General features: G+C 47.2%; 59 protein-coding genes and 1 other annotated feature (1 of these 60 running past the window's edge). Of the genes, 51 read left to right on the top strand and 8 right to left on the bottom strand.

Annotation, left to right across the window (positions count from 1 at the left end; genetic code table 11):
• The first annotated feature begins 48 nt into the window (after positions 1-48).
• From FC96_RS00915 to recN, 15 genes are all read left to right on the top strand, one after another.
• Entirely contained in the window at positions 49-693 is a 645-nt protein-coding gene (locus tag FC96_RS00915) for a TetR/AcrR family transcriptional regulator (protein ID WP_056941663.1), read from the top strand.
• A 53-nt stretch (positions 694-746) separates the two neighbouring features.
• Positions 747-827 (top strand) — a sequence feature (ribosomal protein L21 leader region).
• Between the two features lie 18 nt (positions 828-845).
• On the top strand, positions 846-1,154 hold the full coding sequence (gene rplU, locus FC96_RS00920; RefSeq protein ID WP_054660486.1) for a 50S ribosomal protein L21: 309 nt from the start codon (positions 846-848) through the stop codon (positions 1,152-1,154).
• A 13-nt stretch (positions 1,155-1,167) separates the two neighbouring features.
• On the top strand, positions 1,168-1,497 hold the full coding sequence (locus FC96_RS00925) for a ribosomal-processing cysteine protease Prp (RefSeq protein WP_054660535.1): 330 nt from the start codon (positions 1,168-1,170) through the stop codon (positions 1,495-1,497).
• 25 nt (positions 1,498-1,522) lie between these two features.
• The gene (rpmA, locus tag FC96_RS00930) at positions 1,523-1,819 is read left to right on the top strand and encodes a 50S ribosomal protein L27 (RefSeq protein WP_054660488.1); all 297 of its coding nucleotides are present in this window, start codon (positions 1,523-1,525) and stop codon (positions 1,817-1,819) included.
• 55 nt (positions 1,820-1,874) lie between these two features.
• Positions 1,875-2,942, top strand: a complete 1,068-nt coding sequence (locus FC96_RS00935) for a M24 family metallopeptidase (protein WP_054660490.1) — start codon at positions 1,875-1,877, stop codon at positions 2,940-2,942.
• A gap of 83 nt (positions 2,943-3,025) precedes the next feature.
• Positions 3,026-3,586 carry an elongation factor P gene (gene efp, locus FC96_RS00940; protein ID WP_054660492.1) on the top strand — a complete coding sequence of 187 codons (561 nt, stop codon included), beginning with the start codon at positions 3,026-3,028 and terminating at the stop codon, positions 3,584-3,586.
• A 37-nt stretch (positions 3,587-3,623) separates the two neighbouring features.
• Positions 3,624-4,064, top strand: a complete 441-nt coding sequence (locus tag FC96_RS00945) for an Asp23/Gls24 family envelope stress response protein (RefSeq protein WP_056941664.1) — start codon at positions 3,624-3,626, stop codon at positions 4,062-4,064.
• Positions 4,061-4,483 (top strand): transcription antitermination factor NusB, encoded by a 423-nt coding sequence (gene nusB, locus FC96_RS00950; RefSeq protein ID WP_082593129.1) that lies wholly within the window; start codon positions 4,061-4,063, stop codon positions 4,481-4,483. Before FC96_RS00945 ends, nusB begins: the two co-directional genes overlap by 4 nt.
• Positions 4,484-4,607: 124 nt before the next feature.
• Complete coding sequence (locus FC96_RS00955) at positions 4,608-5,471, top strand: bifunctional 5,10-methylenetetrahydrofolate dehydrogenase/5,10-methenyltetrahydrofolate cyclohydrolase (protein WP_156403124.1); 864 nt, start codon at positions 4,608-4,610, stop codon at positions 5,469-5,471.
• On the top strand, positions 5,461-6,819 hold the full coding sequence (xseA, locus tag FC96_RS00960; RefSeq protein WP_082593130.1) for an exodeoxyribonuclease VII large subunit: 1,359 nt from the start codon (positions 5,461-5,463) through the stop codon (positions 6,817-6,819). The genes FC96_RS00955 and xseA overlap by 11 nt, the downstream gene beginning before the upstream one ends.
• Positions 6,812-7,066 (top strand): exodeoxyribonuclease VII small subunit, encoded by a 255-nt coding sequence (locus FC96_RS00965; protein WP_056941667.1) that lies wholly within the window; start codon positions 6,812-6,814, stop codon positions 7,064-7,066. The genes xseA and FC96_RS00965 overlap by 8 nt, the downstream gene beginning before the upstream one ends.
• Positions 7,041-7,949, top strand: coding sequence for a polyprenyl synthetase family protein (locus tag FC96_RS00970; RefSeq protein WP_056941668.1), 909 nt, complete (start codon positions 7,041-7,043; stop codon positions 7,947-7,949). Before FC96_RS00965 ends, FC96_RS00970 begins: the two co-directional genes overlap by 26 nt.
• Positions 7,950-7,956: 7 nt before the next feature.
• Complete coding sequence (locus tag FC96_RS00975; protein WP_056941669.1) at positions 7,957-8,772, top strand: TlyA family RNA methyltransferase; 816 nt, start codon at positions 7,957-7,959, stop codon at positions 8,770-8,772.
• Positions 8,773-8,852: 80 nt separating this feature from the next.
• Positions 8,853-9,305, top strand: a complete 453-nt coding sequence (locus FC96_RS00980; protein ID WP_056941670.1) for an arginine repressor — start codon at positions 8,853-8,855, stop codon at positions 9,303-9,305.
• A 79-nt stretch (positions 9,306-9,384) separates the two neighbouring features.
• A complete protein-coding gene (gene recN, locus FC96_RS00985) occupies positions 9,385-11,085 on the top strand; it encodes a DNA repair protein RecN (RefSeq protein WP_056941671.1) in 1,701 nt (566 codons plus the stop codon).
• 62 nt (positions 11,086-11,147) lie between these two features.
• On the opposite strand, the gene FC96_RS00990 is transcribed toward recN, so the two are convergent.
• Positions 11,148-11,441: a hypothetical protein gene (locus FC96_RS00990; protein WP_056941672.1), complete on the bottom strand. Its 294-nt coding sequence runs from the start codon at positions 11,439-11,441 to the stop codon at positions 11,148-11,150.
• A gap of 177 nt (positions 11,442-11,618) precedes the next feature.
• Here FC96_RS00990 and gmk point away from each other — a divergent pair, with 177 nt between their 5' ends.
• The 11 genes from gmk (at position 11,619) to FC96_RS01045 (ending at position 23,533) form a co-directional block, all read left to right on the top strand.
• Positions 11,619-12,236, top strand: a complete 618-nt coding sequence (gmk, locus tag FC96_RS00995; RefSeq protein ID WP_056941673.1) for a guanylate kinase — start codon at positions 11,619-11,621, stop codon at positions 12,234-12,236.
• A gap of 1 nt (position 12,237) precedes the next feature.
• Positions 12,238-12,450 carry a DNA-directed RNA polymerase subunit omega gene (gene rpoZ, locus FC96_RS01000; protein WP_056941674.1) on the top strand — a complete coding sequence of 71 codons (213 nt, stop codon included), beginning with the start codon at positions 12,238-12,240 and terminating at the stop codon, positions 12,448-12,450.
• Between the two features lie 136 nt (positions 12,451-12,586).
• Entirely contained in the window at positions 12,587-13,804 is a 1,218-nt protein-coding gene (coaBC, locus tag FC96_RS01005) for a bifunctional phosphopantothenoylcysteine decarboxylase/phosphopantothenate--cysteine ligase CoaBC (protein WP_056941675.1), read from the top strand.
• 1 nt (position 13,805) lies between these two features.
• A complete protein-coding gene (gene priA, locus FC96_RS01010; protein ID WP_056941676.1) occupies positions 13,806-16,217 on the top strand; it encodes a primosomal protein N' in 2,412 nt (803 codons plus the stop codon).
• 25 nt (positions 16,218-16,242) lie between these two features.
• Positions 16,243-17,190: a methionyl-tRNA formyltransferase gene (gene fmt, locus FC96_RS01015; protein WP_056941677.1), complete on the top strand. Its 948-nt coding sequence runs from the start codon at positions 16,243-16,245 to the stop codon at positions 17,188-17,190.
• Positions 17,187-18,533 (top strand): 16S rRNA (cytosine(967)-C(5))-methyltransferase RsmB, encoded by a 1,347-nt coding sequence (rsmB, locus tag FC96_RS01020; RefSeq protein ID WP_056941678.1) that lies wholly within the window; start codon positions 17,187-17,189, stop codon positions 18,531-18,533. The genes fmt and rsmB overlap by 4 nt, the downstream gene beginning before the upstream one ends.
• A 15-nt stretch (positions 18,534-18,548) precedes the next feature.
• Positions 18,549-19,295: a Stp1/IreP family PP2C-type Ser/Thr phosphatase gene (locus FC96_RS01025; RefSeq protein ID WP_056941679.1), complete on the top strand. Its 747-nt coding sequence runs from the start codon at positions 18,549-18,551 to the stop codon at positions 19,293-19,295.
• Positions 19,292-21,271, top strand: coding sequence for a Stk1 family PASTA domain-containing Ser/Thr kinase (gene pknB / locus FC96_RS01030; RefSeq protein WP_056941680.1), 1,980 nt, complete (start codon positions 19,292-19,294; stop codon positions 21,269-21,271). The genes FC96_RS01025 and pknB overlap by 4 nt, the downstream gene beginning before the upstream one ends.
• A gap of 74 nt (positions 21,272-21,345) precedes the next feature.
• Complete coding sequence (gene rsgA, locus FC96_RS01035; RefSeq protein WP_056941882.1) at positions 21,346-22,224, top strand: ribosome small subunit-dependent GTPase A; 879 nt, start codon at positions 21,346-21,348, stop codon at positions 22,222-22,224.
• A 10-nt stretch (positions 22,225-22,234) separates the two neighbouring features.
• Entirely contained in the window at positions 22,235-22,885 is a 651-nt protein-coding gene (gene rpe / locus FC96_RS01040; protein ID WP_054660498.1) for a ribulose-phosphate 3-epimerase, read from the top strand.
• Positions 22,886-23,533 carry a thiamine diphosphokinase gene (locus FC96_RS01045; RefSeq protein WP_054660500.1) on the top strand — a complete coding sequence of 216 codons (648 nt, stop codon included), beginning with the start codon at positions 22,886-22,888 and terminating at the stop codon, positions 23,531-23,533.
• Between the two features lie 121 nt (positions 23,534-23,654).
• Here FC96_RS01045 and rpmB read toward each other — a convergent pair whose 3' ends face one another.
• Positions 23,655-23,840 (bottom strand): 50S ribosomal protein L28, encoded by a 186-nt coding sequence (rpmB, locus tag FC96_RS01050; RefSeq protein WP_054660502.1) that lies wholly within the window; start codon positions 23,838-23,840, stop codon positions 23,655-23,657.
• Positions 23,841-24,050: 210 nt separating this feature from the next.
• On the opposite strand from rpmB, the gene FC96_RS01055 reads away from it, so the two are divergent.
• The 18 genes from FC96_RS01055 (at position 24,051) to rplS (ending at position 42,573) form a co-directional block, all read left to right on the top strand.
• Positions 24,051-24,413, top strand: a complete 363-nt coding sequence (locus FC96_RS01055; RefSeq protein WP_054660504.1) for an Asp23/Gls24 family envelope stress response protein — start codon at positions 24,051-24,053, stop codon at positions 24,411-24,413.
• Positions 24,414-24,438: 25 nt separating this feature from the next.
• A complete protein-coding gene (locus FC96_RS01060) occupies positions 24,439-26,136 on the top strand; it encodes a DAK2 domain-containing protein (protein WP_056941883.1) in 1,698 nt (565 codons plus the stop codon).
• 81 nt (positions 26,137-26,217) lie between these two features.
• Positions 26,218-28,248: an ATP-dependent DNA helicase RecG gene (gene recG / locus FC96_RS01065; protein WP_056941681.1), complete on the top strand. Its 2,031-nt coding sequence runs from the start codon at positions 26,218-26,220 to the stop codon at positions 28,246-28,248.
• Between the two features lie 17 nt (positions 28,249-28,265).
• Positions 28,266-29,306: a phosphate acyltransferase PlsX gene (gene plsX, locus FC96_RS01070; RefSeq protein ID WP_054660506.1), complete on the top strand. Its 1,041-nt coding sequence runs from the start codon at positions 28,266-28,268 to the stop codon at positions 29,304-29,306.
• A 75-nt stretch (positions 29,307-29,381) separates the two neighbouring features.
• Positions 29,382-29,627: an acyl carrier protein gene (acpP, locus tag FC96_RS01075; protein WP_054660508.1), complete on the top strand. Its 246-nt coding sequence runs from the start codon at positions 29,382-29,384 to the stop codon at positions 29,625-29,627.
• A gap of 60 nt (positions 29,628-29,687) precedes the next feature.
• Positions 29,688-30,386 carry a ribonuclease III gene (gene rnc, locus FC96_RS01080; protein ID WP_056941682.1) on the top strand — a complete coding sequence of 233 codons (699 nt, stop codon included), beginning with the start codon at positions 29,688-29,690 and terminating at the stop codon, positions 30,384-30,386.
• Between the two features lie 19 nt (positions 30,387-30,405).
• Positions 30,406-33,960 carry a chromosome segregation protein SMC gene (gene smc, locus FC96_RS01085; RefSeq protein WP_056941683.1) on the top strand — a complete coding sequence of 1,185 codons (3,555 nt, stop codon included), beginning with the start codon at positions 30,406-30,408 and terminating at the stop codon, positions 33,958-33,960.
• Between the two features lie 16 nt (positions 33,961-33,976).
• Positions 33,977-35,434 carry a signal recognition particle-docking protein FtsY gene (gene ftsY / locus FC96_RS01090; protein WP_056941684.1) on the top strand — a complete coding sequence of 486 codons (1,458 nt, stop codon included), beginning with the start codon at positions 33,977-33,979 and terminating at the stop codon, positions 35,432-35,434.
• Between the two features lie 89 nt (positions 35,435-35,523).
• Positions 35,524-35,865 carry a putative DNA-binding protein gene (locus FC96_RS01095; RefSeq protein ID WP_056941685.1) on the top strand — a complete coding sequence of 114 codons (342 nt, stop codon included), beginning with the start codon at positions 35,524-35,526 and terminating at the stop codon, positions 35,863-35,865.
• A gap of 13 nt (positions 35,866-35,878) precedes the next feature.
• Entirely contained in the window at positions 35,879-37,327 is a 1,449-nt protein-coding gene (ffh, locus tag FC96_RS01100; protein ID WP_056941686.1) for a signal recognition particle protein, read from the top strand.
• Between the two features lie 76 nt (positions 37,328-37,403).
• Positions 37,404-38,564, top strand: coding sequence for an ATP-binding protein (locus tag FC96_RS01105; protein WP_056941687.1), 1,161 nt, complete (start codon positions 37,404-37,406; stop codon positions 38,562-38,564).
• Between the two features lie 16 nt (positions 38,565-38,580).
• Positions 38,581-39,861, top strand: coding sequence for a vWA domain-containing protein (locus tag FC96_RS01110; RefSeq protein ID WP_056941688.1), 1,281 nt, complete (start codon positions 38,581-38,583; stop codon positions 39,859-39,861).
• Between the two features lie 91 nt (positions 39,862-39,952).
• On the top strand, positions 39,953-40,150 hold the full coding sequence (locus FC96_RS01115; RefSeq protein WP_056941689.1) for a hypothetical protein: 198 nt from the start codon (positions 39,953-39,955) through the stop codon (positions 40,148-40,150).
• 88 nt (positions 40,151-40,238) lie between these two features.
• Positions 40,239-40,514 (top strand): 30S ribosomal protein S16, encoded by a 276-nt coding sequence (gene rpsP / locus FC96_RS01120; protein WP_054660519.1) that lies wholly within the window; start codon positions 40,239-40,241, stop codon positions 40,512-40,514.
• Positions 40,515-40,524: 10 nt separating this feature from the next.
• Positions 40,525-40,782: a KH domain-containing protein gene (locus FC96_RS01125; protein ID WP_054660521.1), complete on the top strand. Its 258-nt coding sequence runs from the start codon at positions 40,525-40,527 to the stop codon at positions 40,780-40,782.
• Positions 40,783-40,811: 29 nt separating this feature from the next.
• Positions 40,812-41,339, top strand: coding sequence for a ribosome maturation factor RimM (gene rimM, locus FC96_RS01130; protein ID WP_156403125.1), 528 nt, complete (start codon positions 40,812-40,814; stop codon positions 41,337-41,339).
• The gene (trmD, locus tag FC96_RS01135) at positions 41,339-42,103 is read left to right on the top strand and encodes a tRNA (guanosine(37)-N1)-methyltransferase TrmD (protein ID WP_056941691.1); all 765 of its coding nucleotides are present in this window, start codon (positions 41,339-41,341) and stop codon (positions 42,101-42,103) included. The genes rimM and trmD overlap by 1 nt, the downstream gene beginning before the upstream one ends.
• Before the next feature lie 107 nt (positions 42,104-42,210).
• Positions 42,211-42,573, top strand: coding sequence for a 50S ribosomal protein L19 (gene rplS, locus FC96_RS01140; RefSeq protein ID WP_054660523.1), 363 nt, complete (start codon positions 42,211-42,213; stop codon positions 42,571-42,573).
• A 53-nt stretch (positions 42,574-42,626) separates the two neighbouring features.
• On the opposite strand, the gene FC96_RS01145 is transcribed toward rplS, so the two are convergent.
• A complete protein-coding gene (locus FC96_RS01145; RefSeq protein WP_056941692.1) occupies positions 42,627-44,054 on the bottom strand; it encodes a C69 family dipeptidase in 1,428 nt (475 codons plus the stop codon).
• A gap of 173 nt (positions 44,055-44,227) precedes the next feature.
• Between FC96_RS01145 and FC96_RS01150 the strand changes: the two genes are divergently transcribed.
• The 4 genes from FC96_RS01150 (at position 44,228) to rfbB (ending at position 48,084) form a co-directional block, all read left to right on the top strand.
• Positions 44,228-45,073, top strand: coding sequence for a YitT family protein (locus FC96_RS01150; protein ID WP_056941884.1), 846 nt, complete (start codon positions 44,228-44,230; stop codon positions 45,071-45,073).
• A gap of 70 nt (positions 45,074-45,143) precedes the next feature.
• The gene (locus tag FC96_RS01155; protein ID WP_054660525.1) at positions 45,144-45,332 is read left to right on the top strand and encodes a 2-hydroxymuconate tautomerase; all 189 of its coding nucleotides are present in this window, start codon (positions 45,144-45,146) and stop codon (positions 45,330-45,332) included.
• A 184-nt stretch (positions 45,333-45,516) separates the two neighbouring features.
• On the top strand, positions 45,517-47,025 hold the full coding sequence (gene glpK, locus FC96_RS01160) for a glycerol kinase GlpK (protein ID WP_056941693.1): 1,509 nt from the start codon (positions 45,517-45,519) through the stop codon (positions 47,023-47,025).
• A gap of 81 nt (positions 47,026-47,106) precedes the next feature.
• Entirely contained in the window at positions 47,107-48,084 is a 978-nt protein-coding gene (rfbB, locus tag FC96_RS01165) for a dTDP-glucose 4,6-dehydratase (protein WP_235804694.1), read from the top strand.
• A gap of 42 nt (positions 48,085-48,126) precedes the next feature.
• Here the strand turns inward: rfbB and FC96_RS01170 are convergent, their stop codons facing one another.
• Positions 48,127-48,939, bottom strand: a complete 813-nt coding sequence (locus FC96_RS01170; RefSeq protein WP_056941694.1) for a Cof-type HAD-IIB family hydrolase — start codon at positions 48,937-48,939, stop codon at positions 48,127-48,129.
• A 131-nt stretch (positions 48,940-49,070) separates the two neighbouring features.
• Between FC96_RS01170 and FC96_RS01175 the strand changes: the two genes are divergently transcribed.
• The gene (locus tag FC96_RS01175; RefSeq protein ID WP_056941695.1) at positions 49,071-50,435 is read left to right on the top strand and encodes an RsmB/NOP family class I SAM-dependent RNA methyltransferase; all 1,365 of its coding nucleotides are present in this window, start codon (positions 49,071-49,073) and stop codon (positions 50,433-50,435) included.
• 62 nt (positions 50,436-50,497) lie between these two features.
• Here FC96_RS01175 and fni read toward each other — a convergent pair whose 3' ends face one another.
• From fni to mvk, 4 genes are read right to left on the bottom strand one after another with little or no spacing between them, the layout of a single operon-like run.
• Positions 50,498-51,523, bottom strand: a complete 1,026-nt coding sequence (gene fni / locus FC96_RS01180; protein WP_056941696.1) for a type 2 isopentenyl-diphosphate Delta-isomerase — start codon at positions 51,521-51,523, stop codon at positions 50,498-50,500.
• Positions 51,520-52,602, bottom strand: a complete 1,083-nt coding sequence (locus FC96_RS01185; RefSeq protein WP_056941697.1) for a phosphomevalonate kinase — start codon at positions 52,600-52,602, stop codon at positions 51,520-51,522. The genes fni and FC96_RS01185 overlap by 4 nt, the downstream gene beginning before the upstream one ends.
• Complete coding sequence (mvaD, locus tag FC96_RS01190; RefSeq protein WP_056941698.1) at positions 52,599-53,624, bottom strand: diphosphomevalonate decarboxylase; 1,026 nt, start codon at positions 53,622-53,624, stop codon at positions 52,599-52,601. The genes FC96_RS01185 and mvaD overlap by 4 nt, the downstream gene beginning before the upstream one ends.
• A complete protein-coding gene (gene mvk / locus FC96_RS01195; protein WP_235804695.1) occupies positions 53,608-54,570 on the bottom strand; it encodes a mevalonate kinase in 963 nt (320 codons plus the stop codon). Before mvk ends, mvaD begins: the two co-directional genes overlap by 17 nt.
• A 213-nt stretch (positions 54,571-54,783) precedes the next feature.
• On the opposite strand from mvk, the gene FC96_RS01200 reads away from it, so the two are divergent.
• Complete coding sequence (locus FC96_RS01200; protein ID WP_056941699.1) at positions 54,784-57,594, top strand: helicase C-terminal domain-containing protein; 2,811 nt, start codon at positions 54,784-54,786, stop codon at positions 57,592-57,594.
• 44 nt (positions 57,595-57,638) lie between these two features.
• On the top strand, positions 57,639-57,671 hold the 5' portion of the coding sequence (locus tag FC96_RS01205; RefSeq protein ID WP_054659503.1) for a cell wall elongation regulator TseB-like domain-containing protein. It continues 474 nt past the right edge of the window; only the first 33 of its 507 coding nucleotides appear in the window; its start codon is at positions 57,639-57,641; its stop codon lies beyond the right edge, outside the window.

Below are 57,671 nucleotides of genomic sequence, written 5' to 3' on the forward strand. Positions count from 1 at the left end.
GCCCGTATACTGTAAGCTGTTAAGACTTTTGAAAGGAGGTCGCAACTTATGAAACAAGAAGCCGATCCCCGGGTTATTAAAACGAAGCAAAACTTGCGAGCCGCTTTAATCGCACTGATGGCTGATCATCGTTTGGATGATATTAGTGTTCAACAGTTGACCCAGCAAGCACACGTAACTCGAGGTGCTTTCTACCTGCACTACAAGAACAAGTCAGACTTCATTGACCGCACCTTTGTTGAGATCGAACATGAATTTTTCAGTTGGGTCGTTGTTTCTGCAAACGACAATAACGGAGAATGGGAGTTTGAAGAAGATGGGAATTTTGACCTCTTTTCTTTAAACCGCGCGTTTGATTACTTTGCTGAACACCAACAGCTTTTTATGGTGTTATTCCAAGGTGAAGCCAGAAACGCATTTATGGCCGTTGTCTTTAATCGGATGACAGAATTGCTGACTCACTTTCAGGATACCAGCCGTCAATTTAACCGTGAAACGTACGTTGACGAAGTGAATGTGCCGGTTGAAATTGCCCAGTCTTACATTATTTACGCACTTTTAGGCGTGATTCAACAATGGCTCCAAGATGGGGTTAAATACACCCCCCATTACATGACACAGTGCTGTGACACCCTCAATGGGATGTTCAGTAAAAAATTCACTTACGTGGACTTTTTTGTTGTCACTGAATAGTTGACTTATTAAACAGACTTGTGTATTATATTACCTGTTGTATTTGTGGACTTCCACAGCTACAACCGCGCGAGCCAAGTTCCCAAAGTGTAATTTTTAATTACCGCTTGTTCTCGGCGAGTCTGAGTGAATAAAAAAGGAGGTGCACATACATGTACGCAATTATTGTAACTGGTGGTAAGCAATACAAGGTTCAACAAGGCGAAGCAGTCTACGTTGAAAAATTAAACGCCGAAGCCGGTGAAAAGGTTACTTTTGACCAAGTTGTCTTCGTTGGTGGCGATGCTACCAAGGTCGGCGCACCATTCGTTTCTGGTGCAACGGTCACTGGAACTGTTGAAAAGCAAGGCCGTGAAAAGAAGGTTGTAACCTTCAAGTACAAGCCTAAGAAGGGTCAACACACTAAGGTTGGTCATCGTCAACCATATACCAAGGTTGTTATCGACGCTATCAACGCTTAATGGTGGTGACATTTTGATCCAAGCGGGTTTTGACTATGATAACGCAGATCGGATTATTGGGTTTAAACTGACGGGTCATGCGGATCATTCGCCATACGGTAGTGATATTGTGTGTGCGGCCGTTTCAGCACTGTCAATCAGTACGGTGAATGGCTTAGATTCGGTGGCGTCAGTGCAACCAATCATTGCAGCAGATCAAGAAGACGGCGGCTACCTGAGTGTTAGGATGCCACCGGTAGATGACTACATGCAAGATCGGATTAGCCAAGCGTTACTTCGTAGTTTTCAAAATGGACTTTTAGATGTTGAAAAACAATATTCGGACTATATCCGAGTGCAATAATCATGCTTAATGGAGGTGACATTCAATGTTAGAAATGAATTTACAATTCTTCTCCCATCATAAAGGGGGCGGTTCTACTGCCAACGGTCGTGATTCAGCTGGACGTCGTCTAGGGACTAAGGCCGCTGATGGTTCAACTGTTACAAGCGGTTCAATTCTTTATCGTCAACGTGGGACGCACATCTACCCAGGTGTTAACGTTATGCGTGGCAACGACGATACGTTGTTTGCTAAGACTGACGGTGTTGTTCGCTTCGAACGCAAGGGTCGCGACAAGCGTCAAGTATCCGTTTATCCTGAATCAGAAGCAGCAGCTAGATAATAAAAAAGACCCGGAAACGGGTCTTTTTTATTATCTAAAAGGGGAGGGACGTTGGATGAATCAAAGACTTGAACACTTAGTCAGTGAGTTTGATAATTATCGAATTGACGGGTTTCTTGTGACAGACGGGCTCAATATGAAGTACCTTACCGGATTTGATGGTGGTACCGGTGACGGTGTTGTTTTAGTGACGCCTGGGACCGCCACTATTATCACAGATTCGCGATACGAAGCCGCTCTGATGCACCCAAATGCCGGGATTGACGTTTCGATTACCCGGAATTATTTACCGCGAGCGACTCAACTGGCAAAGCAACTTGGTGTCACGGTCCTGGGGTTTGAATCGAGCTTGAGCTATCACGGGTATGATCAATTGGACGATCTGTCAGAAGCTGATATCGTTGGCTTAGACAGCGTTGTGGAAACTCTGAGACAGCAAAAGGATCCGGCTGAAATTGACCAACTTAAGTTGGCGGGTGAGCGGACAGTTGTTGGGCTGGAAAGTGTTTTGGGTAAAATTCATGCGGGCGTTTCTGAACGTCAAGTCGCTGCCTGGCTTGATGCCACCATGCGTGATTTGGGAGCTTCTGGACCAAGTTTTGAAACAATTGTCACGAGCGGCGATCGTTCGGCGCTTCCTCATGGCGCTGCTACCGACAAGCCCCTTGCTACCGGCGATCTGGTAACAATTGATTGTGGCTATTACTTTAATGGTTATACATCTGACATGACTCGAACATACAGCATCGGGCAACCCGATCCGGATCTTCTGCGGGTCGCGACGGTGGTCAAAAGCGCTCATGAAGCGATTCAACAAGTGATTCGAGTTGGCGTTTCCGGTGCTGAGCTCGACCGAGTGGGTCGCAGAATAATTGAGGATGCTGGGTACGGCCAAGCATTTAACCACGGGACAGGACATGGAATTGGGTTGGCTGTTCATGAGGGCCCAGCACTGTCTGCCGGTTCGACGGACAAGCTACCGTTGAATGCTGTGGTAACAGTCGAACCTGGAATTTATCTGTTAAACCGTGGCGGCGTTCGATTGGAAAATGATTATTTAGTGACTGAATCGGGGAGCGAAAACTTAACCGACTCGCCACTGGACGTTATCCGTTTAGATTAAGTGAATAAATTGGATTGCAACTTGCTTTTACGCGGTTGGGATTGGTATTATAGACTAGAACAATTTTAGGAGGATTTGACGTTATGGCTATTTCAACAGCAGATTTTAAAAATGGGTTAACAATTGAAGTTGATGGTGCGATCTGGCGTATTATTGAATTTCAACATGTTAAACCTGGTAAGGGTGGCGCGTTTGTTCGTTCAAAATTAAAGAACTTACGGACTGGGGCCGTTCAAGAAAAGACGTTCCGAGCAGGTGCTAAGATGGAGCAGGCCGCAATTAACACGCGGAAAATGCAATACCTTTATGCCGACGGTGATGACCGTGTCTTTATGGACACCGAAAACTATGAACAATTGTCCGTGCCGTCAGAACAAATTCGTGAGCAATTAAACTATCTACAAGAAAACATGGAAGTTAGCTTGGTTCAATACGGTAATGAAGTATTAGGCGTTGAAGTCCCTAACACGGTGACACTAACGGTTACTGCTACGGAACCTGGCATCAAGGGTAACACGGCCTCTGGTGGCTCAAAGCCAGCTACGATGGACACTGGTCTCGTGGTTCAAGTGCCATTCTTCGTTAACGAAGGCGACAAACTTCAAATTAACACTCAGGACGGCTCATACATTTCTCGGGCCTAATTGAAATTGACCACCAGGTGAAACGGAGGTTATGATATTGGCTGAAGATACAAATATTGTTTTAGATGCGGACGAGCCCGCTTTAGGAGAAATCGAAGTGGCTCCGCAAGTGCTCGAAATTATTGCTGGTATCGCTGCTAGTTCAGTAGATGGTGTCGCTCGTATGCGCGGCTCATTTGCGAACAGTGTTAACGAGCTTTTTGGTCGCAAGGAACGGGGTAAGGGCGTTAAGTTAACGTTTGATGCAAACACTTTGAAAGCTGATGTTTACGTTTACTTGAACTACGGGGTTGCCGTCCCACAAGTGGCCCTTGCTATTCAAGAAGAGGTTAAACAGCAATTATTGGTCATGACCGACCTCGAAACGGCCGAAGTGAACGTTCATATTGAAGGCGTTATTCCTGAAAAAACGACTTCAGCCATTGATCCCAACAACCTGTTTGGTGATCAGGAAGACGACGCGGGTGACGCCAAGTGACAGAGAGCCTGACTAGACATCAGATTCGGATTAAGGCGTTTCAGATGCTTTTTGCGCTAAATGCCAATCCAGATGCTGATCAAGAACAGTTATACCAGCAACTTTTATCATCAAACGACATTGACGTGGTTGCGGTTCCAGACTATCTCCGCGAATTAGTTGAAGGTGTTTTGGCCGACCAAACTGCTTTGGATGCTAAGATTTCTCAATATTTAATGAGCGGTTGGACGTTGGGCCGAATTGCTAAAACCGATTTAATTATCCTCCAAATCGCGTTTTTTGAATTAGATCACGAACATGATATTCCAAGGCGTGCTGTTGTTAACGAAGCCTTAGAACTAGCAAAACAATTCAGTGACGATCGTTCGAGACGATTTGTTAACGGTGTTTTGTCACACGAGTTAGATAAGAATAACTAAAAACCGGTCTTGGGGTTTGCCCAATTTGACCGGTTTTTTGGTTGGATTTGGCTGAAGCGGCGTAGTTGATATGATAGAATAGCAGGGTAGTTTGTTTTCGAATAAGAGAGACGAGGTGAGCCGTTTGGCGACATTGATCGACGGAAAAAAGTTAGCAAATGAACTCAATGAACAAACCAAACAAGCGGTTGAGGCGTTAAGTGCAAAGGGCGTTCAGCCTGGATTGGCCGTGATTATTGTTGGGGAGGACCCCGCAAGTCAATTGTACGTTCGAAATAAGCACCGAAAGGCGGCACAATTAGGGATTCACTCCGTGGTGAAGCAGTTGCCGGCAGACATCACTCAGGCGGAGTTGTTGGCTGTTGTTCGCCAGCTCAATTCGGATAGTAGCATTCACGGTATTTTGGTTCAATCCCCACTTCCTGAGCCCCTAGATGAACACGAGGTCACTCGAACCATTTCGCCGGAAAAAGACGTGGATGGCTTTCATCCCCTCAACGTGGGATTATTATATACAAACATGAAGTTACAGTATCCAGTCGCGTGCACCCCTAAGGGGATTATGACAATGTTGGCGGCTTATGATGTCCCATTAAGTGGGAAACACGCCGTTGTGGTCGGTCGCTCTAACATTGTGGGGCGTCCAATGACAGCCTTGTTAATGCAAGCTGATGCAACGGTCACGATTGCTAACCGCCACACCGAAAATCTGAAATCACTGACTCGCCAGGCTGATATTTTAGTTGTGGCTACCGGGGTTGCTCACCTGATTAAGGCAGCGGACGTTAAGCCCGGCGCAACGGTGATTGACGTGGGCATGGACCGGGATGAAAATGGCAAATTAACTGGTGATGTTGATTTTGAAGCTGTTTCTCAAGTGGCTGGTAAAATCACGCCGGTTCCTGGCGGTGTTGGCCCAATGACGATTGCGACATTAATGCAACAAACGGTAGAATTGGCAAAATGGAGTGAGACTAGTGGATCATGAAGATTATTTAACAGTTAGTGCCTTAACTAGTTATATTAAACGTAAATTTGATTATGATCCGTACTTAGGCAAAGTTTACTTAACCGGTGAAATTTCTAATTTTCGATTACGCCCAAACGCACACCAATATTTTAGTATAAAAGATGACCACGCTAAAATTAGCGCAATCATGTTTAAGTCGGCCTTCAATAAGATTAAATTCACCCCAGAGGAAGGGATGAAGGTGCTGGTTTCGGGTCGGATTTCGTTGTATGAACCCAGTGGCAGTTACCAAATCTATGTGGACCGAATGGAACCAGACGGGGTTGGTCAATTCTACTTAGCCTACGAACAGTTGAAGAAAAAATTGGCTCAAGAAGGGCTATTTGCCGCTCAAAAAAAGCCGCTTCCAAGGTTTCCGAAAACAATTGCAGTCGTGACAAGTCCAAGCGGTTCTGTCATTCGAGATATCATTACCACCACTCGTCGTCGCTACCCAATTGCTCAAATTATCCTTTTTCCCGCCCTTGTTCAGGGGACGGAAGCAGCGGCTGACATTACTCGCCAAATTAAACGCATCAACCAAATAGGTGGGTTTGACACCATGATTATTGGGCGTGGTGGGGGTTCGATTGAGGATCTTTGGCCGTTTAACGAAGAAACGGTTGCCAGAGCAATTTTCGAAAGTAAGATTCCTGTCATTTCTTCAGTGGGTCACGAAACGGATACGACGATTGCTGATCTAGTGGCTGATGTCCGTGCAGCAACGCCGACGGCCGCCGCCGAACTAGCGGTCCCGGTCCTCAGTGATGTAATGTTGGCTTTAAAGCAGGATCGACTTCGTTTACTGAACGCTTTCCGACACGAACTGTCAATGTTACGTCAGCAAGTGACGAAATTACAAGCGGCTTATGTCTTCTCCCAGCCGGAGCGGTTATACGAAGGATACAGCCAAAAGGTTGACCTTCTCTCACGGCAACTTCAGCAAGGCATGACCCACCGATTACAGTTAATGACAAGTCGGCTGAACGTCGTTGATGAACGACTGCGAGCTGCGACGCCAAGACATCAAGTGATGCAATTGCAGCAATCGGCCGCAAACTTAGATCAACGCCTCGGGCTAGGAATTCAACAACTATTTATGGGTTACCGGCGGCAACTATCGGAACTGGCCCAATCGCTTGATTACCTCAGTCCACTAAAAATTATGGGACGTGGTTACAGTTATGTGACAAGCGGTGATAAGGTAGTTGCTGACGTCACAACGCTATCAGTTAATGAATCAGTCACGATGCACCTTAAAAACGGGCAAGTAGAAGCCAAAATTACCGACATAAAAGTAGACGAAAAGGATGAGACAAATGAGTGAAAAACCAACTTTCGAAGAGAACCTGGATCATCTTGAAAAAATTGTCACGGAATTAGAAAAGGGAAATGTACCGCTTGAAGAAGCCCTTTCGCAATTTAAGCAAGGGGTTCAGCTGAGTCAGGATCTTCAAGCCAAACTCGACGGGGCAGAAAAGACGCTTGCAAAAATGATGACGGATGAAGATCAAACCGTTGCGTTTGAGGCGCCGTCAGAATCGAAGGATGACGCTAATGGGGACAAAGCTTAATTTTGATGAATTCATTGATCAGTATCGTGACCAGATCAACACTTTTCTTGAAACCAACCTATCAAAGTCGGGCTCAGACCAAGGCCTTGTGAGTGCCATGGCTTATTCGGTTAACGCGGGCGGCAAACGGTTACGTCCCTTGCTCACGTTGGCAGTATTACAAACATTCGACGTTGCTGTGACACCGGCTCGGCTACAGGCAGCGACCGCATTAGAATTATTGCATACTTATTCGCTCATTCATGATGATTTACCCGCGATGGATAATGATAACTTGCGGCGAGGAAAACCCACTAATCACGTTAAGTTTGGAGCCGGGATGGCAACGTTAGCCGGTGATGGATTGCTAACGTTAGCATTCGAATGGATTGCCAGCGCTAAGCTTCCCGTCATTCAACGGATGGAACTGATTCAAGGAATCAGTCATGCGGCTGGACCGGCGGGGATGGTTGCTGGCCAAGCGATGGATATTCAAAATACCCGCCACAAATTGAGCTATACCGCATTAAAGCAGCTTCATGCTGGCAAGACAGGGGCTTTGATTCAGTATGCTGTGACGGCAGGCGGTATTTTAAGCGGCGCAAATGCGGCCGAGATGGCAGCTTTAGCGGCTTACGGTGCGGCCTATGGCCTCGCTTTTCAGATCTATGATGACTTAATGGATGTGATTGGTGATACACAAGCCATGGGAAAACTAGTCCACAAAGACGCCGGAGAACAAAAAAACACGTATCCCGGTTTATTTGGTGTCGCTGGAACAATTGAAAAACTGCAGGCAACTGTAGTAGAGGCCCAGGAGGCTTTGAAAGCGCTCGATTCAAACAATCGGTTAGACGCCAGTTTGCTAGTCTCATTTCTCGAGTATTTCAAGATTAAGGAGTAATAACGGAATGGAAAAACAGCGCGTCGACGTATTATTAGTGAACCAAGGATTATTTGAGACCCGGGAAAAAGCCAAGCGGGCGGTCATGGCCGGCGAAGTTTTGGGGAACAATGAAGAGCGGCTCGATAAGCCTGGGGTCAAGATTCCGGTTGATACCGACCTGCATATAAAGGGGAAACCCTTGCCTTACGTGAGCCGTGGAGGGCTCAAGTTAGCCAAGGCACTTTCCGTATTTAACATTGAGGTTACCGATCGGATTGTATTGGATATTGGTTCCTCAACGGGTGGTTTTACCGATGTCATGTTGCAAAACGGGGCCAAGCGATCTTATGCACTGGACGTGGGTAGCAACCAATTGGTTTGGTCGTTGCGAAATGATGACCGCGTTGTGGTGATGGAACACACTAATTTTCGGTACAGTAAGCCTGCTGATTTTACAGAGGGATTACCAAGTTTTGCTTCCATTGACGTCTCATTCATTTCCCTAGGGCTGATTTTACCACCGCTTCACGCCATTCTAGTTCCTAACGGGGAGGTCGTGGCACTAATTAAACCGCAGTTTGAAGCGGGCCGCGAAAACGTCGGCAAGCATGGCATCGTACGGGACGCCAAAGTCCACGAGGCAGTTATTAATAAAGTCTTGGCCATGGCCGTAGATAGTGGCTTTTCAGCGGAACATCTTGACTTTTCACCCATCACTGGTGGTGAGGGCAATATTGAGTTTCTCGTTCATTTGAAAAAGACGGATGAGCGGCCTGAAATATCTGGTGAAATTCAAGTTCACGAGGTTGTGGCGGCAGCTCACCGAATACTAACTGCATAAAACCATTAATCCACTTTTAAATCTTACGCGAAAGCGTTATTATAATAATCAAGTAAGATGGATAAAAGGGAGATGGGAACGTGAAAAAACAAGATCGTCAGCGATTGATTCGTCGATTATTAAATACGCAAGACGTGGAGCGCCAGGAAGACTTTGTCAGACTCTTGGAAGAACAAGGGATCCATGTTACTCAAGCGACCATCTCTCGGGATATTAAAGAAATGCAACTCGTGAAAGTGCCCTCGATATCAGGTGGGTACCGCTACAATTTGCCAGTTCAAAAGAAGTTAGACGCTAAAAAGAAGTTAAAACGAACGCTGCAAGACGCCTATGTCTCCTTCAGTGTCCAGGGTAAGGATACCTTTTTGAAGGTGTTGCCTGGGAATGGTCCGGCCGTCGCCTCGTTGATTGATCAGATGAAATATGATTTCGTTTTTGGCGCAATCGGTGACGATAATACCGTTTTAACGATTTGTAAAAACGATGCCGGAGCGTTAGCACTTAAAGATGAGATTGAAGATTTACTAAGCTAAACGGGTTGGATTTTACGAGTGGTAAGATCTAGCTCGTTTTTGGCTTGTTCGTTGGTAACAAGCATCAGGAGGTGCCATTTTGCTACAGGAATTATCAATTAAAAACTTTGCTATCATCGCCGCGTTAGATGTAACCTTTGAAGACGGCATGACGGTTCTGACCGGGGAAACTGGCGCCGGAAAGTCGATCATCATTGATGCCGTTGGACTGTTAGCTGGGGGACGCGGTTCGGCCCATTTTATTAGGACGGGTGCGGATAAGGCGGTCTTACAGGGTTCTTTCGAACTTCCGAAGGCTGGTAAAACCACCCAAATGCTTGACGATTTAGGAATTGACCATGATGATGGAACCGTGATTTTGCAGCGGGAACTATACCGGACCGGCCGCAATGTGTGCCGCGTTAACGGGATGTTAGTCAACACGACCACACTCAAGCAGATCGGTGAGACAATCGTGGATATTCATGGTCAAAATGAACACCAGGAATTGATGCAACCCGATCGCCACTTGCCGCTACTCGATGAATTTGGTGGGCATGATCTGAAGACGTTGTTGCAACGGTATCGGAAAGCCTATGCGAACTACCAAAAGTTGCATGAAGCAACCGTCAACCGCAATACCCATCAAAAGGAATGGGCGCAGCGGCTAGATATGTTGCGATTTCAGGTTAAGGAAATTGAGACGGCAAACTTAAGTGCGGGTGAGGAAGATCAGTTGAGGACGCAACGTGATCGGCTCACCAATTTTCAGAAAATCAATGTTGCCCTTCAGGAGGGATTCACTGCTTTAGAAGGCAGTGATGAACTGTCCGGTGCGGTCGATCTAAGTGGCCAAGCGATGAATGCCTTGGCCGGAATCGCCGAACTTGACGCCGATTTTCAGGCCTTATACGACTCGCTGCAGACGGCTTTCTACGCGCTTCAAGATGCGTCCGGTGAGTTATCCAAACAAGTTGATCTTTTAGAATTTGACGAAAATAAGCTCGATGAGATTGAACAACGGCTGGAGGTCATTAAACAGTTAGAGCGCAAGTACGGTGACTCTGAGAGTCAGGTTCTAAGCTATTTCGCAAAAATTAAGGTCGAGTTGGCGGACATGGAAGCTGCTGAAATTGACGAGGGCGACCTAGACGCTAAGTTAGCTGAACAAGCCACTGAACTTGAAGCGCTAGGTATCGCCTTGCGCGAAAAGCGGCAAACGGTAGCTCGTAAGCTTGAAGTGGCCGTTCAAAAAGAGCTGGCAGATTTATATATGGAAAAGACTGTTTTCAAAGTTCATTTTTCGCCTGTCGAGAGTGGTCGGTTTCTGTCCAGTGGACTAGACGATGTTGAGTTTTATATTCAACCGAACCCGGGCGAAGCGATGCAACCCTTAGCTAAGATTGCCTCTGGCGGGGAGCTCTCCCGGTTGATGTTGGCACTAAAAACGATTTTTTCTAAGTCGCAAGGGGTCACTTCCATCATTTTTGACGAAGTGGACACTGGGGTCTCTGGTCGAGTGGCCCAAGCTATCGCTGAAAAGATCAGTGGGATTGCAAACGATTCGCAAGTGCTGTGCATTACCCATTTACCACAAGTCGCTGCAATGAGCGATCACCACTACTTTATCGCTAAGAAAATTATCGGTAAACGGACTGAGACTCATATCACCAAGCTAACTGAACAGGCTCGAATTGAAGAATTAGCTCGGATGCTAGCGGGAACGACCATCACTGAACTGACGTTAGATCATGCGAAGGAATTACTGGAAATGGCCACGGCTGAAAAGGCAGAATCATAGCACAAAAAAGGCGGACAGGCTCACGGGCCTGTCCGCCTTTCAACTAGTCGGAATATGGGAAGTTAAACGCGTTTAAGAAATTGGATTTGGCTGAAGTGAATAAAGCCAGTCACGGCCTGACCCGGACGCTTAATTAAAAGGGTGTTTTGAGGGCCATTGTCAAGGTAGCCGACCATTGTAGCCTCGGTTCCGAGGAGGGCGACTTCCACTAGGTAGTGGCGTGACATGGCTTGATCGATAAAGTAGTGTAGTTGACTAATCGGCATTCTTTCAGGGCCAGTAATATCGAGTAATTGACGGTAGCGGTCGTTGATCTGAGAAGATAGTTTTTTTAAAGCTGTGATTTGATTTGTCATAATTCGTCACCTCGAACATTTGTTTGCATGATTCATTATACGAACAAACGTTTGTGATTGCAACCCCCTAATTAACAAATTTTGGGGAGTTGAATAGGTTGTTTGGATAACCCCTTGTCAACACCTTGCAGTTCGTGCGATAATGTTAGATACTACTAAATAAGGGGATCTCGATTCATGACCAAAAGAGGCATGCTAATTGTTTTGTCTGGGCCGTCTGGCGTTGGCAAAGGTACCGTCCGAAAAGCACTGTTTGATGCAGGTGATACGGATTTTCAATATTCTATTTCCATGACCACCCGCAAACCACGCGATGGTGAGCGCGACGGTGTTGATTATTTCTTCGTCTCTAAGGAACAATTTGAAGCTAATATTCGAGACGGTGAGATGCTCGAATACGCCAAGTACGTTGACAACTACTATGGCACGCCACTAAAGTATGTGAATGAAACGCTAGATTCTGGCAAGGACGTTTTTTTAGAAATCGAAGTTAACGGGGCCATGCAGGTCCGAGCTAATTGTCCTGATGCAGTCTTTGTTTTTCTGACACCTCCAGATCTGATGGAACTTAAACACCGGTTAATCAATCGGGGAACTGAAGAAATTGAGGTTATCAACGCCCGGATAAAGCAGGCGGTTTCAGAAATCAAGATGATGCGCAACTACGATTATGCTGTCGTTAACGATGAAGTTGAAAATGCCGTCAACGGTATTCGGACGATTATTCGTTCTGAACGGTTACGCGTAACCCGGGTCATGCCGGACTACGAACAAATGATTGGAGATGTAGAGTGAAATGTTATTATACCCATCTGTAGATAAATTACTTGAACAAGTGGATTCACGTTATTCCTTGATTATGCTGGCTAGCAAACGGGCCCATGAATTGGATGCTGGGGCAACGCCGTTATTGGACACGTATGAATCTCCGAAAACCATTGGTCAAGCTCTTGAAGAGATTGCCGCTGGGAAGGTCACCATCGATCCAGATCATGAAGATTTAAACTAAGCGATTAAGCCAAGCATTTTGACCGTCTTTCAGTCAGGATGCTTGTTTTTGTTTGGGCGACTATTTGAGTACCCGAACAGGCGTTTTCTTGGTACAATAGACGAAGCGAAACAAAGCAATTAGTGGAGGCAGACCGATGTTAAATGGAAAACATGTGACTCTGTATGTGACTGGCAGTATTGCGGGATATAAGGCATTAACACTGACGCGGTTACTGGTCAAGGCAGGAGCAGTTGTGCGGGTCGTTATGACACGGGCAGCTCAGGCCTTTGTCACGCCACTCAGTTTTCAAGTTCTTTCTAAAAATAAAGTCATGACTGATCCATTCGAAGGGGCAGACCCGGCTGTTGTGGATCACGTTGAACTCGCGGACTGGACTGATTTGGCGATTATTGCGCCAGCGACGGCTCAGTTGATTGGCCAACTGGCGAATGGATTGGCTGATGATATGGCCAGCTTGACGCTTATGGCGACAACAGCCCCAATTCTTTTAGCTCCGGCCATGAATGAACATATGCTGATGAGCCCGGCAGTCCAGCGTAACATTCGAACCTTGAGAACGGACGGCGTCCATTTCGTGGATCCTGAACGAGGGTTTCTAGCGGAAGGTTACTCGGGACAGGGACGCATGGCGGAACCAGAAACAATCGTGACGGCCGTTAGTCAAGTGATTGATGGCGGCGACCAGCCGTTAGCGGGGAAAAAGGTCGTAGTGACGGCTGGCGGTACCCGGGAGGCAATTGACCCGGTTCGATTCATCGGCAATCGTTCCTCTGGTAAAATGGGCTACGCTGTGGCGGCGAGCCTTCAGCAACTGGGGGCAGAGGTCACATTGATTTCTGGACCGACAAGACTTGAAGCACCGAACCACGTTAGCGTTATTTCTGTCACAACGACTGAGGAACTTCGCGATCAGGTTGTTCAGACATTTAAATCGGCTGATGGGTTAGTAATGGCCGCCGCCGTCGCTGATTTTAAGCCGGCTAAGGTTGCTGATCACAAGATTAAGAAAACAACCGATAATGATCATATGGTGCTTGAGCTGGTCAAAACGGCGGATATCTTAAAAGCGGTTGCCACGGTTAAACAAGCTAACCAAGTGACCGTCGGGTTTGCGGCTGAAACGAATGATTTACTGGAGAACGCGAATAAGAAATTACAAAGTAAGCAACTAGACTTATTGATCGCTAACGACGTTTCGCAACCAGGCGTTGGATTTAACGGCGACACAAATCAAGTGACGTTCTTGCAACCAAATCAACCACCCGTTAAAACGCCACTCATGGCTAAAACGGCAATCGCTGACTTGATTGGCGAAAAGGTTGTCGAGTTACTGACAAAAAAAGAGGGTTAAAATGACGCAAATTGCGGAAATTATTGTTGATGTGCCCACTATGCAGACCAACACGCCATATTCATACTCAATTCCGCCGGCGCTGACGGGGTCCGTCCGTCCTGGGATGCGAGTCGTTGTTCCGTTTGGCAATGGTTCTCGCAAAGTTCAAGGATTCGTTTGGCAGCTTGCCGAACAGACCGACTTTTCTCGCCCCCTAAAAGCCATTGATACGGTGATGGACCTCCAACCGGTCTTAAACCAAGAATTACTGGCATTGGCCGATCATATGGCGGTGACAACTTACGCTTTCAAAATTACCTGTCTTTTAACGATGTTGCCGAACGCATTAAAAGCGACTTATGAAAAGTGGGTAATGCCCACTGATACACTAGAGGAATCGATTCGAAAGAAACTTTTTGGTCATGCGGACCGGTTGCTCTTAGACGATAGCAAGTTACCGGAAGAACAGTTGAAATCACTCCTCAAATTGGCGAGTGGCGGAAAGGTGACGGTGTCGTATGCCGTTCGAGATCGTGGGAACGTTAAAACGATCACGATGATTGAACCTGCCATGGCCGCCGATAAACTGCAGGCCGCCAAAGCAACATTACGATCAACGGCCAAAAAGCAGGCGGTGCTGCTCGATTATTTCATCACTCATCCAGAGCCGATTGCCCAACGTGAGCTCGAAAAAGCGTTAGCAGTGAGTTCAACCATTATCAAGACTGCTGAAAAAAATGGGTGGCTCGTCAAAAAAGCGGTCGAAGTTTACCGCGACCCCCTTGCGACAGCAGTGACACCAACCCGGGCACTTACCTTAAATGAGGCTCAACAAACGGCAGTTTCAGCGCTTAAAACCGCTACGAATGACCACAAAGCGGCCACCTATTTACTTGAAGGAGTAACTGGGAGTGGGAAAACCGAAGTTTACTTACAGGCGATTGATAATGCACTTCAAAACGGACAATCCGCGTTAATGCTGGTGCCTGAAATTTCGCTAACCCCCCAAATTGTGGGTCGGGTTCGAGGACGCTTTGGGCAACGTGTTGCCGTGTTGCATAGCGGGTTATCCGCTGGCGAACGATACGATGAATGGCGTCGAATTGAACGCGGAGAAGCAACCGTTGTTGTCGGGGCTAGATCCGCTATTTTCGCACCACTTGAAAATATTGGCATTATCATTATTGATGAAGAGCATGAGGCAACGTATAAACAAGAGGATAATCCACGTTACCACGCGCGCGACATCGCGATTTGGCGGGGGCGCTACCATCACTGTCCCGTCGTGCTTGGTAGTGCAACCCCGTCACTTGAAAGTCGAGCCAGAGCACAAAAGGGTGTCTATCAGCAGTTATTATTGCCCCACCGAATCAACGCTTCAGCACTTCCGAAAGTCACGGTCGTTGATATGACGCAGGAACTTCAAAACCATGCTGAAAGTAATTTTTCGACGGCGCTTCTTAGTGCGCTTAAGCAACGCATGGCAAAGGGCGAGCAAAGTATTTTAATGCTAAATCGCCGTGGTTATTCGTCTTTTGTGATGTGCCGGGACTGCGGCTTTGTGCTGAAATGTCCAAATTGCGATATATCACTGACCCTCCACATGGATACCAAAACGATGAAATGCCACTACTGTGGGCATGAGGAACCAATCCCTAACGTTTGTCCTCAGTGTCATAGTCGTAAGATTCGATACTATGGAACGGGTACCCAAAAAGTTGAAACCGAGTTGAAGGAGGTTCTACCTGACGCTCAAGTCATTCGGATGGATGTCGATACGACCCGCCGAAAGGGCGCGCATGAGCGATTACTCAATAAGTTTGGTCGTCAAGAGGCCGATATTTTACTGGGCACTCAAATGATTGCGAAGGGATTAGACTTTCCCAACGTCACCTTGGTGGGGGTGCTGAACGCGGATACGGGGTTGGGGTTACCGGATTTTCGGGCGAGTGAGCGAACGTTTGACCTGCTAACGCAAGTCAGCGGCCGGGCTGGTCGAGCTGATAAGCCAGGTCAAGTTTTTATTCAGACTTATAATCCAGATCACTATGCGATTCAGCTTGCTAAGGATCAAAACTACGAACGATTCTTCCTGACAGAAATGCAGATGCGACATCGCGGGCATTATCCGCCGTACTACTATTCCGTTAAACTGACAGCAAGTTCGGGAGACGAACGGCAGGCCGCTGAAGCGATGATTAAAATCGTCCGGCAAATCAAAAAGACGTTGAGTCCAGCTGCCATTATGCTGGGGCCAACTCCTGGTGCGGTGGCTCGAGTTAACAACCGGTACTATTACCAATTAGTTATTAAATACAAACAAGAACCAGCGCTGGATCAAGCGCTATTTGAAATTCTGACTGAATATCAGTCAACTGGGCGGATGGGTTTACAAATTGCCATCGACCGAAATCCGATGAGTTTTATGTGATTTTATTTTAGGAGGCTACCAATTTATGACATCAATTGTATTCATGGGAACACCAGCGTTTTCAGCCCCCATTTTGGAGAGTTTATTCAAAGCAGGTTATGATATCAAAGTCGTGGTGACACAGCCAGATCGACCAGTAGGCCGCAAGCACGTTTTGACCGCATCGCCGGTTAAAAAAGTCGCCGTAGCCCACCAGGTTCCAGTTTTGCAGCCGGCGAAAATTAGTGGTAGCGATGAGATGCAACGGGTCATCGACCTTGCACCTGATTTTATTGTGACCGCTGCTTTTGGCCAGTTTTTACCGACTAAGTTATTAAATGCCGTTAAAGTTGCGGCCATCAACGTTCACGCCTCATTATTACCCAAATACCGGGGTGGGGCACCCGTTCACTACGCAGTGATGAACCATGACGCCGAAACCGGCGTTTCCATCATCTACATGGTTAAGAAGATGGATGCTGGTGATATTATTTCCCAACAGGCTATTCCAATCGAACCGACTGATGATGTGGGGACGATGTTTGATAAACTCAGTATAGTCGGGCGCGACTTGCTCTTGGAAACGATTCCCAAAATGCTCACGGGTGAGATTAAACCGGTTGCTCAGGATGAATCGGCTGTGACATTTTCGCCCACCATTAAACCGGAAGAAGAGCAGGTTGATTTCACCCAGTCGGCGACGCTCGTAGACGCCAAGGTCCGCGGTTTGCGGCCGTTTCCAACGTCATTCATTGTCTTGGGCGGTGTCCGTACCAAACTTTGGGAGGTTGCAGTTTTACCTGAAACGACCGCGCTGGGCCCGGGGCAAGTCGTTCGAAAAGAAAAGCACGAACTTGCCATTGCGACCGGTGATGGCGGTGTTGTGGCCTTAAAGAAGCTTCAACCAGCGGGAAAGCCCCAACTTAGTATTACCGACTATTTAAACGGGTCGGACTTACCCTTCGAAGTTGGTGAACAGGTGGTTGATCTATGAAAAAGCCAGATAATAACCCCCGATCACTTGCTGTAACGGCGCTTGTTAAAGTGAAAGGCGGGGCCTATTCGAACCTCCAATTGAATCATTTGATTACGGAAGCGCACCTCAACTCAAACGACGTGAATCTATTGACAACCATTGTTTATGGGGTGATTCAACACGACATGACGCTGGATTTCTGGCTGAAACCGTTTATTAAAAATCCCAAGAAAGTAGCTGATTGGGTGTTCGTTCTTTTAAAAACTGCCGTGTACCAATGGCAATATTTGGAGCGGGTACCTAAGCGGGCCATTTTTGATGAAACCATTAAAATTGCGAAGCAACGGGGGCATGAAGGAATTCGCCGATTTGTGACAGGTGTTTTGCATACGATGGATCGTAACGGGCTACCAGATGCGAGTCAACTTAAATCACCAGTTGAACGGTTGGCAATCACGTATTCTATGCCAGAATGGCTCATTCAGACCCTGAACCAGCAGCTTGGAGAAACTAAAACCAATGCGATTTTAGCCACAATTAACCGACCGGCGAACCAATCTATTCGGGTCAATACTGCCAAGATAACCGATGATGACGCTCGGGTGGCTCTAGTTGCCGAAGGGTATGAGGTGAAGCCAAGTCTGGTTGCCGACCATGCCTTTGTTTTAAGCGGGCGGCCCGCGAGCCATTCAAAATTGTTCAAATCTGGAGCCGTCACGATTCAAGACGAAAGCGCCATGTTGCCAGCCCAGGCCATGGAATTTGACCCGAGTGCCATGGTGTTAGACGCTTGTGCGGCGCCTGGCGGCAAAACGGGGCAGCTGGCAGAACGAATTGATGCGCAAAAAGGTGGCACCGTTGTGGCCCTTGATATTCACGCTCACAAGATTCGTCTTATTCAAAAAAATGCTGAGCGGTTGGGGGTCAGTTCCCGGGTTACTCCGGTAGCGCTTGACGCTCGCAAAGTTGATGAACAGTTTGAGGATGCCACTTTTGAGGCCGTTTTAGTCGATGCACCGTGTTCAGGAATTGGCCTCATTCGCCGAAAACCAGAGATTCGGTATGGAAAGCAACTAGCGGATAGCCAGCGTTTAGCCCAAGTGCAATTAGATATTCTCAATGCGGTTGCCAAAAAAGTTAAAATTAACGGTATAATCACTTACAGTACCTGTACGATTTTGAATCAGGAAAACCGGGATGTCGTTGCGGCTTTCTTGGATCAGCACCCTGACTTTCAGTCGGTCCGTGTGACGACGGCTCAAGGACTAAAACAGGATCGCGCAGCAGACTATTTAGAAATTTACCCGGATGACTATGGTTCAGATGGCTTTTTTATTAGCCAGTTTAAACGGGTTAAGTAATGGGGGACCAAAAGCATGCAAGTTGCATATCAAACAGCAATCGGAAAGCGACGCTCGGATAACCAAGATAACGTCGGCGTTTTCACAAATCGAGCTGGCGTCACCCTCGCCATCATCGCTGACGGAATTGGCGGTAATCAGGGCGGCGACGTCGCTTCTGATATGGCGGTTTCTCATTTTGGTCACGATTTTGAGGTTACTGATTTTACCCATTTTGACGCCGCTTCTGCTTGGCTTAAAGCGCAGGTTAACACTGAAAATGACTTGATTTATAAACAGGCACAAGAATTTGCGGATTTAAAGGGTATGGGGACAACCGTGGTGATTGCCATGGTTTTTGAAACCGAACTATTAATTGGTAACATTGGGGACAGTCGGGCCTACCTCCTACGTAAAGCAGATTTTAGCCAGTTAACTGAGGACCATTCGTTGGTCAACGAGTTAGTGAAACGGGGCGAACTGTCTAAGCAAGCAGCTAAAGTGCATCCCCAAAAAAATGTGATTACCCGATCGTTAGGTGTCGGCACCAGTGTTCAAATCGATCTGCGCTACCAAGAACTTACCGCGGGCGATCAGCTGTTGCTGTGCTCAGATGGCTTGACCAATATGGTGAGTGATTCTGACATCATGCAGGTGTTACAACGGCCATTGCCGTTGGCAACTAAGTGTGATGAACTCATACAAATGGCCAATGCCGCTGGCGGCCTTGACAATATTTCGGTCATCATTATTGATCATGAGCCGGAGGTGAGCGACCGATGAAACCAAACTACACGTTAAACGGGCGGTATCGCATTATTCGGTCACTTGGTGAAGGCGGTATGGCCAACGTTTATCTAGCTCGCGACCTGATTTTAGACCGGGACGTATCCGTTAAGCTGCTTCGCTTGGACTTGCGGGATGATCCACAGACGGTTAAACGGTTTCAGCGTGAAGCACTGGCTGCAACTGAGCTGGTTCACCCCAATATTGTGAGCGTGTACGATGTTGGGGAAGAAAATGGCATGCAGTACCTCGTGATGGAATATGTTGAGGGGATGGACCTAAAAGCCTATATCAAGCAACATTTTCCAATTCCGTATCAAGAAGTTATCAATATCATGGAACAGGTTCTATCCGCCGTTGAAGTGGCCCATGAGCATAATATTATTCATCGGGACTTGAAACCCCAAAATATTTTAATCGACCAACACGGAAATGCTAAAATTACCGATTTTGGGATTGCGGTAGCGCTGTCTGAACATACGTTGACGCAAACCAATACCGTTTTAGGGTCCGTTCACTATCTATCACCAGAACAAGCGCGTGGTGGTATGGCCACGAAACGGTCAGATATTTATTCGCTTGGGATTATTTTATATGAATTATTGACTGGCACTGTGCCATTTAAGGGTGAAACGGCTGTCTCGATTGCGATTAAGCACTTTCAATCCGAGGTACCCTCGGTCCGTGAATTTGATCCACGGATCCCACAGGCCTTAGAAAACGTGGTATTGAAAGCCACTACAAAACGACCGGAAAATCGGTATGGCACGGTTCAAGAGATGGCAGAGGACCTTGAAACGTCGCTTTCTCCGCGTCGTGCCAGTGAACCGCGATATTCGCCAGACGCCGAAGACGATGGTGAGACCAAGGTATTGGATAAGGCCGCCCTGATGGCCCCAGAGTCCCAAGCAGAAACGGTTTCTGAGCCCGCTGACAAGTCCGGAAATAAGAAGAAAAAACGGCCAAAACGATGGTGGTTAAAATGGGTGATTGGTGCCCTAGGAGTACTGCTGGTGTTTTTAGGGATCGCATTATGGCTTGGGAGTCGGCAATCAGTCAGTGTACCTGACGTGTCAGGCATGAACCTTTCGAGTGCTCAGCAGTCAATTAAGGGCGCTAATTTGAAGGTTGGCGAGATTCAACGGCAAAATAGTTCTTCTGTGAAGAAAAATCGGGTCATCAAAACGAATCCTGAAGCTGACGAATCGGTTAAAGAAGACGCTAGCATTGATATTTTTGTGAGCAGTGGACCAAAAATGTTGACCCTTGATAACTATGTCGGCCAGTCTTATACGAAAGCCGCAGCCGAGTTGCGGGCCCAGGGCGTGACAGTTAAAAAACAAAATCAATCCTCAAGCGACGTTCCAACTGGAACTGTGATGAGTCAAAGTCTTGAATCTGGGAGTAAGGTTGAGCCCAAGAAGACCACGATTACCTTTACTGTTTCAGCGGGTCAAAAGTCAGTTGAATTGGCTGATCTGGTTGGCCGCACAAAATCAGATGTGCAAGCCTATGCAAGTGAGCAGTCCTTGAATGTTTCCTTTAATTACCAGTATTCTGATGAGGATAAAGACACGGTGATTGATCAGTCACCAGCAGCTGGGAGCATCGTTAAAGAAGGCACTAGTATCACCGTTACGCTCTCACGAGGAAAACAACAAATGACGCTTGATCAGTTTAATGTGTCAGTTGAAATTCCATTCTCTTCAAAATCTAGTGAAAGTAGTTCTGAAAGCGATAGCGAGTCTGATTCAAGTAGCTCGTCCAGTGACACATTGACGAATACCATTCAGATTTATATCCGTGATAAGGACCACGACTACACGACCGTGTACAAACAGCTCACGATCGCCCAAAATGCGACCGTGACACTGCCATTTTCGGTTGCTGCAGGGAAGAGTGGTGGCTACCGTATTTTACGTGATGGTCAGGTTATTATGTCTGACAATCACGTCACTAAAAATTCACATTAATAGTTACTGCAATTTAAAACCAGTTCTTTTATAATGAAGGGGACTGGTTTTTTAATATGGAAAGGGATGAGCACTTGGCAGAAGGCCAAATTAGACAATCACTGAGTGGTTTCTACGATGTTGTCGACGACGCAGGAAACGAATACCGGACCCGGGCCCGTGGTAATTTTCGAAGTCGGAAGATTACGCCCCTTGTTGGCGATCGAGTTGAATTTAAAGAGGGGTACCTGTTAGCTGTTCTGCCGCGTCGTAACGCGCTAGTGCGACCACCAGTAGCAAATGTTGATCAGGCGATTGTGGCAAGTGCTGTCGTGTCACCCGAATTTTCAGCAAATTTATTGGATCGCCAATTATTGGCACTGGAAATTGCGGGCATTCAGCCAGTTATCTACTTTACTAAAACCGACTTGTTACCAATCGAACGCCACCAGGAATTTGAAACACTGGCGGCGAACTATCGAAAAATTGGCTACGTGACAGTTTTACCAGATCGCGCTTTTGACGACGCCAGTTTGACGCTGATTCGTCAGCAATTGGCAGAGAAAATTAGTGTTTTTATGGGCCAGACTGGGGCGGGGAAGTCGACACTGCTGAACCACCTGGCGCCAGAGCTAAATTTGGCCACGGGGGAAATCTCCAGTGCCCTCAACCGCGGGAAGCACACGACACGACGAGTGAGTCTTTTAGCCATTGCCGATGGACTCGTTGCTGACACACCAGGATTTTCGTCCTACGAGGCATTTAACGTTGATGCTAAGGCTCTGGGGAGTTATTTCCCTGAGTTCGCGGCAGCGTCAGTTCATTGCCGTTTTCGGGGCTGTGTCCACGTTAATGAACCTGGCTGCGCGGTTAAGGCTGGCGTCGCGGATGGCACGATTATGCAAAGCCGGTACGATAATTATTTACTTCTTTACCAAGGTATCAAAAATCAAAAACCAAATTATAAGAAATGAGGCCTTTTTCATGAAAATTGCACCATCTATTTTGAGCGCAGATTACGTTAATTTACAAAAGGACATTGAAGTTGTCGATGCAGCTGGAGCAGAGTTCCTCCACATCGATGTAATGGACGGTTCGTTTGTTCCAGCAATCTCCTACGGTCCAGGTTGGGTGAAAGCAATTCGGCCGATCACTAAAATGACACTTGATGTTCACTTAATGGTTGAAAATCCAGAGCGTTACGTCGAAACCTTTGTGGCAGCCGGGGCCGATATTGTTGGGGTTCACGTTGAAGCAACCCAACACATTCACCGGGCCTTGCAATTGATTAAAAACGCGGGGGCCAAGGCTGAAGTCGTCATTAACCCTGGAACTCCTGTTGAAGCCATCAAACCTGTGTTATACATGGTTGATCAAGTCTTAGTAATGACGGTTAACCCTGGCTTTGGCGGTCAAAAATTCTTGCCCGAAACATTAAAGAAGATTACCCAGTTGGACCAATTAAAGCAAACCGAAGGATACGATTTCGATATTGAAGTTGACGGCGGGGTGAAGGATAATACCATTAAAGATTGTGCAGCAGCTGGTGCAACGGTTGCCGTTGCCGGCTCTTACGTCTTTGATGCGGCCGATCCTGCAGCAATGGTCCAAACCTTAAAGGATGCGACGAAATAAATGACAGTTTTCAATTTATTGGTTGGCGGCCCAACTAGCGAGTGGCCAGACACATTAAAAGCTGGGACGGTTACCGGCCAATGGATTGGCGGTGACCGTGGGACGTTGCGGTTATTAGATCTTGGCATTGATCCCGTTGTTGCTATCGGAGACTTTGATTCACTTAGTCAGTCCGAGTATGAGCGGGTCAGAGCACACGTTGGTGACATTCGAGCAGCTGTCCCTGAAAAGGACGAGACTGACACGGAACTTGCGGTTACCGTCGCATTTCGCGACTATCATGCCACTCAGTTGAACATTTATGGTGCAACGGGCGGACGTCTCGACCATTTGTTGGCAAACTTGTGGTTGGTTTTAAAACCGCGGTATCGCCAACACGCCCATCAGATTCGATTTATCGATCGGCAAAATACGGTGACCTTCTACTTGCCAGGAAACCATGAGATTCAAAAAGAACCCGACAAAAAGTATTTGGCATTCGTGCCACTTGAAGCGGTTGCCAATTTAACCTTACCGGACGAAAAATACCAGTTAGATCATGAAATGGTGCCGTATCCGATTTCCTATGCTAGTAATGAGTTTATGGGGTCAAGTGGCCATTTTAGTTTCACATCGGGGCTCTTGGCAGTGATTCAGAGCAAAGACTAGACGTTAAACCAATCAAAAAGGGAGGTGGACTTGGATTTCCAAGTTCACCTCCCTTTAAATGTAAAGCCGGGTTTAGGGAACAAAAAAAGCCAGGCGGCTGCCTGACTCTCATATGCAGTAATTAAACACGGGTAACTTTGCCTGACTTCAAAGTCCGGGCTGAAACCCAAACCTTCTTAGGCTTACCGTCTACAAGGATACGGACTTTTTGCAAGTTTGGCTTCCATGAACGCTTTGATGAGTTCAAGGCGTGAGAACGTTGGTTGCCAAAGTGGGTCCGTTTGCCGTTAATAAAATCCTTTGCCATTGGGAGATCCTCCTTTAAGACTGATCTTTTTCGTTTTTTAACTCACTAGAATAATTTAGCATACGGTTGCGGGAAAAGCAATACTTTCTTTCAAGTATTTTTACTTGACAGTGATTGCACTTCTTGACAAGTTTGCTATAATTTAAATTTGGCGGCGCTTGTGGTAAACTATATGAGCGTTAAGACTAGCATGCAAGGAGGCTTTCTTAGATGGCCGTTAAAATTAAAACTCAGCACGGGATGATTGACATTGATAACGATGTGATCGCAACCGTTGTTGGTGGTGCTGCAACTGACAACTACGGGGTTGTTGGGATGGCAAGTAGAAATCAAATCAGAGACAACTTAAACGATATTTTGAACCGTGAAAACTACGCACGGGGCGTCGTTGTGCGCCAGGAAGAAAACGGGGTCGCCGTTGACGTCAACATTATTGTGAGCTATGGCACCAAAATTTCGGAAGTTTCTAAAACGGTACAATCAAAAGTGAAATATAATCTTGAGTCCATGTTGGGCATCACTGCAAATTCGGTAAATGTTACCGTTCAGGGTGTTCAAGTTTTGGGTGATTAGTAGAGGGAATGGGAGGATCAATTTGTTGCAAATGAAAGAAATTTCGAACCGCGAGTTCGTAAAAATGGTTGAGGCCGCTTCAACGTTCCTCGATCAAAACGCTGAGTTCGTTAATTCGTTAAACGTGTTCCCCGTTCCTGACGGTGATACTGGTACTAACATGAGTTTATCGCTCGATAGCGGGCTAAAGTACGTTAACGAATCGGCTAGTACAGCGGTCGGTGATTTGGCTGGTGCCCTGGCGAAGGGGTTATTAATGGGCGCCCGCGGGAACTCTGGGGTTATTTTGTCACAAATCTTTCGGGGTTTTTCAAAGAGCGTTAACGGCAAGACGACGCTGTCAGCTAAGGATTTAGCCGCAGCGTTTGCAGCGGGCGCTGAAACAGCTTATAAGGCTGTGATGAAGCCAACTGAAGGAACCGTTTTAACCGTTGTCCGCGAGGCAGCAAAAGCCGCTCGTGATACTGCGGCTAGCTCGGATGATATTGTTGAAGTCATGGACGCTACCTACAAGGCTGCTGACGCGGCACTAGCAACGACACCAGACTTATTGCCAGTTTTGAAGCAAGTAGGCGTCGTTGATTCTGGTGGGCAGGGGTTAACGTTCGTTCTCCAGGCCTTTGACGATGTGCTGAATGGCAAGGAAATTAAGTTTGACAAAAAGCACCAACCTAACCCGACGGAAATGGACGAAATGGTCGATGCTGAGCACCACCGTAGTGTTCAAGGGAAATTAGACCCGAATGATATTGTTTACGGGTACTGCACTGAAATCATGCTTCGGCTTGGTAAGGGTAAGCAAGTTGACCAAAAATTTGACTATGATAAATTTTACAATTACCTGGCCGGTCTTGGGGATTCATTACTCGTTGTGAACGATGATGAAATTGTTAAGGTGCACGTGCATACTGAACACCCTGGTAAAGTGATGGCCTGGGGTCAAGAATTTGGTGATCTAGCTAAGGTTAAGGTTGACAACATGCGGCTTCAGCAAGAAACCATCATGAAGGAAGACCAACAAGAAGAATCAGCAGAAGCTACCCCACTTCAAGGTTCAACTGAAACTCCCGAAACGGCAATCATCACGATTGCGGCCGGCGATGGCATCAAAACGTTGTTTGAAAGCCTCGGGGCTACCACGGTTATTAGTGGGGGACAGACGATGAATCCAAGTACCCAAGATATCGTTGATGCTATTCAAGCAAGTGGTGCCAAACAAGCGATTGTGTTACCGAACAATTCCAACATCTTCTTAGCGGCTGAACAAGCTCAAAAAGTGGTGGGGGTTCCGACCGTTATCGTTCACAGTCGCTCAATCTCACAGGGGATGACCGCACTGTTGGGCTATGAAGCTGAAAATTCCTTGGCGGATAATCAAAGCGCCATGGAGGAAAATTTGAGTACTGTTAAGAGTGGGGAAGTGACCCACGCTGTTCGCGATACGACCGTTGACGGTTTCGACATTAAGGAGGGCGACTTCATGGGCATTATCGATGGTAAAATTGCCGTCGTGACCGCCGATCTTGAAGAAGCCGCCATTCAGATGACCAATAAGATGCTAGACGACGATAGCGAAATTGTGACCATCATTTATGGCGAAGACACCACCGAAGCAGTCGCAGAAAAAATACAAAGTGCAGTTTCGGATATGGACGATGAGCTTGAAATTGAAATTCATGAGGGTGACCAACCGGTTTACCCATTCATTATTTCTGTCGAATAAAAGCAGCGTTAAAAAGTGGCGGTTACTCAATCAGTGGCCGGCACTTTGTTTTGTAAATTTAGGGGAAAGAAGGGGAATGACGTGAAGTTAACGGATTCAGTTGCAACGTTGCCAGGAGTTGGTCCTAAGCGGCTGGCGGCCCTAGCGGCGCTCGGGATCGATACCATCGAGTCACTGCTGACGTACTACCCCTTCCGCTACGAAGATCTCAGCGTTAAACCGCTCAACGAACTAACCGATCAAGAGCAAGTGACGCTAAAAGGGATTGTCGCTGCCCCGCCGACTTTGACCCACTTTGGCCGCCGGAAATCTCGGCTTAATTTTCGGTTATTGATTGGTCAAGATATCGTTCCAGTGACGTTTTTTAACCAACCTTGGCTTCAAAAATCCGTGGCTGCTGACGCACCATTGATGGTTTATGGTCGGTTTGACGCCAAACGAATGGCGTTAAACGGCATGAAAATCATTGGGACCAATCCGGATGATCCAATGGCGCCAATTTATCCGGCTAACGCTAACATTCGTCAGACGACGATCCGCCAGTTGATCGTCGCCGCTTGGGAACAGTATCAAACGGCAATTGAGGCAATCATTCCGCCCGCTATTGTCGCCCACTATCATTTAATGGACCGCCGGCAAATGATTCACGACATGCATTTTCCTGCTGACAGTGATGCGGCCTCTCAGGCTCGACGGAGCGCAAAATTTGAAGAGTTTTTTCTATTTCAGATTCGGTTGCAGGCATTAAAGCACCGCGATCAAACGCAGCAAGGCATTGCGATTAATTACGACAATGAACAGCTGAAACGACTCATTTCGACGCTTCCCTACGAATTAACCGGTGCTCAAAAACGGGTTGTCAACGAGATTTGTCTTGATTTGAAACGACCCATTCACATGAATCGGTTACTTCAAGGAGATGTTGGGAGTGGCAAGACTGTTGTGGCCGCATTGGTAATGTACGCAGCGATTACGGGCGGTTTTCAGGCCGCCCTGATGGCGCCAACCGAAATTCTGGCCGAACAACATGCTAATAACCTGCAGGCAATTTTTGACGGATTCCCAGTTAATATTGCGCTACTGACCGGTTCGACTAAGGCGGCAGCCCGGCGAGAAATTTTACCACGGATTGAAAACGGTGAAATTAACCTGATTGTCGGAACTCACGCCCTGATTCAAGACACGGTCAACTACCATCAATTAGGTCTGGTGGTCATTGATGAACAACACCGATTTGGAGTTGGTCAACGGCAAGCGTTACGCGAAAAGGGAATGAATGCAGATGTTTTGGCGATGACGGCAACACCAATTCCGCGAACCTTAGCGATTACTAGCTATGGTGAAATGGATGTATCCGTTATCGATGAACTTCCTGCGGGTCGAAAACCGGTCACAACGCGGTGGATTAAAGACGCTCAAATCGACTCGGCTGTTCAGTTCGTCAAGGCCCAGCTGGCCGCGGGTCATCAATCCTATGTTGTCACGCCCCTGATTGAAGAATCAGAAGCGGTGGATATGCGGAACGCCCAGGCGATTTATGAACGATTTTCAACGTTATTTTCGCCGACATACCAAGTGGGGCTGCTCCATGGCCGCATGCGAAATGATGAAAAAGAAGCTGTGATGACGGCGTTTAAGGCCAAAGATTTTCAGGTGCTTGTGGCGACCACCGTTATTGAAGTTGGTGTGGATGTGAAAGATGCTACCGTGATGATGATTTACGATGCGGATCACTTTGGGTTAGCCCAGCTTCATCAATTACGGGGTCGCGTCGGTCGGTCTGATCAACAAGCCTACTGCATTCTAATTGCTGATCCGAAAAACGAGTATGGCGTCCAGCGAATGGAAGTCATGACTCAGACTAACGATGGGTTTGTCCTGTCGCAAAAGGATCTTGAGTTACGTGGTGCGGGTGATGTTTTGGGTAAGAAGCAGTCTGGGGTACCTGATTTTAAAGTTGGCGATCCGGTTGCTGATTTAACCATGCTCAGCGTGGCCCAGCAAGAGGCTAAAAAGCTGACCGATGATGCCGATTGGCAGACCCAGCCAACCAATCAGGTTCTTGTGCACTATCTAAATGCGCAGTCAGATCACGAGTATATGTTTGATTAAGAAGGGAAGTTAACAAAGTGAAAATTGCAGTTGATGCTATGGGCGGCGATTACGCCCCACAAGAGGTCGTTAAGGGAATCGAACAAGCCCGTGACCGTTATGCTGACGTGACGTTTGACTTATACGGCCAAACGGACAAGGTGCAGCCCCTGATTCAAAATTCAGAGCGAATCACCGTTGTTGACGCTCCTGAGGTCATTGAAATGGGCGATGAACCCGTCCGTGCCCTTCGACGAAAGAAACAGTCCAGTATTGTATTAGCTGCAACAGCGGTAAAAGAGGGCCGCGCAGACGCCTTTTTCTCAGCTGGGAATACTGGCGCTGTCCTGGCGGCTGGTTTGCTAATTATCGGCCGAATTAAGGGGATCGAACGTCCCGGATTAACCACTACTTTGCCGGTGGTGGTGCCTGGGGACCAAGACCAATTCTTAATGTTGGACGTTGGTGCAAATGCGGACACGAAGCCGTTTAATTTGTATCAGTACGCAGTTATGGGGAACTACTATGCGCAAAATGTGATGGGTCTTCAAAATCCGCGAATTGGACTGCTAAACAACGGGACTGAGGATGATAAGGGAGACATGGTTCATCGCGCCGCCCACGATGCGCTAGCCCAAGCCTCAGATTTAAACTTCATTGGCAACGTCGAATCCCGTGAGCTCCTTAATGGGGTGGCTGACGTCGTCATTACGGATGGTTTCACTGGTAACGCGGTTTTGAAAAATACCGAGGGCACGGCACTTTCAATGCTTAAACTGCTGAAGGATAGTATTATGACGGGCGGCTTATCCAACAAGATGGGCGCTTTAATGCTTAAAGGCGCCTTTAAAACCGTTCAAAATAAAATGGACTACTCAAAATACGGTGGCGCTGTATTACTGGGTGTTAAGGCGCCGGTTGTTAAGACGCATGGATCATCTAAAGCGGTTACGATTGCTAATACCATTGGTCAAATTAAAACGATGATAGACCAGCAAGTTGTGCCACACGTGGTCGATTATTTTGATGCCCATGCCGACGAGATGGCACAAGCTAAAGAATCAATGAGTCAGAAGTAATCACTGAAAAATGCTGTGTTTGCATGGTGATTGTGATAAACTTAGGTCTGAATTATGTTTGAGTGAGGGATAAGAATGTCAAAAGATGAAGTGTTTAACCAAATTGCCGACATCATTGCCGAGCGGTTTGAAATTGATCGTGAAACAATCAAGCCAGAGCTGAACTTTAAGACGGATCTGGACGCAGATTCGATCGATTTCGTGGAGTTTATTTTAGAGCTGGAAGACACGTTTAATGCCGAGATTTCCGATGAAGACGCGGAAAACTTGAACACTGTTGGTGAAGCAGTTGATTACATCATGTCACACAGCAAGTCATAGGACGCTTGGCGGTTACTTGGGTAATCGCCTTTTTGCTAAAATAGTTAAGGAGGATCACTGTTGATAAAGGGACTACCAGAACTGCTAAAAAAGCGGTTTAATATTGTGATTAAGAACCAGGATTTACTTGACGAAGCTTTTACTCAGGCCAGTTACGTCAACGAACATCCGAACCAAAATTTAAAGTTTTACGAACGGATTGAGTTTCTAGGTGATGCCGTTATGCAGCTAGTGGTATCTGAATACATCTATCGGCGCTATCCACGGCTACCACAGGGACGATTGACCCGGTTAAGAGCCGCTATGGTCAATGAAGAAAGCTTTGCCAGTTTTGCCCGAGAGTGCGGTTTCGATCGCTACATTCGGTTGGGCAGGGGTGAGGAAAAAGCACATGCTCGAGAACGCGACTCTCTTTTGTGTGATATTTTTGAATCGTTTATTGGCGCTTTGTACCTTGATCAAGGAGTGGAACCTGTCGTAGCATTTGCTAATCAGATTATTTTTCCAAAACTTGATGAGGGTCGATTCGATGAGTTTTTCGACCACAAAACCGAACTTCAAGAAGTTGCGCAACAAAATGGCCCCGTTACGATTGAATACAAATTAGTCTCGGAAGACGGCCCTGATAATGATCGGGCTTTTAAAGTAGCCGTTCTTATTGATGGCACCCGATTAGGAGTTGGGGAAGGTCATTCCAAAAAACACGCTGAGCAAGTGGCAGCCAAAATGGCTCTAACCGCCTTGAAAGCGCAAAAGTAAATGGATTGGGGAATCGGCGATGAAACTCAAATCGCTAGAAATTAGTGGATTTAAGTCTTTTGCGGACTATACCAAAATTGAATTTGAAGATGGCGTCACGGGAATCGTTGGTCCCAATGGAAGTGGTAAAAGTAATGTCACCGAAGCTATTAAATGGGTGTTAGGTGAACAGTCAGCCAAAAACCTACGGGGAGCAAAAATGCCCGACGTCATTTTTGCCGGGACGTCGAAACGGCGGCCTCTAAACCGAGCAATGGTCACGATGATCCTCGACAATAGTGACCACTATGTCGAGTCAGATTATACCGAGGTCAGTGTCACCCGCAAGCTTTTTCGAAATGGTGACAGTCGTTACGAACTAAATGGTCAAGAATGTCGACTAAAAGACATCACTGATCTTTTTAGTGACTCAGGAATTGGCGGCAATGCCTTCTCCATGATTTCTCAGGGCCGGGTTGAGGCTATTTTTAACAGTAAGCCTGAAGATCGTCGGTTTATTATTGAAGAGGTTACGGGTGTTTCTAAGTACAAAAGTGACAAGGAAAAAGCAAAGCGGGAACTGGAACAAACGGCGGGCTATCTGAATCGGGTCAACGACTTAGTTGTGGAACTTGAGGCCCAACTGGAACCATTAGCCCAGGAGAGTAGTCTTGCAACAGATTACGTGGCCCAAAAGCGGGACTTTGATCAATTAGATCAAACCCGCCTTGTCCTGCAGATTCAGGACCAGAAAAAAGCGCTGAAGACTGGTCAGGAAACGTTAGCCGCAAAACAAGCCCAGATTGATCGTTCCAAGGCTGCATTGGCAGATCACCATCAGGCCCTGACCGAGTTAAAAGAACGACAAGCGAACCTCCAGACCCAAAAAGATGAGTTGCAAAATCAATTGCTCGACCTAACAAAGCGGCATCAAGAATTAGTGGGTCAGCAAGCACTGACGCAAGAACGGCAAAATCACCGCCAAGAAACAATTGCCAATTTGACTGACCGTGTTAAGACGGTGTCCGACCAGCGGGATGGGTTAACTAAACAATTGGCACAGTGTCAAGCAACTCTTAAGAAGGAACAGCAGGCACTAACGGCGGCCAAAGAGCGGGTCAAACAACTGGCACAGCAACTTGCAGCTTTAGATACAACGGCCGTGTCAAAAGAAATTGACCACTTGCAAGACGATTACATTAAGGCGATGCAAGATCTTACCAGCGTCCATAATCAGAAAGCTTATTTGCAAAAAAACCAGCATCGTGCGGACTCTGAGTCCGACCGAGCCAACGAACAGTTACAGGCTTTAAAACAAGAATTGGCCACGCAAACGGCCAAGTTACAAGAGTGTCAACAACTCGTGGATCAAGCCCAAACAGCGCTGGAAACCGCTAAAATGCGTCAGACCGCGGCCCAGACAAATCGACAGCTGCGGCAACAAAAGGCCAATCAATTGAATCAACAGTGGCTTAAAGCCCTCGAAGTGAGTCAGCGAGCAAAGGCCCGGGCCAAAAGTCTCGAAGAAGTTGCTGAAAACTACGCTGGTTTTTATCAGGGCACTCGGGCCGTTTTGAAGGCGCGTAATCAGCTCAATGGTATCATTGGGCCGGTTGCTGAACTATTGCAAGTTGATAGTCGCTACACCAAAGCCGTTGAAGCGGCCATTGGAAGTCAGCAGCAAAACGTGGTAGTGGAAACCGAAAACGCCGGGAAAGCCGCGATTCAGTATCTGAACCAAAATCGGCTGGGTCGCAGTACCTTTCTACCTTTGACGACCATCCGGGCTAAGTCAGTGGATCGGCAAACGCAAAACTTAGTCAGTCAGCTGCCTGGATTCTTAGGCGTGGGGTCGACGTTAGTGACCATAGCTGGAGATGCGCGGATGCGGATTTTAGGCGACTATTTATTAGGTAACGTCTTATTTATTGATACTTTGGACCACGCGGTTGCAATTGGAAAGCAGCTTCGGCAACGATATCGAATGATTACCCTCGATGGGGATATTATTTCGGCCACTGGAGCGATGACCGGAGGACGTAGTAAACGTGATAGTGCGGGGCTTTTGACCCAGCAGCAGGAGCTTTCGACACTGAAGACGTCGATTAAGCAGATGGATGACCAGTTAACCGAAAAAAAGCGGGCCCTGGATCAACTTCGGCAAGATGATGATCAAGCAGCGCTTGATAGGCTTAATCAAGCGCTGACGACAGCGTCGACGACGTACCAAAAAAGGTTAAATCAAAGCGAGCTCATTGAACAAACGATCAACACGCTTAAACGCCAGATTAAGGCTCAAACCACCCAACAGGCACTTCAAGGCGATGAAGAAGATTTTCAACAAGCGCTTGCCGATAACGAACGTGCTGAGGGCGAGCTAAATGCACAGGTAGCGCAGATGACGGCGGCGATGACGGCGGCCAAGGCACAATTAACTGAGAATCAAACTAAGAGTGGGTCTGTGAGTGTTGCCCTTCAGACCGAAAAGGAAACGGTCGCGGCAAAACGGGTCTCGGTTGGTCAACTTCAACGGGATGTCACTGAGGCTCAGACCCAAATTCAGGTCGCTGATGACCAACTCAGCGACTTTAAAAATCAGTTACAGGACCTGACCGCCACAACGACCAATACTTCGGCATCTGCAACGAGTTCTAAACAACAACTGGCCGTTTTAGCTGATAAGCAACATGAGGTTGAAAGTGCGATCCAGCAAAACCAGGCGGCTTTGGCTGACCAGGCGGCAAAAATTAGCGAGTTAGAGCGAACTGTCCAGTTAGCAACTGAGACTTACAATATCGAACAAAATGAAAAGCAACAGGCTGAATTCGCCCAATCACGATTAACAACAAAACTTGATCAATCACTTACGACGTTGAGTGAGCAATACCATGTCAGCTTGGAACTGGCTGTTCAGCAAGCCGTTGACTTACCATTAGCAACAATTCAACAACGGTTAAAATTGTTGAGACGGGGATTGGAAGACATTGGCGATGTCAATGTCGGGTCAATTGAAACTTATAAGCAGGTTAAAGAACGATATGACTTCTTGACCCAGCAGCAAGCAGATTTAAATGAGGCCAAGCAAAAATTATTGACGACGATGGCGGAAATGGATCAAGAAGTCATCACCCGATTCGAAAAAGCCTTTAATTTAGTGAATGCCCAATTTCAAAAAACGTTTAAACAGATGTTTGGTGGTGGTCGGGGTCGGCTCGAATTAACGGATCCTGAACACCTCCTAACAAGTGGGATTGAAATTATGGCCGAACCACCTGGAAAACGGCTCCAGAGCATGCGGTTATTATCCGGGGGTGAGCGGGCCTTAACGGCCATTACCTTGCTATTTGCTATCATTCAGGTGCAGCCTGTGCCATACTGCGTATTAGACGAAGCAGAAGCAGCGCTAGACCCCGCCAATACCGCGCGGTTTGCGAGCTATCTGAACCGGTTCCAGGATGATACGCAATTCATTGTGATTACCCATCGAAAAGAAACCATGGTTCAAACTGACCGACTGTATGGGATTACAATGCAAGAGTCTGGAATTTCAAAACTCGTAGCTGTTGATTTAACTAAAACAGCAGAGATTAATTAAGTGAGGAAGTGTCAACGTGGGACTCTTTGATTTTTTTAAGCGAAAACCAGAAGAAACACCAAAAAGCCAAGAACCAGAGTCACAATCATCGTCTCAGGAAGCAGAAAAAGTCGCTTCAGCAGCTGAACAACCAGCATCCAGTGCTGCTTCAGCAGCTGATTTAAACGATTCCAATCAAGCCCAAGATTCATCGCCGGCAAGTCCCGAGAAACGTCAGCCAAAGCAAGAAACAGTATCAGATTCTGAGGTGGCGGTCCCTTTGACATCGAACGCGAGTCAAGTCAGTGGACCTGCACAGACAGTACCGACCGACCATTCTGAAGCAACTGACGTAAGCAACGCAGCGGCGGATTCTGAAGGTCCTAATCAGCCAGATGAATCAAATGCTTCTCAAACGGCCACTGATCAAAGCGACCCTTCGGCGACTACAGCAGTTTCTGAGCAATCGACAGTGGCCCCTGGTGATACTGCTGAGGCCTCCGATTTAAAAACCGCTGCAACAACGACAACTGACGCCATCCAAGAGACGAGTCAGCCAGAGACGGAAGAGAACCGTTATGATAAAGGACTGACCAAAACTCGGCTGTCATTTGGCGAACGTTTGAACCGCCTGCTGGCTAACTTCCGATCGGTTGATGAATCATTTTTTGATGATTTGGAAGAAACTTTGATTGGCGCTGATGTGGGCTATGAAACAGCGATGACTATTACCGACGAGCTCCGTGACGAGGTCAAGTTGCAAAATGCTAAAAAACCACGAGACGTTCAAAATGTTGTGGTTCAAAAGCTAATTGACCTATACAATCAGGCTGGTCAAGGTGAGAGTAATACCTTAGCCATGGCCGATCAAGGGCCCACGGTCGTTTTATTTGTTGGGGTCAATGGCGTAGGTAAAACGACGACAATTGGCAAAATGGCTAACATGTTCAAGCAGCAGGGAAAAAAGGTGTTACTGGCTGCCGCTGATACCTTCCGGGCCGGCGCCATTGAGCAGCTCAACGAATGGGCAAAACGTGACGGTGTTGACATCGTTAAAAAGCCTGAAAAAAGTGACCCATCCGCGGTTGTTTTTGATGCCGTTAAAAAGGCCAAAGCTGAAAACTACGACATCTTGTTTGTCGACACCGCGGGCCGGCTGCAAAACAAGGCGAACCTCATGAACGAACTAGCAAAAATGAAACGGGTTATTACCCGCGAAATTCCCGCGGCCCCTCATGAAGTGTTGATTGTTTTGGACGCTACAACTGGTCAAAACGCCTTGAACCAAACGAAGTTGTTTAAGGAAACCACAGATGTCTCCGGGATTGTGTTAACGAAGCTAGATGGTACAGCTCGTGGGGGGATCGTTCTTGCGATTCGAAATGAGATGCACTTACCGGTTAAGTACGTCGGGTTGGGTGAAAAAGTGGATGATTTACGACCGTTTGACTCCGATGATTTTGTTCATGGGTTATTTAAAGGGTTGGTTGACTAAAAGCGGGTATCCCCGCTTTTTTGGTTTATTTGACGTCTGAAAAATGGTACTCTAATAGAGTGTATGACGTCGCGACGGAGGAGTGTCTTTTGGAAATAGAGAAAAATTATCGCATCAATTCGCTGTTTGAGTTTTATCAACCACTTTTGACTGCGAAGCAGAATAATTACATGCGACTTTACTACGGTGATGATTATTCACTTGGAGAAATTGCGGACACTTTTTCGGTCAGCCGGCAGGCCGTTTACGACAATATTCGTCGGACTGAAAAGATTCTTGAAAACTATGAAGCTAAGTTACACTTGTATGCCGAGTTTGTGGCACGCAATCAACTCGCTGATGACATTCAGGACTACGTTAATGCACACTATGCAAACGATAAAACACTGATGACGCTGGTGGCCAAGTTGGAATCAGCGGAAGAAGAATGAAAGGGTTATTTAAATGGCATTTGAAGGACTAACAGAGCGACTTCAAAACGCGGTTAAAAAACTGCGTGGTAAGGGTAAAATCAGTGAAAGCGACCTTCGTGATACCATGCGCGAAATTCGGCTTGCTTTGCTTGAAGCCGATGTTAATTTTGACGTGGTGAAGGACTTCGTTAAGGTTGTCAGGGAGCGTGCAATTGGCGCTAACGTGTTAGAAGGCCTTAATCCAGCGCAACAAATCGTCAAGATTGTTAACGAAGAACTGACCCGAATGATGGGGGAAGAAGACGCACCATTATTGAAGTCGCCGAAGATTCCAACCATTATTATGATGGTCGGACTTCAAGGGGCAGGGAAAACGACTACGGTTGGGAAACTGGCCAACAAGTTAAAAACGGATGCCAATGCTCGACCGCTAATGATTGCTGCCGACGTTTACCGACCAGCTGCGATTGATCAATTACAACAGGTCGGAAACCAAATTGACGTCCCCGTCTTTCAGATGGGAACTGACGTTGATCCGGTTGAAATTGTGAAACAGGGGCTAGCCCAAGCAGAAACTAACCACAATGATTACGTCTTCATTGATACTGCCGGCCGATTACAAATTGACGAGCAGTTAATGGATGAATTAGCACGCATCAAAGCCCTCGCAAATCCAACTGAAATTTTACTGGTTGTTGATGCAATGACGGGGCAAAATGCGGTGGCAACGGCTGAAGGTTTTGATAATCAGCTTGATGTTACCGGGGTCGTTTTAACCAAGTTAGACGGTGACACTCGTGGTGGTGCGGCGCTTTCAATTCGTGCCGTAACGGGAAAGCCGATTAAGTTTGTTGGTGAAGGCGAAAAGATGACCGACATGGACATCTTCCATCCTGATCGAATGGCCTCTCGAATTCTTGGAATGGGCGATATGTTATCGCTGATTGAACGGACTCAAAAAGAGTATGATGAGAAACAAGCGGCTGAACTGAATGAAAAAATTCGGGAAAATTCGTTTGATTTCAATGATTTCCTAGACCAGATGGAACAAATTCAAAAAATGGGGCCGATGGATCAGCTGATGAAGATGATTCCAGGGATGGCTAATAACCCAGCGCTGGCGAATGCTAACATGGACCCTAAGGACATGGAACACGTTAAGGCCGTTATTTACTCAATGACAGCTAAAGAACGTGAAGATCCTGATTTGTTGAATCCGTCCAGACGACGGCGAATCGCAGCCGGATCTGGTCGACCAATTCAAGAGGTTAATCGGATGATCAAGCAGTTTAACCAAATGAAAAAAATGATGAATCAAGTTTCCAAAGGCAACATGTCAGGAATTGAGAATCTCATGGGAAACGCCGGTATGGGCGGCGGCCTAGGTGGTAAAATGGGCCAGATGGCCATGAAGCGAATGTCACGTCAAATGAAGAAAAATAAGAAACGTCGTAGCAACCTTAAGCGACGTAAAAAGTAGTGCGTGACCCGGCTGTTTTAACCAAACGGCTGGGTTATTTTGCATCAGTTAACCGCAAGAAAAAGGAGGCGGGAACGTGCTCGGATTTAAAGCATTATTATCAGCTATTCCGGTTGTTATTAAGGCTGGTAACGTTCCAACCATTGTCGGTGAAGCTGGAATCGGCAAGTCGGCCTTGGTGGCCGCTGTTGCCCAGCAAATGAAGGCTAAGCAGTTTACCACAGTGGTGAGTTTGCTCGAAAAGGGCGATATTGCAATTCCAGTCCCCCCGCTGGATCAAACGGGTTATGTTAAAACGACTCAGTATGGCACCTTGGCAGATATTCGATTTGGCTACTTCCACACCTTGATTAACATTATTGAAACCGCCGAGCAACATCCGGGGCAGCCAATTATCTGGTTTCTTGATGAGTTTAACCGTGGCAGCCAGGCCGTTCAAAGCGAGTTAATGAACCTGGTCTTACAGCGCTCAGTTAACGGCCTTCAGCTCCCTAAAGAGGTTAAGCTGGTCTTAGCAGAAAATCCCGATGCGACCATGGCTGGATTTTCACAAACCGCCTACGGTGTGACGACTGGCGATCCTGCCATCAACGATCGCACTGTTCGCCTGGTCATGCGAGCTGATACAGAGGATTGGTTGAGTTGGGCTAAATCTCAGGTTGCGGGCCGCCCCCGTGTCATTGAACCGGTCACGCGGTTTATCGAAGAAAATCCGGAGCTCCTTGCACCAAGTCAACATGATGATGATTTATACCCAACTCCGCGGGCCTGGGCCCGGGTGGCCGCCAATTTGAAGAGCTTAGCAACATTGCCCATTTCACAACAACTCGCTGTTCGGTATGAGTTGCTCCGCGGCGACCTCGGTGAGACGGTCGCCTCGATTTTTGACCTGTTTCTCCAGCGAACTCAAGCTGGGTTAACGGCCGAAGAAATCTATCAAGCAGATAGTGACTGGCCCGCGGTTGTGACTCGGTTTCAACAGTTCACAACTGATCAGCAACAAACAATCTTGCTGACTTGTTTAAAGCAGGAGCAAGCGTATCCGCTGACTGTTGATCAAAATGCCCACCGGTATTTGACGTTGCTCAATCAATTACCGGCCGATGGTCAGTACGCCGTGGCTTTGGCAATGGCGGACAGACCGGACCTGTTGGAACGGTTAGCCAACGCTCAGGGCCCTGGCGCCAACGAGTTATACACGCACCTCGTTGCAATCGGGGTGGCTAGTCTAGGGTAAACATGGAGATGGTGAAATGACATTAGATGATGCCCAATTAGCTCGCCTGTTACAAGCCGTGGCACAAAGTGATACTGATATTAGTCGAAAGGCCCTTTGTCAGCGGATTTTGCAAGGGTTGACGATGAAATTGTTGGGAACTCAACGGTTTTACGGCGAATTACTGACCCGGCTCCCCCGGCAATTTGACCCGTCACTTCCTGCAATGGTTGGACTGGGCTACAGCCCAACGCAAGGACCTCAGTTACTATTCAATCCAGCATTTTTTAAAGCGACTAACGGTTCTCTTGAGACGCTAACGGCGGCTTTAGAGCATACGTTGTTACATTTGGTCTTTAATCATCCTAGCCGTTACGCGGCAGAATGGCAGACTATACCAGTCATTTACGGCACAGATGTGGTGGTAAATGACAACTTAACCAACTTGCCAGACGGCGCCGTGACGCGCCAACTGCTTGCTTTTAAATACAATGTGCAGCTACCATCCAATGCCGATTCTAATGAACTTATTACGCTGTTAAAACGACAGTTGCCCGTATCATCAACGCCAAAGGGTGCCCATGCGAATGGTCAAGTCGACCAATCGAATCGCGTTGACGCGCATACCCACTGGGCCTCATTTGGCAGTCATCATGCGGCAAATGCTGTCAAGTCGCTGTTGTTGAGAGCCTGGCAAGAAACGCCGGATCACCAACGAGGATTATTGCCAGGCCGGGCTCGTCACGCCCTAGAGACGTTATTTCAGCCCGTTACGTGGGATTGGCGGCAGTTAGTAGTAGATGGGTTAGGGCGGCCAACAAATCTACGAGAATCTGCCTATAATCGGTTTAATCGTCGCCAGCCTCGGCGCCTTGAGTTACCCGGAAACCGGGTTAAATCTCAACGCCAGCTCATCATCTGTATTGATGAGTCTGGCTCAATGACAAATCAAGAAGTGGCAGAAAATCTGGGTCAGTTGCGGCGGCTTCTACCGCGCCTTGACCAACCAGTACTGTTAGTACCGTTTGATGCGGTGGTCCACACGGAAGCGATTGTTTCCCTATCAGCAGCCCAACAGGTTCCAAAGTTTCGATTTGGTGGTGGGGGGACGGCCTTTCAAGCCATTTTTGATTGGTTGCAGGAAAGTGGCTACCGCGATGGTAACGCCACTGTGCTCATCATGACGGATGGGCACGGTGAAGTGGCAGTTGACCAACATCAAATGACCACCGTCGTTTGGGGGTTAACAACCAAAATTGGGGAGTTATCGGTCTGCCAACCTAAGGGTCGGACCGTTGCTCTGAATCGGGGTGAGTAGGACGTTAAAACCAGAAATTTTGAGGGGTCTTATTCAACATGATCCGCGGGTATTACGGGCCGTTGCAGTGGTTTACAATCGGTGGGATGAAATGGCTGCCCAAAATCCACTGACTAACGATCAAATTCAGTTGGCCGATATCGAACTCGCTAAAACGTTAGTCCCGTATTTAAAGGCGTCGCAACTTCCAGATTTTACGGACTACGCTGCTGTTGCGGCTTATATCAAGAGCCATGATAGCCAGCTCTCTCCTGGGACGATTGCGAAGTTAAAACAGCTATTTCAATGAATTTCAAGGTGTAAAGAAAAAAACCTTTACAACCCCTATAATTACTGGTATATTATTTATCGTTGAAAGAAATCTAGGAGGTGTCATAATGTCAGTTAAGATTCGTTTGAAGCGTATGGGTTCAAAGAAGCGCCCATTCTACCGAATCGTGGTTGCCGACTCACGGAGTCCTCGTGATGGCCGGTTTATCGAAAAGGTTGGGACTTACAACCCATTGATCGAACCTGCCGAAGTTACGTTGGATGAAGAATCAATCTTGAACTGGTTGAGCAATGGTGCCCAACCTTCAGATACGGTTCGTAACATTCTCTCTAACGCCGGGATCATGCAAAAGCACCACGAAGCTAAATTTGCAAAGAAATAAGTGATCAGAAATGACCGACTTTACTCAACTAATTAAAACAATTGTGGCACCGCTTGTGGATCATCCTGAAGCTATCCGAGTGACGCAAACCGAAAATGATCGGTTTTACGAATATCATTTGACAGTGGATGCGGACGATATTGGGCGGGTCATCGGTAAGCGGGGACATGTTGCCTCCGCAATCCGAACAATTGTGTACAGCGTTCGGGTCAGTGGCCCCAAGCGCGTGCGACTCGTGATTAATGATGAGTCAAAGGCTCCCGAATAAGCGGGGGTCTTTTTTTTATAAAAGGAGGAATAGGTGTGTACTATAACGTTGGTAAAATCGTTAACACCCACGGTATTCGCGGTGAACTGCGGATCGTCTCGACGACTGACTTTCCTGAGGAACGGTTCAAAAAAGGAAGCCAGTTAGCCGTTTTTAAAACCGAATCAGATTCGTCGCCTCTTCAGTCTGTCACGGTGGCCAGCGCGCGGCAACATAAGGGCTTTACATTGTTAACATTTGAAGGCTATGACGATATTAACGCTGTTTTGCCATTTAAAGGAACCGTTTTAAAGGTTGATGAGGCTCAGCTGACGGACAATGACCTGAGCGATGGTGAATATTACTATCATCAGATCATCGGCCTGACCGTTGTTGATCAGGCAGGTAATAAAATTGGGACAGTTAAAGAAATAATGGCACCCGGTGCTAATGATGTCTGGGTCGTTAGTCGGCCGGGACAATCTGAATTATTACTCCCCGTCATTAAGCAGGTTGTGAAAAAAGTAGATCTTGAAAATCAGCAGGTTGTTGTTGAACTGATGGAGGGGTTAGACTAATGCGAATCGATGTATTGAGTCTGTTTCCCGACATGTTTTCCGGACCACTGCACGATTCAATCGTTGGAAAGGCCCTCGATCGCGATCAACTTCAAATCGAAGTGACTGATTTCCGTCAATACTCAACCAATAAACATGGTAATGTTGACGATTATCCGTTTGGTGGCGGGGCAGGGATGTTGCTCCAAGCGCAACCAATTTTTGATGCCTTTGAGGCCACACAACGCCAAGCACAGGAGCAGGGAATTGAATCTGGGCGGGTGATCTTAATGGATCCAGCGGGTCGGCAATTTGATCAGTCAGTAGCAGAAAACTTTGCCCATGAGCGCCACCTAACGTTTATTTGTGGCCACTACGAAGGTTATGACGAACGGATTCGCTCACTGGTTACGGACGAAATCTCCATGGGCGATTACGTTTTAACTGGTGGGGAGCTGCCAGCCATGGTCATGATCGATGCGGTAACGCGCCTTTTACCCGGGGTTTTAGGCAACGCTGCGTCTGCACCGGGCGATTCCTTTTCGAACGGTTTGCTGGAGTACCCACAATACACGCGACCAGCAGAGTATCGCGGGATGGCTGTTCCGGATGTGTTGCTGAGTGGCAACCACCAAAAGATTGCTGATTGGCGAGAACGGGAGTCACTGAAGCGAACGTTCCAGCGGCGCCCAGATTTGCTAGAAACCGCCGCCCTGACAACGGCTCAAAAACGATTATTGAACGATATTAAGCTAGAACTTGAAGAACAAGAAAATAACGCTTGAAGCCATTTTTGAGGTATGGTAAACTATTGTTTGGCTGTAATTCAGTCACATTAACAACATTCCGCTGTCAGGATTGAGAATGAGTGTTGGCGAAGGGATAGATTTTTATGCGTCAGAACCAATTAATTGAAAAGATCAACCAAGATCAATTACGGACAGACATTCCTGAATTCCGTGCCGGTGATACGGTCCGAGTTCACGCCAAGGTTGTCGAAGGAACTCGCGAACGGATCCAATTATTCGAAGGCGTTGTGATTAAGCGCCGCGGTACTGGAATCCAAGCAATGTACACCGTTCGTAAGATTACTAATGGTGTTGGGGTTGAACGGACTTTCCCAGTTCACTCACCACGGGTTGCTCAAGTTGAGGTTATCCGCTACGGTCGTGTCCGTCGCGCTAAGCTTTACTACCTTCGTGCATTGCACGGTAAGGCAGCTCGTATTCCGGAAGCTCGTCGTGCCCGGAAGTAAGCGTCAATTAAAAAAGACAGGCACTGTGGTCATGCCACGGTCCTGTCTTTTTGTTATAAATTCAGATCTTGATGGTAACTGAGGGGCGACAAAGCAGTTGCTTGGGTAATCAACTTAGCAGTCAGCGTTTTGTAGGCCTTGAGTCCCATCTCAGCTGCACGGCGACTTTCATTTGTTAAAAGGTGGGTTAGTTCGTCACCAGATAGCGTTTGTCCTGCTTGGTCGGTTTGTAAAACTAGTTCGTCAAAATCGCGAGTCAACGTCTGCTGAGTCTCGTGTAACAGTGGGCCAAATTCCTTGTAATGGGCATCGACCAAAACACCAGCCTGCTTGTAAACCCAGTAGGCTGACTCTGGCTGGTACGTTTTTGTTCCCAGCTTATAAGCAGCCGGTGTGTCTTCAATTCCAGCGTAAAAGGGAACAAAAACACTTTGAGCAGTGACGCCCATGGCTAACCAATGCAAGCCGCTAATGGCTGGATTATTAAATGGACGGAGCTGTAGAATATGAGACTCCTGAGTTGCAGCCAAGCTAACGGGGCGAAATCGCTTCTTGTCGGCCTGAGAACCGTCCCCCAGCGGGTCGTAAACGGTTTGCTGATAGTGGGAGCCTAAAAACAATCGCGCATCAGTGAGCGATAAAAGCTGTTCTGCCTGATTAATAAAGGGCATCTCAGAACTTGAAACGGCCTGTTCGCGGTGCGGATTAAAGCATTTTTGACCGTACCAAACGCGGGGCAAATTGTAGACGCTATCCATCGCGTTTTGGGTGCCAAAAATCTGCCGGAAATTAAATCCAGTACGGTTGGGGTTTAGATGGTTTTGGGTAACGAAGCGTTCGATGTCAGGATGCCACATAAAGTCCTCAGAATTATTGAAGTCAATTTCTTGAATGGCCATTTGATTTGCGACCACGGCGTAACTGTCGTCCGGAATGCGTTGCGCAACCCAGTAATGGCCCGAACCGGTTTCCATGTACCAAGCTTCAGATTGGTCGGCAAATAAAATACCATTGGACTCACAGGTACCGTACTGAGAAACAATTGCGCCCAACCGCTTAACCCCCGCTCTGGCGGAGTCAATGTAAGGCAAGGTAACGGTTACCATGGCTTCTTCACCAATCCCGTCCTTAACTAACGGATCGGCCGCCAAGACCCGCTGATTGGCATAGGTGCTCTCGGTAGCACTCATCGCGACACCGAAGTCATTGATGCCGTCTTCCTCAAAAACGCCAAACATATCGGTCCACTCAGGGGTGGCCGTGTACTTAGCGGCATGGGTAGGCAATGGCATCGAAAAGTTGTTATCGTTTGAAGTAAAAGTTGGAGCGGGTTCGCTTATTTTGGCTGGGTGAACAATGAAATGTTTGGGCCAAGCGGGCCTTGAGTCTTCATTTCGCCCAATCATAACAGAACCATCGATACTCGCTTTTCTACCAATTAAAATACTCGTGCAAGCCGAATAGGGATTACTTTGCAAGATGATACCTCCTTAAAGTAGCTAGTATGAACAGTTTATCACGGAACGACGTGTTAGGGACATTTCTGGTGTTTCAGTTAAAAATATGATTTAATATGGCTTGTTGAATTGAGGATGGAGGCAAAAGTGTGCAGACAAAGATTGCAAAACAAGAGTGGGTCCTAAAGGGGTTAATCATGGCTGGCGCGTCAATTGTCAGTGCGGTTGCGTTGAATGAATTTTTGATCCCCGGTAATATATTTAGTGCGGGCATCAATGGGATTTCTCAGCTATTATCAATTTTAGTTTCGACGGTATTTCATATCAAATTAAATACGGGTTGGTTAATCCTGCTCTTTAACCTGCCAATTGGCCTTTTAGGCTGGTTTAAAATTGGCCGAGGGTTCACCATTTATAGTTTTGTAACAGCTTTTTTGACGTCGGTGTTAGCGATTGTGATCCCAGTTCAAGACGTATCGCATAACCCACTGCTAAGTGCTTTATTTGGGGGAATTTTGACGGGAATCGGTGTCGCCTACCCACTGAAATACGGGTTTTCAACTGGTGGGATGGACATTATCGCGGTTATCTTGGAAAAAACGACTGGCAAAACAATTGGAACATTGATGATGGCAACCAACCTCGTGATTATTTTGATTGCGGGTGCTTTTTTTGGCTGGGAAAATGCCTTATACACGATTATTTCAATTTACGCAATGTCGCGAGTAGTGGATGCCATTCACACTCGGCACCAAAAGTTAACGGCCTTTATCGTGACCACGAAGGCCGATTCGGTAATTGCTGAGTTGGGGAAGACGCTGATTCGTGGGGTCACCATTATGCCGGCTCAAGGCGCTTATGAACGCCGTCCAGGAGCTGTTTTAATGGTCGTCATCTCACGTTACGAACTGTACGAACTCGAACACGTGGTGAAGACCGTTGATCCGCAAAGCTTTGTGAACCTGGTTAATACAATTGATATTGAAGGCAATTTCTACGACGAAACGGAGCAGTTAAAAGCTCGTGGTGAAACGTCGCAGTAACGATTGAGTTTATCACTAGAAACGGGTATAATTTGGTCATTAAGAATTTAGAAGATGAAGGAGCTAAACTATGCCAATTGTCCACATTGACCTCATTGAAGGTCGTTCGCAAGAACAACTAAAGAATCTCGTTAAAGACGTTACTGATGCCGTTAGCAAAAACACCGGAGCCCCTGAAGACCACGTTCACGTGATCTTAAGCGAAATGGCTAAAAACCGTTACAGCGTTGGTGGCGTTTTAAAGAGCGACGAAAAGTAGTCTTCGAGGTTGAACTTTGAGTTCAACCTTTTTTTGCGATAACGCTGTAAGCGGTTACGTTTTTGTTAAAACCACGTTAGAATGATGATTATATTTGGCGAATAGGGCTTTCTTCTGTATACTTAATGAAGACAAAACCAATTAGATGATGACGATTTGATTGACACGAATGGAGAATTAAAACATGAATGACGAACAGTACATAATGGCGATTGACGAAGGGACAACGAGCACCCGCGCAATCCTGTTTAACCACGATGGGCAAATTGTCGGCTCAGCGCAACGGGAATTTACCCAATACTTCCCAAAGCCCGGCTGGGTGGAACATGATGCCACCGAGATTTGGAGCGCTGTTCAATCTGTAATTTCCGACGCTGTAATTAATGCTAAAATTCCGCCGTACAAGGTTCGTGGAATTGGTATCACGAACCAACGGGAGACTACCATTATCTGGGATAAGGCGACTGGTGAGCCCGTCTATCATGCGATAGTTTGGCAGTCTAAGCAAACAAGCGAGATTGCGGATGATTTGAAGCAGCAAGGCTACGCGGACATGATCCATGATAAAACCGGATTAGTGATTGATTCCTACTTCTCAGCGACTAAAATTAAGTGGATTTTAGATAATGTGCCGGGCGTTCGTGAGCGGGCCGAACGTGGTGAACTATTATTTGGGACCATTGATACTTGGATTTTATGGAAGTTGACTGGTGGTCGAGTCCACGCAACCGACTATACTAATGCTAGCCGGACCATGCTTTACAATATTCACGAATTAGCTTGGGATCATGAGATCTTGGCCCTGTTGGGGATTCCAGAAAGTCTGTTGCCAGAAGTGCACCCATCGTCTGAGATATACGGCTATACTGCCGATTTCAGCTTCTTTGGGATTCAGGTTCCGATTGCCGGGATTGCCGGTGACCAGCAAGCGGCCTTATTCGGCCAAACGGCCTTTGAGAAGGGCTCGGTTAAGAACACTTATGGGACCGGCGCGTTTATCGTGATGAATACCGGAACCACACCGACCTTGTCGGACAAGGGATTGTTGACGACGATTGCCTATGGGGTTAACGGCGAAGTCACTTACGCCTTAGAAGGAAGTATCTTTGTTGCAGGTTCGGCTGTTCAGTGGCTTCGAGACGGGATGCGGTTATTTGAGCACGCCTCTGAATCGGAAAAAATGGCGGTTGAGGCTGGCTCAACTGGTGATGTGTACGTGGTACCAGCTTTTACTGGTCTTGGTGCGCCATACTGGGATCAAGATGTCCGGGGCGCCGTCTTTGGGTTGACGCGTGGAACTACCCGAGAACAGTTTATTCGAGCAACACTGGAAGCTATCGCCTATCAAACACGTGACGTTGTGGATACGATGAGCCAGGATACCGGAATTGATATTAAAACGCTTAGCGTTGATGGCGGGGCAGCGAACAACGACTTTTTGATGCAATTTCAAGCTGACATTCTCAACACCCACATTCAACGGGCGGCTATTGCTGAAACGACGGCGCTTGGCGCTTCATACTTGGCTGGTTTAGCAGTTGGATTTTGGGAGAGCTTAACTGAAATCAAACAGCTCCACAAACTGAGCGATGAATTTGATCCAAAAATGGCGGAATCAACTAGAGATCAGTGCTATGAAGGTTGGTTAACCGCAATCAAAGCAACTCAGCTGTTTAAATTAAAAAAAGACTAATTGATAAGGATACCCTCAACTCGGCGTCATAAGCGGCTGAGTTGAGGGTATTATCAGTTATAAACAGAAGGCGGGGTTAGAATGGTGATGAACGTGTTAGTGACCGGCGGAGCTGGCTTTATTGGGAGCAATTTCGTTCACTTTTTGCTCAAACAGCCATCGGTCGACCGAATTGTTAACGTCGATGCTTTGACCTACGCAGCCAACCTAACATCCCTTAGCGATGTGGCTCAGGATAAAAGATATCGATTTGTTCATGCTGATATCAATAACACTGATAAGCTCCGTCAGTTGATCAAAGAAGAACGAATTACGCACTTAGTTAATTTTGCGGCCGAGTCCCATGTAGATCGAAGCATCATTGATGCGACACCCTTTTATCATAGCAACGTTGCCGGCGTTTTAAGTTTGTTGACAGTGGTTAAAGAAACTTCTTTGACCCGGTTTCTCCAGGTTTCCACAGACGAGGTATATGGCACGATTGGGACTCATCAGCGGCCGGTTGATGAGCAGGGTCAGATTAAACCTTCTAGCCCATATGCGGCCTCTAAAGCGGCTGCTAATCTATTTGTACTCGCTGACTTTAAAACTTATCAGACACCCGTCGTTATTTCACGATCGGCCAATAATTACGGGCCTTATCAGCATCCAGAAAAATTAATTCCCAAAACAATTCAAAACGGCTTGGCGGGGCGGCCGATTCCCGTCTATGGGAGTGGCCACCAAATTCGAGACTGGTTAGCGGTTTCAGATAATTGTGCCGCCATCTGGGCCGTTTTAACCCAGGGCGTTGACGGGCAAGTTTACAATGTGGCCGCAGGGCAAGAAGCGGCTAATCTATCAATCATTAGTCGGATTCTAAGGAGGTTGAATGCGGCCCCTGATCTAATTGAACACGTTACTGACCGGCCGGGGCATGATTTTCGCTATGCAATGACGCATGAAAAATTGACATCGTTGACAGACTGGCACCCAAGAATATCACTTGATTCAGGACTGGCCCAAACGGTCGCTTGGTATACAAACCATCAAGATTGGCTGAAAGGATTTCGAAACTAAAAAGCCGAGCGACACAACGTCACTCGGCTTTTATGGTGCGACTTATTCAGCTAGTTTCAGGTAGGTCGTGAGGTAGTCGGCGAGACCATCCTCATCGTTTGTTTCGGGGGTCACATCGTTTGCGAGCCCCTTTAAATGGTCCGTTGCATTAGCCATTGCAACGCCCCAGCCCGCATATTCGATCATCTCGTTGTCGTTGTGTTCGTCGCCGAAGGCTAGAACGTTTTCCCGCTCGATGCCGTAATGGTGGGCGAGAAAGTCAACGCCAACTGCTTTTTGGATGCCCTTGACGCCAATTTCAACGACACTGTTAGGGCCGCCCCATGGGGCAACATCAACAAACTCGCCAAATTGATCATTAATGTATTGAATAAGAGCCCGCTGCCGATCCTGGCGTACCGCAATGGTGAGACTAGTTGGGTTCGTCGTTAGGGTCCGCGTATTTAAGATTTCGGTACTTTTAAGATTAGTTGGGAAAAAGCCAACAGCCACCGGATGATCTTGCTGAGCTAAAAAGAGGTTTTTTCCCTCAGCCGCGATCATTTCGACGCCTAGTGACGAGCGGTTTCGAAGAATCTCAAAGACGATGTCCCGGCTAAAAGTGTGTTGGTATTCTTTCGACCAATAGCGGTGGGGTAAGTGTCCGAGGCCCCCATTAAAATTAATCATTGGCGTTTCCAAATGCAACTGGTCATAGATGCTTTGGGAGATGCGGTTAGGCCGCCCGGTGACAATACTGACAATGTGGCCCGCTTTTGAAGCGCGACCGATGGTGTCAATGGTCTTTTGGGACAACCGGGCTTGGTTGTTAAGTGTGGTGCCATCTAAGTCGATAGCAATCAGTTTTCGGTTCACAAAAACACGTCCGTTTCCAAATAAAATCGTGGTTCTAACTTACCACAAATGATGATGAAATGCACGAGTTGATAGCCTTGGTGCCAATTTTGAGCTATACTCTTAATGTATCTTGTGTGAGGAGAATTTAAGTGAATTTACCAAAAGAATTTATTCAAAAATATCAAAAATTGTTGGGCGACGACGCTAAGGATTTCTTAGCAAGTTTTGAGGACCCGGCAACAAATGGATTTCGAGTGAATCCACACCACCAGTCGTTACCAGCCAATCTGAATCTGACGGACCCGGTCTCTTATTCAAAGTGGGGTTATTTTGGTAAAATTAGTGGCCGCTCAGTGGCCCACCAAAGTGGTGCTGTTTATAGTCAAGAACCAAGTGCCATGTTTGTTGGCGAAACTGCCGCTCCGACCGCTAGTCAACGGGTGCTTGACCTCTGTGCTGCTCCTGGCGGGAAAACGACCCATTTGAGTAGTTTTCTGGGCTCGACTGGTTTACTTGTCACCAACGAAATCATGGGTAAGCGTTCTAAAGTATTAGCGGAAAACGTCGAACGATTCGGGGTTGCCAACGCCTTAATTTTAAATGAAACTCCTGAGGTTATCGCTGCCCATTTTCCGGGTTTTTTCGATACCGTCCTCGTGGATGCGCCATGTTCTGGTGAGGGAATGTTTCGAAAGGATCCGGACGGGATTAAGTATTGGTCGCCAGACTATGTTCGGGAGTGTGCTGTGCGACAGCAGACCATTTTAGCTGAAGCGGTGAAAACGTTGAAGCCTGGTGGTACACTGGTTTATTCGACCTGCACATTTGCGCCAGAAGAAGACGAACAAACCATTGCTTGGCTCCTTGAAACTTATCCGGAACTGGAAGTACTTCCAATTGATAAAACAGCTGGAATCGTAGATGGCCACCCAGAATGGGCTGATGGGAACCCGGAGCTGACTAAAACGGCTCGGCTGTTTCCACACCTAATGCGAGGGGAAGGCCACTTCGTTGCCAAGTTGCGCTTAACATCAGAGTTGACGGCCCCAAAGAAAAGCCGCTTGCAACGCGGTAACTTGACAAAAGACCAGAAAATGCTGCTCGACTCATTTGTTGCAGATTCTTTACAGTCAGTTGACTGGCCGAGCCGACGGTTAATTACGTTTGGTGACCAACTCTACTTGTTACCTGAAGCTACACCGGAATTTGGTCATTTAAAAGTTGTTCGACCAGGGCTACATCTAGGGACGTTCAAAAAAGGACGGTTCGAACCAGCCTATGCCCTGGCACTGGCATTGCCAACAGACGCGGTACGCCATAACGTCACAATTTCAATCACTGAGTGGGCGATGGTGGTGCACGGCGATCAATTTAAGCACGACGCATTACCGGTTAAAAAAGGGTGGGTCCGACTGGTCTGTGACAATCAACCGGTTGCCTTCGCGAAAGTCGTCAACGGTGCCGTTAAAAATTTCTTCCCTAAGGGGCTTCGATTTGATGCCCATTTGAATTAGTAAAAGAGACTATACAAAAAGCGTTAATTCAAGTTGAATTAACGCTTTTTGTATAGTGCAAATTATAAATTTCTTTCGTGTTTGTAGTCTAATAATTCGTTTGTATATACCAAATGAAGACGATTTAAGTCGGCCAGTTTTGAACTACCAGTTAGCAACAGCAGTTTTTTAAAGTCGGCTAACCAAGTTGCTAGCCAAGCTTCGGTTGTTTCGTAATCCGTCGAAATGAGTTGGTGAAGCAGTTCGCCAGCCATGCCGACATATTCAGCGCCCATCGCTAAACTTTTGATCGCGTCAAGAGGGGTTTGAATGCCGCCACTAACAAATGCGGTGGGGGCATCCGGAACCGCCCCTAGCTCGAGCAGCGACTCGGCAGTCGTTTGACCCCAATCTGTCAGGTAGTCTAGTTCTTTACCAGATCGACGAAAGTTTTCAATCATGGCAAAGTTGGTGCCACCACGGCCACTGACATCAACGTATTGCACACCGAGTTTGGCTAAATCAACGACGGTTTCCTTGGCCATCCCAAACCCGACCTCTTTAACAATCACCGGGATATCCAGTTTGGTCACCAACTGAGCAATATTTTGCCGCCAATAAAATTCAGTGTCACCCTCAGGCATAATTAATTCTTGAGTTGCGTTAACGTGTAATTGAATCGCGTCGGCTGCGACCATATTAATGGCGGTCTGACAATCTTGTAGCGAGTGATCAGCGCCTAAATTGGCAATGACCACGCCATCCGGGTTTTCATCGCGAACAATGGCAAACGTTTTAGCCTGTTGTGGTTCGCTGAATGCAACACTTTGAGATCCAACCGCCATTGCCAAATGAAAATGGGCCGCCAATTTTGCTAACTGCGCATTAAATTGGCCAGTTTTGGGACTTCCACCCGTCATTGCTTCAATGAAAACTGGGAAGGCCAATTTCTTACCAGCAAAGGTTGTCGTGGTCTCAATCTGCGAAAGACTCAGTTCTGGCAAACTTTGGTGAATAATCCGAACTTGGGCAAACGTGGTTGATGGATGATGAAATTTTTCGGCAAGAGAGACATGTTCGTCCTTGCGATGAACGTGCTTTGAAGTCATTTCACATCGTCCCTTTCAAAGTAAACGTTAAAGGCGAGCGGTCGAATGCCGACATCACGCCAGGCGGTTGTTAGGGCAGGCAGGTCATTTTGGACGCGCATTAAGGCGATACCACAATCGCCACCGCCAGCACCAGACGTTTTGGCGGCCCCGCCAAACGATTCAGCAATATTACATAATTGAGCCAAAAGAGGCGTTTCAATCTGGGTATGGGTAAACGCCTCCAACTGATTAAGTAGCTTGCGATTAACGGTCAGCTGATGTTGGATCTTATCCAAGTCTTGAGCTCGAAAACCACTAATCATCTCATTTAAGCAAGCCTTCGAATTCGCAAGAAAGTGTTCATAAGCTTCTTGACGCTCCGCTTTATTGAGGGCGACGTGATCCACCAAATGGGAGGTGGACGCTGGTGAACCAGTCCATCCAACCATGAGTTTTAAATCGGCTGGCGGCGTGAGCGGTTCAATTTCCAACCCCGGCCAAGGTTGATTGAGAAGACTGGTAAAACTATAGTTTTCCTTGGCCAACTTCAACCATTCCCGGTCGAAAGAACGATACGCAATCCAGCCGCCATAAACGCTGGCCGCGATATCGCCTAAACTGCCGTTTCCCTGGATATCAAAGTGCGCGATGGCAGCAAGTTTGAACAACTTGTCAGCGGTGACGGGGAGCTCGTAAAAAGCACAAAGCGCTTTAATCGTAGCGACCGTCACAGCAGCAGAGGAGCCCAGACCGTATTTTCGGCCATCTGCAGCATCTAGATCACTCTCCACGGTCAAGTGATAGACACCAAGCTGTTTGTGCAACGTTTTAGCATAGGTCTCTGTTACCCGAATGGCTGACAGAATGTAGTGGAACGGATTATCTCGATTATCAAACACCATTTTGCCGTCCTCACGACGCCAGTAAATGGAATTTTCTTCAAACTGAGACGATACAATACTTCCAATCGTATCGGCTTGATTAATGGACACGGTCACAAATTGATCAAGAGCCACAATAATAGCGGGGTAGCCGGTTTCAACAACAGCGTATTCACCAGCGATATACAGTTTTCCCGGCGCTTTGACAGAAATCATGAGTTCAAGTCCTTTCCGGTGGGGTTATCAGCTTGGATGGTAACACCCGGTCCCGCAGCCGTTAGTAACACGTTAGCAGCCCCAAAGTGCGCTTGCATCCGTGGCAACAACTGTGTTTCAAGATCGGTTCGCAGACCAATAATTTTCACATTTGGGCCAGCATCAATCGTGAAGTAGTAACGACCTCCCAGCTCTTGACGCGTTTGTTGAACCAATTCAATTGCGGCTAGTGTCGCCCCGTTAAAGTATGTGAAACCAGGCTCTGCACTCAGTGTTAAAGCGTGCATACGCAACGCATTATGCTCGGTAATTTGGCCTAGTGATTCAATATCGTGAGCTTTAATTGCGACTTGGATCGCGTCAAAATCTTGTTCATTCGCTTCAATCCAAGCGGGATAAAAGGGGGAGGTAGCAACACTTCGTTGCATCCCAGTGCGACTAGAAATCTTTTTTGTTGTCTGATCCAAGACGACGGCCATCACGCCCAAATCCCAATCTGGTTGCTCATCAATTGGATAGGCGTAAGACGTGGCATCGTCGGTCCCGCGGTGCCAGGCAGCAAAGCCCCCAAATACTGACCGGCTTGCTGAACCAGAGCCACGCCGCGCTAACCTTGAAAGGTCATGCCGGGAAAGGTTTAATCCTGCCGCACGACTTGCAGCAGCAGCTAAGGCTGCGTACCCAGACGCACTTGAAGCTAGGCCAGCTGCGACCGGCACGTGGTTCACCGTTGTCACGGCGGCCCGAAGTGAAACGTCAGCCTGAGCACGGACGAGATCCAAAAAACGGCTCATTTTTTCTTGGTCGTCATGGGACGCTAAAACCCCGTCAAAGGTGATTGTATCACTACTCAGACGGGGGTCAAAAACGACGCTTGTCGTGGTGTAAAAAGCTTTTAATGTTAAAGACAGGCTGTCAGTTTGAGGGATAATCAAAGATTGGTCGGCTTTCCCCCAGTACTTGACCAACGCAATGTTCGTGTGGGCTGTCGCCGTAATTTTCTGGTTAGTTGGCGTCGTCATAGACAACCTCCTCGCTAAGAAATGGTTGAGTCCAAGTCTCTAAAATGTTCATTTGTTTAAGCGCGGTCGTGATTTTGGCAGCATCCTTAGCCGTTTTGGCAAGAGCAATAATACAGCCGCCCATTCCGCCACCAGTGAGCTTTGCACCCACAGCACCATTTTGGCGGGCAACTTGAATCATTTGATCCAAACGAGGATGACTAACCCCAAGCGTTCTAAGTTCGGCTTGGGCCCGGTTTAATACTTGACCAAGGTGCAACACATCGTTTTTAAGTAACGCATCCTTTGCCGCTTCAGTCAGGGCCCCAAGATGGTTAATAGCGTGGGTTGCAAGCCGATTGTGAGCTTCTTTAAAGTCGGCAACGTGCTTGACTGCTAGACCGGTCTGACCGTGAATGCCGCTATCTGCAACAACGAGGTAACTTGTCAGATGAAAAGGCAGGTCAACGGGGTCTTCACCCTTGTGAAACCAAACGGCCGCGTCTGCACTTGTCGTGGCCACGTCAAGGCCACTCGGGTTACCGTGGATAATATGTTCCGAAATATCCGCATCAGCTCGAAGTTGTTCATGAGTCAAAGGCTGTCCAAACGCCTGGTAGAGCGCCCGAATGATGGCAACCGCAGTTGCGGCAGACGAACCCATGCCACGTTCGGCTGGTAGGTCGCTGTGAATTTTAAGTTCAAACGCGCTATCAATAGCATGGAAGCGAGCTAGTAGCGTATCAATAAGGGCATTAATGCCTTCTAATTCAATTGGGGCAGTTTGCCGAGGGCCTGAGTAGTAACGACTCGCAAACCGCTGCTGCCCGTTGTTAAGCGGCGTGATTTTCGCCGTGGTCTTGACGGCCGGAAGCGGTAAAGCGATAGCAGGCTTTTGGTAAACAACACTGTGTTCACCAATTAAAATAACTTTTGCGTGGCTAACGCCCATTGCTTGTTTCAACACATTGCTCGCTCCTTTTCGTCAAGGTTTAGTGATTGTTACCTGATTGTAATAATTGCCAACCACCATATTATCATATGCGTTTTATAAATCAAACGCTAGTGCTGGATCGTTACCAAATGTTAATGGCCACTAGCTAAGATTGTGACTCGCCAATCAGTGGGCGAGTGTAGTATGATGTTAGTTAGTATACAGTAGAGATTTGGTGAACTTGATATGGATGCAAATTCAGTGTACGCGGTTGTCGATATCGAAACAACCGGAACCAATGTGGCGGAAGGAAACCGCACGATTCAAATTGGGTGCGTACTTGTTCAAAATGGTCGGATCATTAATCAATTTTCAAGTGATGTGAATCCTCAAATGGCGATCCCACCAGCCATTAAAAACTTAACCGGAATTAGCGATGCTCAAGTTAAAAAAGCACCGCTTTTTGATGATATTGCCGGAACATTGTACAGTTTGCTAACTGACACCGTGTTTGTGGCCCACAACGTCAATTTTGACTTTCCGTTTTTAAATGCAGAATTTGAACGAGTTGGTTATCCGGCCCTTAAAATTGAAGCGATTGATACCGTGACGTTAAGCCAGATTCTGTTGCCGAGCCTCTCCAGTTTTCGGCTTCACGATATCACGCAGACGTTAAACATCAACCACGTCCATCCGCATTCAGCAGATGATGATGCCTTGGTTACGGCTGAATTACTGATCGTTCTCTTTAAAAAACTTCAAACGTTGCCCATTGTGACGCTCCAACGCATGGTTGAAATCGGGGCGGAACTGCCGCAAAATACGGCCGCCGTTTTTGAATGGGCGCTGACTGGTGCAAAAAAACAACACAGTGCGCTACCAGACGATTTAATGGTGACAAATAGCATGGCACTCCGGCGCGTCCGGCAATTAAGGCCAGATCACCAAACAGCGGCCAGTTATCCTAAAACAAAAAAGAGTAAACTAAAGCATTACCCGAAACAGTTTGAATGGCGGGCAGATCAGGCTAAAATGATGAACTTGATTTATCGCCATTACCAACCAGACCAGCCAGAAAATGTCCCTTTGATCGTTGAAGCCCCAACGGGCACCGGGAAGACTCTCGGTTACATGTTCCCACTGGCTTATCTCAGCCAATCAACGGGACGTCAGGCTGTGATTGCCACCGACACCGTCTTGCTTCAAAACCAGTTGGCCGACCAAACTGTCCCACTGCTACAGCGGATGTTACCGTTTGAAATTTCAGTGGCTGTGGTAAAGGGCAATCAGCACTACATTGACGTTTCCCGATTTGTTGAAGCCTTAGGAACGGATAGCCGATCCAAACAATCGCAGCTCATTAAGTTGCGGCTGTTGGTCTGGTTAACCGAAACGGAAACGGGCGATTTGGACGAACTGCATTTCCGAAATGATCCACCTTTCTTAGATGTTGTGCGCCATCGAGGGCTTAATCAGCTGGACGAGACCGATGCCTTTTATGAGGTGGACTTTTTGCGCCGACTATATCAGCGACTTCCTGACGCGATGTTTGTCATCGTCAACCACGCATTTTTAGTTCAACGGGCGCAATCTCTCGGCCGTCAGTTGCGACAGCCGTTTTTAGTCATTGACGAAGCGCAGCACCTAGCCGATTACGCCATGCGGTCTCAACGTCAACGGTTTGATTTTCAAGAAATCACCAATCTGACTCGCCACATGAATCGGCGGTTGGACGCAGATAACGAACACGGTCTAGTGAAAATCTTGACTGGTGAGCCATACCACAGTCAACTGGCGATGCTGGCCACCTGGACGACCGAATTTGATCGCCAGTTAACGGCGTTAAGCGCGTATCTCATCAACGCCTATCAAGAACAGTTAAACGGTGCTAAGCAACAGCCTTTCGTCGAGATTGCCCTCGATAATACTGTTTGGCAAACGTTTGTTGCCAGCCGGTCCGGACTATTTGAACAGCTTCAAATTTTGATGGATAAGCTACACGCCGGGTTGGCAACTCTCAGTGAGGCGTTTGAAAAGGAAACTGACCGTTGGTTAGTTAGCGAACGCCAATCCATGACGCAACTGCAAACCGATTTTCATAAAATCGAGGGCAGCTGGTCGACATTAATGACCATGCAGCAACAAGAAAGCTCGGAGCAACTTATGCATTGGTTGACTGTTAGCGCTGATCGTCAGCATCTAATTTTGACAGCGAGCTTGATTTCGGTGAAGGGATTTTTGACCAACCGGGTGTATGCGGCCTTCAAAGCACCAATTTTTACGGGCGCAACACTCTTTTCATCAAACCGGTCACAGTACTTGTATGACGAGCTTGACTTGGACCGGAACAAGACCAAAATCCGTCGAATGAAATCTGACTTTAATTTTGAACAGCAGGCGCAACTTTACGTTTCAACTGAAGCACCTGAAATTAGTGATACACCAGCGTATGAAACGTACTTGGCAAAGGCCCTTAAGCAGTTAATGAAGGCCAGTAACCGGCCCACGCTTGTGTTGTTTAACTCACTGAGTACGGTCGCCTCGGTTTACGAGCGGCTAACGGTGGAAGGTCCCCGGATTAACCGCGTTATTTTAGCTCAGGGGATTTCTGGCGGTAAAGAAAAAATGATTAAACGGTTCATGGACGAAGACAATGCTGTGTTGCTTGGGGCTGCGACCTTCTGGGAAGGAATTGATCTGCCTCAGGATAAACTGCAATTGTTAGTCATTACGCGGTTACCGTTTGATGCACCCGAACAGCTTGAGGTCAAAGCGCGCTATAACCAGCTCAAGGCTGCTGGTAAGAGCCCGTTTTACAACTTAGCACTTCCCAAGGCAACGCTGCGATTAAGGCAAGGCGTTGGGCGCTTGATTCGGACCAGTGATGATTACGGTGTTGTTGTTGTTCTTGATAGCCGACTTGCAACGCATCAATACGGTCAAACGATGTTGAAAACTTTACCAACTAGTCTGCCCGTTAAAAAGGCCGGATTGACCGAGATTGTTAAGGGGACCCAAAATTTCTTTAAAATCCACCGAAGCAGTGCGCAGGACTAAGTCAATTTGCTATAATAGAACGCAGTGAGTAAAGGAGACTGGTTATGAGAAGAAAACACGCTGGCCGAAAGCGACTA

It is taken from the genome of Secundilactobacillus kimchicus JCM 15530, from assembly GCF_001433995.1.
In the GTDB taxonomy this organism is placed as follows: domain Bacteria; phylum Bacillota; class Bacilli; order Lactobacillales; family Lactobacillaceae; genus Secundilactobacillus; species Secundilactobacillus kimchicus.

Bases quoted from the DNA above. Each gene is read 5' to 3' on its own strand.
- smc (WP_056941683.1), top strand. From the start codon at position 30,406: ATGAAACTCAAATCGCTAGAAATTAGTGGATTTAAGTCTTTTGCGGAC.
- FC96_RS01110 (WP_056941688.1), top strand. From the start codon at position 38,581: ATGACATTAGATGATGCCCAATTAGCTCGCCTGTTACAAGCCGTGGCA.
- ffh (WP_056941686.1), top strand. From the start codon at position 35,879: ATGGCATTTGAAGGACTAACAGAGCGACTTCAAAACGCGGTTAAAAAA.
- FC96_RS01200 (WP_056941699.1), top strand. From the start codon at position 54,784: ATGGATGCAAATTCAGTGTACGCGGTTGTCGATATCGAAACAACCGGA.
- fmt (WP_056941677.1), top strand. From the start codon at position 16,243: ATGACATCAATTGTATTCATGGGAACACCAGCGTTTTCAGCCCCCATT.
- rpmB (WP_054660502.1), bottom strand. From the start codon at position 23,840: ATGGCAAAGGATTTTATTAACGGCAAACGGACCCACTTTGGCAACCAA.
- pknB (WP_056941680.1), top strand. From the start codon at position 19,292: ATGAAACCAAACTACACGTTAAACGGGCGGTATCGCATTATTCGGTCA.
- coaBC (WP_056941675.1), top strand. From the start codon at position 12,587: ATGTTAAATGGAAAACATGTGACTCTGTATGTGACTGGCAGTATTGCG.
- fni (WP_056941696.1), bottom strand. From the start codon at position 51,523: ATGACTTCAAAGCACGTTCATCGCAAGGACGAACATGTCTCTCTTGCC.
- rpsP (WP_054660519.1), top strand. From the start codon at position 40,239: ATGTCAGTTAAGATTCGTTTGAAGCGTATGGGTTCAAAGAAGCGCCCA.
- gmk (WP_056941673.1), top strand. From the start codon at position 11,619: ATGACCAAAAGAGGCATGCTAATTGTTTTGTCTGGGCCGTCTGGCGTT.
- FC96_RS00975 (WP_056941669.1), top strand. From the start codon at position 7,957: ATGGAAAAACAGCGCGTCGACGTATTATTAGTGAACCAAGGATTATTT.
- FC96_RS01155 (WP_054660525.1), top strand. From the start codon at position 45,144: ATGCCAATTGTCCACATTGACCTCATTGAAGGTCGTTCGCAAGAACAA.
- rfbB (WP_235804694.1), top strand. From the start codon at position 47,107: ATGGTGATGAACGTGTTAGTGACCGGCGGAGCTGGCTTTATTGGGAGC.
- FC96_RS01055 (WP_054660504.1), top strand. From the start codon at position 24,051: ATGGCCGTTAAAATTAAAACTCAGCACGGGATGATTGACATTGATAAC.
- acpP (WP_054660508.1), top strand. From the start codon at position 29,382: ATGTCAAAAGATGAAGTGTTTAACCAAATTGCCGACATCATTGCCGAG.
- FC96_RS01150 (WP_056941884.1), top strand. From the start codon at position 44,228: ATGGCTGGCGCGTCAATTGTCAGTGCGGTTGCGTTGAATGAATTTTTG.
- FC96_RS00935 (WP_054660490.1), top strand. From the start codon at position 1,875: ATGAATCAAAGACTTGAACACTTAGTCAGTGAGTTTGATAATTATCGA.
- efp (WP_054660492.1), top strand. From the start codon at position 3,026: ATGGCTATTTCAACAGCAGATTTTAAAAATGGGTTAACAATTGAAGTT.
- priA (WP_056941676.1), top strand. From the start codon at position 13,806: ATGACGCAAATTGCGGAAATTATTGTTGATGTGCCCACTATGCAGACC.
- mvaD (WP_056941698.1), bottom strand. From the start codon at position 53,624: ATGACGACGCCAACTAACCAGAAAATTACGGCGACAGCCCACACGAAC.
- rpe (WP_054660498.1), top strand. From the start codon at position 22,235: ATGAAAATTGCACCATCTATTTTGAGCGCAGATTACGTTAATTTACAA.
- rplU (WP_054660486.1), top strand. From the start codon at position 846: ATGTACGCAATTATTGTAACTGGTGGTAAGCAATACAAGGTTCAACAA.
- rpoZ (WP_056941674.1), top strand. From the start codon at position 12,238: ATGTTATTATACCCATCTGTAGATAAATTACTTGAACAAGTGGATTCA.
- FC96_RS01045 (WP_054660500.1), top strand. From the start codon at position 22,886: ATGACAGTTTTCAATTTATTGGTTGGCGGCCCAACTAGCGAGTGGCCA.
- FC96_RS01125 (WP_054660521.1), top strand. From the start codon at position 40,525: ATGACCGACTTTACTCAACTAATTAAAACAATTGTGGCACCGCTTGTG.
- FC96_RS01025 (WP_056941679.1), top strand. From the start codon at position 18,549: ATGCAAGTTGCATATCAAACAGCAATCGGAAAGCGACGCTCGGATAAC.
- FC96_RS00915 (WP_056941663.1), top strand. From the start codon at position 49: ATGAAACAAGAAGCCGATCCCCGGGTTATTAAAACGAAGCAAAACTTG.
- glpK (WP_056941693.1), top strand. From the start codon at position 45,517: ATGAATGACGAACAGTACATAATGGCGATTGACGAAGGGACAACGAGC.
- FC96_RS01185 (WP_056941697.1), bottom strand. From the start codon at position 52,602: ATGATTTCTGTCAAAGCGCCGGGAAAACTGTATATCGCTGGTGAATAC.
- rpmA (WP_054660488.1), top strand. From the start codon at position 1,523: ATGTTAGAAATGAATTTACAATTCTTCTCCCATCATAAAGGGGGCGGT.
- FC96_RS01115 (WP_056941689.1), top strand. From the start codon at position 39,953: ATGGCTGCCCAAAATCCACTGACTAACGATCAAATTCAGTTGGCCGAT.
- FC96_RS00965 (WP_056941667.1), top strand. From the start codon at position 6,812: ATGAGTGAAAAACCAACTTTCGAAGAGAACCTGGATCATCTTGAAAAA.
- trmD (WP_056941691.1), top strand. From the start codon at position 41,339: ATGCGAATCGATGTATTGAGTCTGTTTCCCGACATGTTTTCCGGACCA.
- rplS (WP_054660523.1), top strand. From the start codon at position 42,211: ATGCGTCAGAACCAATTAATTGAAAAGATCAACCAAGATCAATTACGG.
- FC96_RS00970 (WP_056941668.1), top strand. From the start codon at position 7,041: ATGACGCTAATGGGGACAAAGCTTAATTTTGATGAATTCATTGATCAG.
- rsmB (WP_056941678.1), top strand. From the start codon at position 17,187: ATGAAAAAGCCAGATAATAACCCCCGATCACTTGCTGTAACGGCGCTT.
- FC96_RS00990 (WP_056941672.1), bottom strand. From the start codon at position 11,441: ATGACAAATCAAATCACAGCTTTAAAAAAACTATCTTCTCAGATCAAC.